55 protein-coding genes and 1 riboswitch (1 of these 56 only partly in view) are annotated in these 55,350 nt (G+C 70.8%); of the genes, 26 read left to right on the top strand and 29 right to left on the bottom strand.

Features of this window, described 5'->3' with window-relative positions; translation table 11 throughout:
- Positions 1–1,452, bottom strand: the 5' portion of a protein-coding gene (locus tag ACFYTT_RS29655) for an ABC transporter ATP-binding protein (RefSeq protein WP_387264155.1). Its footprint begins 345 nt before the window's first position; 1,452 of the gene's 1,797 nt are visible here — the first part of the coding sequence; its start codon is at positions 1,450–1,452; its stop codon lies beyond the left edge, outside the window.
- Positions 1,453–1,713: 261 nt separating this feature from the next.
- Between ACFYTT_RS29655 and ACFYTT_RS29650 the strand changes: the two genes are divergently transcribed.
- From ACFYTT_RS29650 to ACFYTT_RS29640, 3 genes are all read left to right on the top strand, one after another.
- Positions 1,714–2,526 (top strand): hypothetical protein, encoded by an 813-nt coding sequence (locus ACFYTT_RS29650; protein ID WP_387264152.1) that lies wholly within the window; start codon positions 1,714–1,716, stop codon positions 2,524–2,526.
- Positions 2,527–2,594: 68 nt separating this feature from the next.
- The gene (locus ACFYTT_RS29645; protein ID WP_236145824.1) at positions 2,595–3,161 is read left to right on the top strand and encodes a DUF6529 family protein; all 567 of its coding nucleotides are present in this window, start codon (positions 2,595–2,597) and stop codon (positions 3,159–3,161) included.
- A gap of 16 nt (positions 3,162–3,177) precedes the next feature.
- The gene (locus tag ACFYTT_RS29640) at positions 3,178–3,657 is read left to right on the top strand and encodes a Rieske (2Fe-2S) protein (protein ID WP_387264149.1); all 480 of its coding nucleotides are present in this window, start codon (positions 3,178–3,180) and stop codon (positions 3,655–3,657) included.
- 148 nt (positions 3,658–3,805) lie between these two features.
- Here the strand turns inward: ACFYTT_RS29640 and urtE are convergent, their stop codons facing one another.
- From urtE to ACFYTT_RS29610, 6 genes are all read right to left on the bottom strand, one after another.
- Positions 3,806–4,498: an urea ABC transporter ATP-binding subunit UrtE gene (gene urtE / locus ACFYTT_RS29635; RefSeq protein WP_176095865.1), complete on the bottom strand. Its 693-nt coding sequence runs from the start codon at positions 4,496–4,498 to the stop codon at positions 3,806–3,808.
- The gene (urtD, locus tag ACFYTT_RS29630; protein ID WP_387264146.1) at positions 4,498–5,271 is read right to left on the bottom strand and encodes an urea ABC transporter ATP-binding protein UrtD; all 774 of its coding nucleotides are present in this window, start codon (positions 5,269–5,271) and stop codon (positions 4,498–4,500) included. The genes urtE and urtD overlap by 1 nt, the downstream gene beginning before the upstream one ends.
- Positions 5,268–6,446, bottom strand: coding sequence for an urea ABC transporter permease subunit UrtC (urtC, locus tag ACFYTT_RS29625; RefSeq protein WP_387264143.1), 1,179 nt, complete (start codon positions 6,444–6,446; stop codon positions 5,268–5,270). The genes urtD and urtC overlap by 4 nt, the downstream gene beginning before the upstream one ends.
- Positions 6,443–7,330, bottom strand: a complete 888-nt coding sequence (gene urtB, locus ACFYTT_RS29620) for an urea ABC transporter permease subunit UrtB (RefSeq protein ID WP_387264140.1) — start codon at positions 7,328–7,330, stop codon at positions 6,443–6,445. Before urtB ends, urtC begins: the two co-directional genes overlap by 4 nt.
- Before the next feature lie 78 nt (positions 7,331–7,408).
- Complete coding sequence (gene urtA / locus ACFYTT_RS29615) at positions 7,409–8,653, bottom strand: urea ABC transporter substrate-binding protein (RefSeq protein ID WP_176094271.1); 1,245 nt, start codon at positions 8,651–8,653, stop codon at positions 7,409–7,411.
- A 463-nt stretch (positions 8,654–9,116) separates the two neighbouring features.
- Positions 9,117–10,244, bottom strand: a complete 1,128-nt coding sequence (locus tag ACFYTT_RS29610) for a substrate-binding domain-containing protein (RefSeq protein ID WP_387264137.1) — start codon at positions 10,242–10,244, stop codon at positions 9,117–9,119.
- A 97-nt stretch (positions 10,245–10,341) separates the two neighbouring features.
- On the opposite strand from ACFYTT_RS29610, the gene ACFYTT_RS29605 reads away from it, so the two are divergent.
- The gene (locus tag ACFYTT_RS29605) at positions 10,342–10,791 is read left to right on the top strand and encodes a MarR family winged helix-turn-helix transcriptional regulator (protein ID WP_387264134.1); all 450 of its coding nucleotides are present in this window, start codon (positions 10,342–10,344) and stop codon (positions 10,789–10,791) included.
- A gap of 64 nt (positions 10,792–10,855) precedes the next feature.
- On the opposite strand, the gene ACFYTT_RS29600 is transcribed toward ACFYTT_RS29605, so the two are convergent.
- From ACFYTT_RS29600 to ACFYTT_RS29570, 7 genes are all read right to left on the bottom strand, one after another.
- Positions 10,856–11,881 carry a serine hydrolase gene (locus ACFYTT_RS29600; RefSeq protein ID WP_387264132.1) on the bottom strand — a complete coding sequence of 342 codons (1,026 nt, stop codon included), beginning with the start codon at positions 11,879–11,881 and terminating at the stop codon, positions 10,856–10,858.
- Positions 11,882–12,009: 128 nt separating this feature from the next.
- A complete protein-coding gene (locus ACFYTT_RS29595; protein ID WP_387264129.1) occupies positions 12,010–12,774 on the bottom strand; it encodes an urease accessory protein UreD in 765 nt (254 codons plus the stop codon).
- Positions 12,774–13,511 (bottom strand): urease accessory protein UreG, encoded by a 738-nt coding sequence (gene ureG, locus ACFYTT_RS29590; RefSeq protein ID WP_131057516.1) that lies wholly within the window; start codon positions 13,509–13,511, stop codon positions 12,774–12,776. The genes ACFYTT_RS29595 and ureG overlap by 1 nt, the downstream gene beginning before the upstream one ends.
- Positions 13,501–14,184 (bottom strand): urease accessory protein UreF, encoded by a 684-nt coding sequence (locus ACFYTT_RS29585; RefSeq protein ID WP_176094275.1) that lies wholly within the window; start codon positions 14,182–14,184, stop codon positions 13,501–13,503. Before ACFYTT_RS29585 ends, ureG begins: the two co-directional genes overlap by 11 nt.
- Complete coding sequence (locus ACFYTT_RS29580; protein WP_131057779.1) at positions 14,184–15,887, bottom strand: urease subunit alpha; 1,704 nt, start codon at positions 15,885–15,887, stop codon at positions 14,184–14,186. Before ACFYTT_RS29580 ends, ACFYTT_RS29585 begins: the two co-directional genes overlap by 1 nt.
- On the bottom strand, positions 15,884–16,249 hold the full coding sequence (locus tag ACFYTT_RS29575) for an urease subunit beta (RefSeq protein WP_387264124.1): 366 nt from the start codon (positions 16,247–16,249) through the stop codon (positions 15,884–15,886). Before ACFYTT_RS29575 ends, ACFYTT_RS29580 begins: the two co-directional genes overlap by 4 nt.
- Complete coding sequence (locus tag ACFYTT_RS29570) at positions 16,246–16,548, bottom strand: urease subunit gamma (protein ID WP_131055129.1); 303 nt, start codon at positions 16,546–16,548, stop codon at positions 16,246–16,248. Before ACFYTT_RS29570 ends, ACFYTT_RS29575 begins: the two co-directional genes overlap by 4 nt.
- A gap of 292 nt (positions 16,549–16,840) precedes the next feature.
- Positions 16,841–16,953: riboswitch (SAM riboswitch) on the top strand.
- Between the two features lie 261 nt (positions 16,954–17,214).
- Here ACFYTT_RS29570 and ACFYTT_RS29565 point away from each other — a divergent pair.
- The 5 genes from ACFYTT_RS29565 to ACFYTT_RS29545 all read left to right on the top strand — a co-directional run bounded on the left by ACFYTT_RS29565 (position 17,215) and on the right by ACFYTT_RS29545 (position 25,546).
- The gene (locus tag ACFYTT_RS29565; protein WP_131055127.1) at positions 17,215–18,057 is read left to right on the top strand and encodes an ABC transporter substrate-binding protein; all 843 of its coding nucleotides are present in this window, start codon (positions 17,215–17,217) and stop codon (positions 18,055–18,057) included.
- A gap of 35 nt (positions 18,058–18,092) precedes the next feature.
- Positions 18,093–18,875, top strand: coding sequence for an amino acid ABC transporter permease (locus ACFYTT_RS29560; RefSeq protein WP_176094277.1), 783 nt, complete (start codon positions 18,093–18,095; stop codon positions 18,873–18,875).
- Positions 18,872–19,603, top strand: a complete 732-nt coding sequence (locus ACFYTT_RS29555; RefSeq protein WP_176094278.1) for an amino acid ABC transporter ATP-binding protein — start codon at positions 18,872–18,874, stop codon at positions 19,601–19,603. The genes ACFYTT_RS29560 and ACFYTT_RS29555 overlap by 4 nt, the downstream gene beginning before the upstream one ends.
- Positions 19,604–19,769: 166 nt before the next feature.
- Positions 19,770–22,832, top strand: a complete 3,063-nt coding sequence (locus ACFYTT_RS29550; RefSeq protein WP_176094279.1) for a BPTD_3080 family restriction endonuclease — start codon at positions 19,770–19,772, stop codon at positions 22,830–22,832.
- Between the two features lie 35 nt (positions 22,833–22,867).
- The gene (locus ACFYTT_RS29545; RefSeq protein WP_387264118.1) at positions 22,868–25,546 is read left to right on the top strand and encodes a site-specific DNA-methyltransferase; all 2,679 of its coding nucleotides are present in this window, start codon (positions 22,868–22,870) and stop codon (positions 25,544–25,546) included.
- Here ACFYTT_RS29545 and ACFYTT_RS29540 read toward each other — a convergent pair.
- Together ACFYTT_RS29540 and ACFYTT_RS29535 are read right to left on the bottom strand one after the other, a co-directional pair.
- Entirely contained in the window at positions 25,534–26,691 is a 1,158-nt protein-coding gene (locus tag ACFYTT_RS29540; RefSeq protein ID WP_387264116.1) for a caspase domain-containing protein, read from the bottom strand. The genes ACFYTT_RS29545 and ACFYTT_RS29540 overlap by 13 nt on opposite strands.
- Complete coding sequence (locus ACFYTT_RS29535; protein ID WP_387264114.1) at positions 26,688–27,050, bottom strand: hypothetical protein; 363 nt, start codon at positions 27,048–27,050, stop codon at positions 26,688–26,690. The genes ACFYTT_RS29540 and ACFYTT_RS29535 overlap by 4 nt, the downstream gene beginning before the upstream one ends.
- A 212-nt stretch (positions 27,051–27,262) precedes the next feature.
- Here ACFYTT_RS29535 and ACFYTT_RS29530 point away from each other — a divergent pair, with 212 nt between their 5' ends.
- The 3 genes from ACFYTT_RS29530 to ACFYTT_RS29520 all read left to right on the top strand — a co-directional run bounded on the left by ACFYTT_RS29530 (position 27,263) and on the right by ACFYTT_RS29520 (position 29,966).
- On the top strand, positions 27,263–28,474 hold the full coding sequence (locus tag ACFYTT_RS29530; RefSeq protein ID WP_176095866.1) for a helix-turn-helix domain-containing protein: 1,212 nt from the start codon (positions 27,263–27,265) through the stop codon (positions 28,472–28,474).
- 129 nt (positions 28,475–28,603) lie between these two features.
- A complete protein-coding gene (locus ACFYTT_RS29525) occupies positions 28,604–28,768 on the top strand; it encodes a hypothetical protein (protein WP_223884292.1) in 165 nt (54 codons plus the stop codon).
- On the top strand, positions 28,761–29,966 hold the full coding sequence (locus ACFYTT_RS29520; RefSeq protein WP_387264110.1) for a helix-turn-helix domain-containing protein: 1,206 nt from the start codon (positions 28,761–28,763) through the stop codon (positions 29,964–29,966). Before ACFYTT_RS29525 ends, ACFYTT_RS29520 begins: the two co-directional genes overlap by 8 nt.
- A gap of 103 nt (positions 29,967–30,069) precedes the next feature.
- Here the strand turns inward: ACFYTT_RS29520 and ACFYTT_RS29515 are convergent, their stop codons facing one another.
- Positions 30,070–31,695, bottom strand: a complete 1,626-nt coding sequence (locus tag ACFYTT_RS29515; RefSeq protein ID WP_387264107.1) for an ABC transporter permease — start codon at positions 31,693–31,695, stop codon at positions 30,070–30,072.
- On the bottom strand, positions 31,692–32,633 hold the full coding sequence (locus tag ACFYTT_RS29510; RefSeq protein ID WP_176094285.1) for an ABC transporter ATP-binding protein: 942 nt from the start codon (positions 32,631–32,633) through the stop codon (positions 31,692–31,694). Before ACFYTT_RS29510 ends, ACFYTT_RS29515 begins: the two co-directional genes overlap by 4 nt.
- A gap of 109 nt (positions 32,634–32,742) precedes the next feature.
- Here ACFYTT_RS29510 and ACFYTT_RS29505 point away from each other — a divergent pair, with 109 nt between their 5' ends.
- The gene (locus ACFYTT_RS29505; protein WP_387264103.1) at positions 32,743–33,549 is read left to right on the top strand and encodes a TetR family transcriptional regulator; all 807 of its coding nucleotides are present in this window, start codon (positions 32,743–32,745) and stop codon (positions 33,547–33,549) included.
- A gap of 160 nt (positions 33,550–33,709) precedes the next feature.
- Here the strand turns inward: ACFYTT_RS29505 and ACFYTT_RS29500 are convergent, their stop codons facing one another.
- Entirely contained in the window at positions 33,710–35,041 is a 1,332-nt protein-coding gene (locus ACFYTT_RS29500; RefSeq protein WP_387264100.1) for a carbohydrate-binding domain-containing protein, read from the bottom strand.
- Positions 35,042–35,190: 149 nt separating this feature from the next.
- Positions 35,191–36,708, bottom strand: a complete 1,518-nt coding sequence (glpK, locus tag ACFYTT_RS29495; RefSeq protein WP_387264097.1) for a glycerol kinase GlpK — start codon at positions 36,706–36,708, stop codon at positions 35,191–35,193.
- A gap of 215 nt (positions 36,709–36,923) precedes the next feature.
- On the opposite strand from glpK, the gene ACFYTT_RS29490 reads away from it, so the two are divergent.
- Together ACFYTT_RS29490 and ACFYTT_RS29485 are read left to right on the top strand one after the other, a co-directional pair.
- Positions 36,924–37,799, top strand: a complete 876-nt coding sequence (locus ACFYTT_RS29490; RefSeq protein ID WP_387264094.1) for an SDR family oxidoreductase — start codon at positions 36,924–36,926, stop codon at positions 37,797–37,799.
- Positions 37,796–38,620, top strand: coding sequence for an alpha/beta fold hydrolase (locus ACFYTT_RS29485; RefSeq protein ID WP_162854398.1), 825 nt, complete (start codon positions 37,796–37,798; stop codon positions 38,618–38,620). The genes ACFYTT_RS29490 and ACFYTT_RS29485 overlap by 4 nt, the downstream gene beginning before the upstream one ends.
- A gap of 86 nt (positions 38,621–38,706) precedes the next feature.
- On the opposite strand, the gene ACFYTT_RS29480 is transcribed toward ACFYTT_RS29485, so the two are convergent.
- Entirely contained in the window at positions 38,707–39,066 is a 360-nt protein-coding gene (locus tag ACFYTT_RS29480) for a VOC family protein (RefSeq protein WP_387264091.1), read from the bottom strand.
- A gap of 96 nt (positions 39,067–39,162) precedes the next feature.
- On the opposite strand from ACFYTT_RS29480, the gene ACFYTT_RS29475 reads away from it, so the two are divergent.
- Positions 39,163–39,678 carry an ATP-binding protein gene (locus tag ACFYTT_RS29475; protein WP_387264087.1) on the top strand — a complete coding sequence of 172 codons (516 nt, stop codon included), beginning with the start codon at positions 39,163–39,165 and terminating at the stop codon, positions 39,676–39,678.
- A 21-nt stretch (positions 39,679–39,699) separates the two neighbouring features.
- Here the strand turns inward: ACFYTT_RS29475 and ACFYTT_RS29470 are convergent, their stop codons facing one another.
- Complete coding sequence (locus ACFYTT_RS29470; protein WP_131056570.1) at positions 39,700–40,014, bottom strand: TraR/DksA C4-type zinc finger protein; 315 nt, start codon at positions 40,012–40,014, stop codon at positions 39,700–39,702.
- 491 nt (positions 40,015–40,505) lie between these two features.
- Here ACFYTT_RS29470 and ACFYTT_RS29465 point away from each other — a divergent pair, with 491 nt between their 5' ends.
- From ACFYTT_RS29465 to ACFYTT_RS29455, 3 genes are read left to right on the top strand one after another with little or no spacing between them, the layout of a single operon-like run.
- Positions 40,506–40,892 (top strand): SCP2 sterol-binding domain-containing protein, encoded by a 387-nt coding sequence (locus ACFYTT_RS29465; protein WP_131056572.1) that lies wholly within the window; start codon positions 40,506–40,508, stop codon positions 40,890–40,892.
- 1 nt (position 40,893) lies between these two features.
- Positions 40,894–42,939 (top strand): glycogen debranching N-terminal domain-containing protein, encoded by a 2,046-nt coding sequence (locus ACFYTT_RS29460; protein WP_387264082.1) that lies wholly within the window; start codon positions 40,894–40,896, stop codon positions 42,937–42,939.
- A 59-nt stretch (positions 42,940–42,998) separates the two neighbouring features.
- Positions 42,999–43,508 carry an NUDIX domain-containing protein gene (locus ACFYTT_RS29455; RefSeq protein ID WP_387264079.1) on the top strand — a complete coding sequence of 170 codons (510 nt, stop codon included), beginning with the start codon at positions 42,999–43,001 and terminating at the stop codon, positions 43,506–43,508.
- Positions 43,509–43,529: 21 nt separating this feature from the next.
- Here ACFYTT_RS29455 and ACFYTT_RS29450 read toward each other — a convergent pair whose 3' ends face one another.
- Entirely contained in the window at positions 43,530–44,699 is a 1,170-nt protein-coding gene (locus ACFYTT_RS29450; protein ID WP_176094293.1) for an LLM class flavin-dependent oxidoreductase, read from the bottom strand.
- A gap of 167 nt (positions 44,700–44,866) precedes the next feature.
- Between ACFYTT_RS29450 and ACFYTT_RS29445 the strand changes: the two genes are divergently transcribed.
- From ACFYTT_RS29445 to ACFYTT_RS29435, 3 genes are read left to right on the top strand one after another with little or no spacing between them, the layout of a single operon-like run.
- Entirely contained in the window at positions 44,867–45,829 is a 963-nt protein-coding gene (locus ACFYTT_RS29445; RefSeq protein WP_176094294.1) for an aliphatic sulfonate ABC transporter substrate-binding protein, read from the top strand.
- Complete coding sequence (locus ACFYTT_RS29440) at positions 45,826–46,686, top strand: ABC transporter permease (RefSeq protein WP_131057454.1); 861 nt, start codon at positions 45,826–45,828, stop codon at positions 46,684–46,686. The genes ACFYTT_RS29445 and ACFYTT_RS29440 overlap by 4 nt, the downstream gene beginning before the upstream one ends.
- Positions 46,659–47,387 carry an ABC transporter ATP-binding protein gene (locus ACFYTT_RS29435; protein WP_176094296.1) on the top strand — a complete coding sequence of 243 codons (729 nt, stop codon included), beginning with the start codon at positions 46,659–46,661 and terminating at the stop codon, positions 47,385–47,387. Before ACFYTT_RS29440 ends, ACFYTT_RS29435 begins: the two co-directional genes overlap by 28 nt.
- A 27-nt stretch (positions 47,388–47,414) precedes the next feature.
- Here ACFYTT_RS29435 and ACFYTT_RS29430 read toward each other — a convergent pair whose 3' ends face one another.
- Positions 47,415–47,612: a DUF397 domain-containing protein gene (locus ACFYTT_RS29430; RefSeq protein ID WP_131055642.1), complete on the bottom strand. Its 198-nt coding sequence runs from the start codon at positions 47,610–47,612 to the stop codon at positions 47,415–47,417.
- Between the two features lie 10 nt (positions 47,613–47,622).
- Positions 47,623–48,498: a helix-turn-helix transcriptional regulator gene (locus tag ACFYTT_RS29425; RefSeq protein ID WP_131055645.1), complete on the bottom strand. Its 876-nt coding sequence runs from the start codon at positions 48,496–48,498 to the stop codon at positions 47,623–47,625.
- Between the two features lie 569 nt (positions 48,499–49,067).
- Between ACFYTT_RS29425 and ACFYTT_RS29420 the strand changes: the two genes are divergently transcribed.
- Positions 49,068–49,343, top strand: a complete 276-nt coding sequence (locus tag ACFYTT_RS29420) for a hypothetical protein (protein WP_131055650.1) — start codon at positions 49,068–49,070, stop codon at positions 49,341–49,343.
- A gap of 100 nt (positions 49,344–49,443) precedes the next feature.
- Positions 49,444–50,019, top strand: a complete 576-nt coding sequence (locus tag ACFYTT_RS29415; RefSeq protein ID WP_161595027.1) for a helix-turn-helix domain-containing protein — start codon at positions 49,444–49,446, stop codon at positions 50,017–50,019.
- Between the two features lie 47 nt (positions 50,020–50,066).
- Here the strand turns inward: ACFYTT_RS29415 and ACFYTT_RS29410 are convergent, their stop codons facing one another.
- From ACFYTT_RS29410 to ACFYTT_RS29400, 3 genes are all read right to left on the bottom strand, one after another.
- The gene (locus ACFYTT_RS29410) at positions 50,067–51,314 is read right to left on the bottom strand and encodes a YeiH family protein (RefSeq protein ID WP_387264072.1); all 1,248 of its coding nucleotides are present in this window, start codon (positions 51,312–51,314) and stop codon (positions 50,067–50,069) included.
- Positions 51,314–51,457 carry a hypothetical protein gene (locus ACFYTT_RS29405; RefSeq protein WP_387264069.1) on the bottom strand — a complete coding sequence of 48 codons (144 nt, stop codon included), beginning with the start codon at positions 51,455–51,457 and terminating at the stop codon, positions 51,314–51,316. The genes ACFYTT_RS29410 and ACFYTT_RS29405 overlap by 1 nt, the downstream gene beginning before the upstream one ends.
- Positions 51,458–51,805: 348 nt before the next feature.
- Positions 51,806–52,450 (bottom strand): maleylpyruvate isomerase family mycothiol-dependent enzyme, encoded by a 645-nt coding sequence (locus tag ACFYTT_RS29400; RefSeq protein WP_387264066.1) that lies wholly within the window; start codon positions 52,448–52,450, stop codon positions 51,806–51,808.
- 111 nt (positions 52,451–52,561) lie between these two features.
- Here ACFYTT_RS29400 and smpB point away from each other — a divergent pair, with 111 nt between their 5' ends.
- Entirely contained in the window at positions 52,562–53,077 is a 516-nt protein-coding gene (smpB, locus tag ACFYTT_RS29395; RefSeq protein WP_387264064.1) for an SsrA-binding protein SmpB, read from the top strand.
- Here smpB and ACFYTT_RS29390 read toward each other — a convergent pair whose 3' ends face one another.
- The gene (locus ACFYTT_RS29390; RefSeq protein ID WP_357212087.1) at positions 53,078–53,491 is read right to left on the bottom strand and encodes a type II toxin-antitoxin system Phd/YefM family antitoxin; all 414 of its coding nucleotides are present in this window, start codon (positions 53,489–53,491) and stop codon (positions 53,078–53,080) included. It abuts the gene before it with no gap.
- 154 nt (positions 53,492–53,645) lie between these two features.
- Between ACFYTT_RS29390 and ACFYTT_RS29385 the strand changes: the two genes are divergently transcribed.
- Complete coding sequence (locus ACFYTT_RS29385) at positions 53,646–55,205, top strand: chitinase (RefSeq protein WP_387264062.1); 1,560 nt, start codon at positions 53,646–53,648, stop codon at positions 55,203–55,205.
- Positions 55,206–55,350 lie beyond the last annotated feature (145 nt).

Genomic DNA, 55,350 nt, shown 5'->3' with positions numbered 1-55,350 from the left:
GCCGCCGGAGAGGGTGGCGCCGCGCTCACCGACCACCGTGTCGTAGCCCTGCGGCAGGGAGAGGATGAAGTCGTGGCAGCGCGCCGCCCGGGCGGCCCGGTGCACGGTCTCGTCGTCGAGGTCGGGGCGTCCCAGGGTCAGGTTGGCCCGGACCGTGTCGTGGAACAGGAACGGGTCCTGGAAGACCACCGCGACCGTGTCCATGAGCTGGTCGACGGCCATGTCCCGGACGTCGACACCGCCCACCCGGACGCTGCCGGCGTCCACGTCGAAGAACCGGGAGACGAGGCGGGCGACGGTGCTCTTGCCCGAGCCGCTGGGGCCCACGACGGCGGTGACCCGGCCCGCCTCGGCGTGGATGCTCACCCTGTCGAGCGCCAGCCGGTCGGGGGTGTAGCCGAACGAGACGTCCGTCAGCTCGACCGAGGTCGGGCCGAGCGGCACCCGGTGGCCGGTGTCCGGCAGCGCCGGGCTGTTCAGCAGGGCGGCGATCTCGTCGGCGCCGAACCGCACCTGGCGCAACTGGGAGCTGTAGCCGGTGAGTTTGGTCAGCGGCGCGGTGTACCCGAGGGCGAGCAGCAGGAACAGCAGCAGGGTGGGCAGGTCGACCGCGCCGTCGCGGTAGAGCCAGAGCCCGACCGGCACGACGACGGCCACGTTGGCCGCCATCACCGTGAAGTACGCGGCCCCGCCGGGCAGGAAGGCCAGCCCCCAGCGGGTCTCCGAGTCGACGTACCGGCGGACCGCGTCGGTGGCCCGGGCCACCGTGTCGGTCTGCCGGTTGAACACCTTGACGGCCTTGATGCCGTGGAGGAACTCGGTGACCGCCTGGTTCATGGCCATCCCGGCGCCGTGCCACTGCGCCACCCACGCGCCCGAGCCCCGGGTGGCGTGCCGCATCGCCAGCATGGCCAGCGGGACGACCGCCACCGCCGCGAGCGCCAGCCGCCAGTCGATGACGAAGAGCCAGACGGTGGTGGCCGCGACCACGGTGATCGCGGCGACCGCGTCGGGCAGCATGTGCGCGACGAAGACCTCGACGCGTTCGACGTCCTCCATGGCGAGTTTGCCGACCCCGCCGCTGCCGCGCCGGGTCACCTCGCCCAACGGCAGCACCGAGACGCGTTCGGCGATGCGCTGGCGTAGCCGGTGCAGCAGCCAGTACGCGCAGACGTGGCTGATCGCCAGGGCCCCGCCCATCAGCCCGGTGCCGGCCACGATGGCGACCAGCGCGACCACGGCGTACCGGATCAGGGAACCGCCGTCGGGGTCCGCCTCGGTGACCAGCTCGACCGCGACCCGGTAGGCCATCAGGTAGGGCACGAGTTGGCACGCCACCGCCGCGACGGCGAGCAGCACGGCCGAGGCGAGTCGGCCCCGTTGCGCCCGGACCAGTGATCGGAGCAGTTCCCGGCCGCCACCACCGGCGTCCGTGTCGGTACCGGCGGCCATCGCCCACCCCGTCTCGTCGGCGGTCGTCGGTCCCTTGAGGACCTCCCGAGCGGTGTAATGGTAGTCGTTATCGATCTCGCGAGACAGCTTCCCCGCCCGTAAATGTCGCCGACGGTGGGCCGACCGACCGCTCAGGGTGATCGACACCTGTCCGAACGGACCACCTCGGACACCGCCTCGACCTTGCGGCAAAGGTTCTCCCGCGCCGATTGAACCGATACACCGCCGCCGGCCGTACGTCTTGGGCGAAGGGAGTGGCCCATGAAGCGCATGACCCCGTTGCTCACCCTCCTCTCGGGGGCGGTGACGGCCGCCGTGCTGTTCACGATGAGTGCGCAGGCATCCCCGCCGGGAACCCAGCCCGCCGCCGGGAACGGACCGCCGGCCGCCGCGCCGGCACCGTCGCCCGGGATCGAGGACGACGTCGAGGCAGACGTCGACGGCGATGTGGACGACCCCGCCGAGCCGGAGGTGGACCCGGACGCCCCCGACGGCACCGACGGCGCACGACCGGGCGTCACCTCGCCACCGACCGACCGGGACCCGTCGTCGGCCGGCACCGAGGTCAACTCGGTGGAGCAGAACTGGATCGGCCAGCTCGAGAACGGCGCCACCATCGCGATCACCGTCAAGAACGGCAAGGCGGAGGCGTACGTCTGCGACGGTCGCGAGATGGAGGTGTGGCTCTCCGGCACGGTCCGCGACGGCAAGATCGAACTCACCGGCAAGGACGCCAAGCTCACCGGCGTGATCCGGGGCGACGTCGCCAGCGGCGAGATGGTCGTCGGCGTACGCCGGTGGAAGTTCACCGCCCGTCCCGAGGAGAAGACCGACGACGCTCCGGTGGTCAAGTCCGGCTCCGGCACCGCCCCGGCGATCTACCGGGCCACCGAGGAGATCCGCGCGGCCGGCATCGACGGCGGCTGGATCATGCTGCCGGACGGCACCCAGATCGGCATCGTCACCTGGAACGGCAGGCCCATCCCGGCACCGCCGCTGGACCCGGCCTTCTTCACCACCAAGGTCAACGGAGTCACCATCACCGCCGCACCGGTCGTCCCCGGAGCACGGTGATGTCCCAGCACCGCCACAGCAGCGTCCGGACGGTGCCCCGCCGCCCCCGGGAGCCCTCGATGGAGGTGATGCGCGACCTCGACGGCCCGCCGCCGCCGAGCGCGCCGAGGCCACGGCCGTCGATGGTGGTCCCGCTGCTGGTCGGGGCGGGGGTCGCGGTGGCGTTGGGGGTGTACGGCCGCACCCACACCCCGACCGGCATCGCGGTCAACGTGGCGGGGTTCTCCTCGCCGCTGACGGTGAAGGTGTGGCTGGGCACCGGCGCGGCCTTCTTCGCCGTCGTCCAACTGCTCTCGGCGCTGTCCATGTGGGGCCGGCTCGGCGGGTTCTCCCCGTCCTGGGCCGGCACCGCGCACCGCTGGTCGGGACGGATCGCCTTCCTGCTCACCGTCCCGGTCGCGGTGCACTGCCTGTACGCGCTCGGCTTCGCCGACTTCGACACCCGGGTGCTGATGCACTCCCTGCTGGGCTGCTTCTTCTTCGGCGCGTTCGCCACCAAGATGCTGACCCTGCCCAAGCGCGGACTCGCCGGCTGGGTGCTGCCGGTGGTCGGCGGGGTGGTGTTCGTGGCGCTGATCGGCATCTTCCTGACCTCGTCGGTCTGGTACTTCACCACGTTCGGTTTCCAGCTCTGACGGAAAGGCACCTCGGATGAACCACGAGCAGGCCGGCTGCTGCCGGTCGCGGCGGGCGATGCTGGCCGGCACCGGCGCGGCGGGCGTGGCCGCGCTGACCGGCTGCGCCACCTACGGCCAGCCGACGTCGGCTCCCCCGCCACCGCCGCCCGCCGCGAACCCCAGCGCCGACCCGTCCGCGTCGGGCGCGCCGGACGCCGGTGGTGGCCCGCCGGCCCTGGCCACCCTGGCCGACATCCCGGTCGGTGGTGGACAGATCTACGCCGACGCCGGGGTGGTGATCACCCAGCCGACGCCGGGGACCATCAAGGCGTACTCGTCGACCTGCACCCACCAGGGCTGCACGGTCACCGCGGTGACCAACGGCACCATCGTCTGCGCCTGCCACAACAGCGTGTTCGACATCGCCGACGGTACGGTGCGCAGCGGCCCGGCGGGGTCCCCGCTGCCCGCCGCGAACGTCTCCGTCGACGGGGACGCCATCCGGCTCGCCTGACCCGGACACGTCCCAGCGGCGCCGACACCAGGACGCGGCCCACCCAGGCCCGGGCCGCGCGGGGCCGTCCGGGGTGGCGTCGCGACACCGGACGGCCCCTGCCTCACCCGGGGGCGGGTGGGGCAGGGGTCCCGGAGCCTCGGCGGGCTCAGACCGCGAGCGCCTGGCGTACGGTCCGCTCCGCGCTCGCCCCGCCGTCGCCGGCCGAGGTGACCCGCCCCGACTCCAGGACGTGGTAGCGGTCGGCCACCCGCAGCGCGAAGCCGAGGTGCTGCTCGACCAGGAGCACGCTGAACCCGCGCTGCGCGATCAGCGCCACGATCCGCTCCTGGATCTCGGTCACCACCGACGGCTGGATGCCCTCGGTCGGCTCGTCGAGCATCAGCAGTCGGGGCCGGGTGATCAGGGCACGGGCGATGGCCAACTGCTGGCGCTGGCCACCGGAGAGCAGCCCGGCCCGGCGACGCAGCAGCCCGCGCAGCGCGGGGAACAGGTCCAGCACCTCGTCGGTGGCAGCCGCGCCGTCACGCCGACCGTCGGCGACCAGACGCAGGTTCTCCGCCGCCGTCAGGTGCGGGAAGCACTGCTGGCCCTGCGGCACGTAGGCGACACCTCGGGCGACCCGCTCGTGCGGGGCCAGCCGGGTGATGTCCACCCCGTCCAGCTCGACCCGACCGGCACTGGGACGCAGCAGGCCGGCGGCGACCCGCAGCAGGGTCGACTTGCCGGCGCCGTTGTGCCCGAGGACCGCCGACACCCCGTCGTCGGGCACCTCGACGTCGACGCCGTGCAGCACCCGGCTGCGCCCGTAGCCGGCGTGCACGCCGCGCAGACTGAGCATCATGCCTCCGTAGCCGTCGGGGCCGACCCGGCGTCGACCGGGTGACCGAGATAGACCTCCTGCACGCGCGGGTCGGCCTGCACCTGCGCCACGGTGCCCTCGCTGAGCACCCGACCGGCGTGCAGCACGGTGACCGTCCGCGCGAAGCGGCGCAGGAAGTCCATGTCGTGCTCGATCACCACCACCGTGCGGTCCTGGGCGACCTTCTCCAACAGGCGGCCGGTGGCGTCGCGTTCCTCGTGACTCATGCCGGCCACCGGTTCGTCGAGCAGCAGCAGGCGGGCGTCCTGGACGAGCAGCATGCCGATCTCCAGCCACTGCTTCTGCCCGTGCGCGAGGGTGCCGGCGAGCTGCTCGGCCCGGTCGGCCAGGCCGATCACGTCGAGCGCCTCGGCCACCTCGTCGGGCACCCCGTGCCGGCGGCGCAGCAGCGTCGCCCAGCTCCGGCGGGCCCCGGCCGCGATGTCGAGGTTCTGCACCACGGTCAGTTCCTCGAACACCGTCGAGGTCTGGAACGTCCGACCGACGCCGAGGCGACTGATCCGGTGCACCGGACGACCGAGCAGTTCCCGGTCGCCGAAGCGGACCGAGCCGGTGGCCCGGACCAGCCCGGTGACGGCGTCGACCAGGGTGGTCTTGCCGGCACCGTTGGGTCCGATGAGGAACCGGATGTCGCCGGGCGCGACGTCCAGGCTGACGCCGTCCACGGCGGTGAAACCGTCGAAGCTCACCCGCAGGTCACGCACGTAGAGCCCGTATAGCTGCTCGCTCACGATGCCGCCTCCACCTTGCGCCGCCGTAGTCGCCCGAACGGACCGGGCCGCGGCCCGCCATCGGCGGGTGGGTCGGAGCGGCGGCGCACCAGGCCGACCAGCGACGCCAGACCGCCGGGCAGGAAGGCCACCACCACCACGAACAACAGGCCCTGGAGGTACGTCCAGGTGCCCGGGAACCGCTCCGACAGGGCGGTCCGGGCCCATGCCACCGCGACCGCGCCGAGGACCGGCCCGAGCAGGGTGGCGCGACCGCCGATGGCGACACCGATGACGAACTCGATGGAGGGCACGATGCCGATCAGCGCCGGTGAGATGATGCCGACCGCCGGGACGAACAGTGCCCCGGCCAGCCCGGCCATCCCCGCAGCCACCACGTACGCGACCAGTTTGACGGTGGCCGGGTCGTAGCCGAGGAAACGGACCCGTTCCTCGCCGTCGCGGACCGCGACGAGCAGTTCGCCGTAGCGGCTCTGCATCAGGTGCCGGGTCAGGGCCAGCAACGCCAACAGGGTACCGGCGATGATGAAGTAGACCATCCGCTGGTTGACCGGGTCGTCCAGGTCGTAGCCGAAGAAGCCCTGGATGTCGGTGAGGCCGTTGGTGCCGCCGGTGGTGCCCTGCTGGCCGATCAGCAGGATCACCATGGCGGCGGCGAGGGCCTGGCTGAGGATGGCGAAGTAGGCGCCCCGGACCCGGCGGCGGAACACCAGCGACCCGAGGACGAAGGCGACCGCCATCGGCAGCAGCACCGTGGCGGGCAGGGCGAACCACGGGCTGGCGAACGGGCGCCACCACAGCGGCAACTCGTCGAGTTGCCCGTACAGCATCATGAAGTCGGGCATGTTGCCCGGACCCGCGTCGGCGAGCTTGAGGTGCATGGCCATCGCGTAGCCGCCGAGGCCGAAGAAGACGCCCTGGCCGAGGGCGAGCATGCCGCCGCGTCCCCAGGCCAGGCCGATGCCGACCGCGACCATCGCCACGCAGAGGTACTTGGCCAGCAGGGACAGCCGGAAGTCGGAGAGCAGCAGCGGGGCGACGGCGAAGAGCAGGGCCGCGCCGAACGCGAACCCGGCGGCGGCCCGGAACCGGTGCCGGGACGGGCCGGCGGCCGGGGTGGCCGGCGGGGGCGCGGGTGCGGCGTCGGTGACGGGATCTCTGGCGACGGTGGTCATGCCAAACTCCTGGTACGCAGGGTGAACATGCCCTGGGGTCGCCACTGGAGGAACGCGACGATGGCGACGAACACCATCACCTTGGCGACGCTGAGGGTGGTCAGGTACTCGCCGGACGCCTGGAGCACACCCAGCGCGAAGGCGACGATCACGGTTCCCTTGAGCTGGCCGATGCCGCCGACCACGACGACCAGGAAGGCGTCGATGATCAGGTTGGTGCCCATGGTGGGACCGATCGGGCCGAGCAGGGTGAGCGCGACTCCGGCGATGCCGGCCAGGCCGGAGCCGATGAAGAAGGTCGTCCGGTCCACCCGGGCGGTGGCGATGCCGGAGACGGCGGCCAGGTCGCGGTTCTGCACCACGGCACGGATCCGCCGCCCCAGCGGGGTGAGGCGCAACGCGAGGGTCAGCGCGACCACCGCGCCACCGGCCAGGGCCAGGATGAACAGCCGGTTGTTGGCGACGGTGATCCCGCCGGGCAGGGCGATGTTCCCGGTGAGCAGTTCCGGGGCGCGGGTCTGCACGTTCGGGCTGCCGAAGACGTCCCGGGCGAGCTGTTGCAGGATCAGCGACACGCCCCAGGTGACCAGCAGCGTGTCCAGCGGCCGGGCGTAGAGGCGGCGGATCAGCAGGGCCTCCAGCAGGACGCCCATCGTGCCGGCCACCACGAAGGCCACCGGCAGCGCCACCAGCAGCGACCAGCCGGCCGCGGTGATCACCTGTTGCAGGACGTAGGTGGTGTAGGCGCCGGCCATGATGAACTCGCCGTGCGCCATGTTGATCACGCCCATCTGGCCGAACGTGAGCGCCAGACCCAACGCGATCAGCAGCAGCACCGCGCCGATGCTGACGCCGGTGAAGAGTTGACCGATGAGAACTGTCACGGTGGGTACTCCGAACTGCGGGTGGGGGTCGGCCCGGACGGGACTCCTCCCGTCCGGGCCGTGGGACCGGGGCGTCGGTCAGCTCAGGCCGCCGGCCCAGGGGTAGCTCTTCAGGTACGGGTCCGGGGTGATCGGCTGGCCGGAGTTCCAGACCTCGGCGATCAGCCCGTCCGCGCCGACCTTGCCGACGCGGGCCGTCTTGGCGATGTGCTGCGTCGCACCGTCCACGGTGACCAGACCCTCCGGCGCCTCGAAGGTGATGCCGTCGGCGGCCTCCCGGACCTTCTCCACGTCGAACGTGCCGGCCTTCTCCACCATCGCCTTCCACAGGTGGACCGAGACGTACGCGGCCTCCATGGGGTCACTGGTCGGCTTGTCCGCGCCGTACTTGGCCTTGTACGCGGCCACGAACTTCTCGTTCGCCGCACCCGGCGTGGTCTGGTAGTAGTTCCAGGCGGTGAGCTGGCCTTCCAGGTACTGGGTGCCGATGCTCTTGACCTCCTCCTCGGCGATGGAGACCGAGACCACCGGCATGGTGGCCGCCGTCAACCCGGCGGACTTGTACTCCTTGAAGAACGCCACGTTGCTGTCGCCGTTGAGGGTGTTGAAGACGGCGTCCGCGCCGGCGGACTTCACCTTGTTGGTGATGGTGCCGAACTCGGTGGACCCGAGCGGGGCGTAGTCCTCCCCCAGCACCGTCATTCCGTTGGCCTCGGCGTACGCCTTGATGATTTTGTTCGCGGTGCGCGGGAAGACGTAGTCGGAGCCGACCAGATAGAGCGACTTGGCACCCTGCGCCTTCAGATACTCCAGCCCGGGAACGATCTGCTGGTTCGTGGTGGCACCGGTGTAGAAGATGTACGGAGACTGTTCCAGTCCCTCGTACTGCACGGGGTAGAACAGCAGCGCCTTGTTCTTCTCGAACACCGGCTTGACGGCCTTGCGGCTGGCCGAGGTCCAGCATCCGAAGACGGCGGCCACGCGGTCCTCACGGATCAGTTTCTCGGCCTTCTCGGCGAACGTCGGCCAGTCCGAGGCGCCGTCCTCGCCGACCGGCTGGATCTTCTTGCCGAGCACGCCACCGGCGCTGTTGATCTCCTCGATCGCCAGCGTGATCGCGTCGCGGACGGTCACCTCGCTGATGGCCATGGTGCCGGAGAGGGAGTTGAGCAGGCCCACCTTGACGGTGTCGCCGGAGACGTCGGCGCTGACGCCGGCGGAGGTGTTCCCATCGGTGGTCTTGCTGCCGCACGCGGCCAGTGCGGCTGCGGCGACCAGGGTCATGGCACCCGCCAGGATGCGGCGGCCCCGGATCAGTGTCATCAATGCTCCCTGCTTCGCGCCTGGGCGTGGAGTCAGTGCCCGGGAACGTACGTCGGTCCCGGGTCGTAAAGTGCGGATCTGTGCGGTGCGGTGCGGTCCGTTGAGGTGCGTCGCGCTGCCTGGAACGACGGGTGGACGCCGACCCGGGCAGCGATTCGGATATCGGGCAGGGAAAGCTTCGATCCGCTTCATTGCGCGGATGTTTCCCGATCCTCAATAGACTGTTTCCGCTGACTGGCGCCGTTCACGGGAGCGGATACAGAAAATGCCGGAGCCCCGCCGCGAGGATCGACGGAATGGCACCGGCACAACAATATGAACCGCGACGACGGCAATTACCGATCATCGGCGGGTGGTTGGTCGCATCCCGACCGAGGGCCGGATACTTCACACAGGAAGTATCTTATGTGGCCGGCGCGCGACCCTGTCAAGGCACGGTCGGGTCACGCCACGGTCGGCCGGCTCAGAGTTCGGCGAGGACGGTGAAGTCCAGGCCGTCGGCCTCGGCCAGATAGATCCGCTGGCGTACGTGCCGACGACGCAACCGCAGCTCGCCGCGCGGCCCGTCGTACGACACCACGTCGGCGGACGCCTCCACCGCGCGGACGTCCAGCGTGCCGGCCTTGGCGATCAGGGCGGACAGCAGCATCACACCCTCGTAGCAGGACTCACCGAGGCTGCCCAGCGGCGGCGCCTCCAACCCGAACCGGCGGGCGAACTGACCGTGGAAGTCCAGATTCTCCGGCGTCACCAGCCCGGCGAAGAAGCCTGCCGTGCTGAACAGTCCCCGCGTGTTCGTCGCCCCGCTGGCCAACAGCATGTTCTCGTCCATCAGCGTGCTCAACCGCAGGCAGCGCTGGTCCAACCGGGACCGCGCGAAGGCCCGGTTGAACCGGACCGCGTCGGCACCGACCAGCAGCATCAGGACCGCGTCCGCGTCGCTGCGCTCGATACGTCGTAGCACCTCGACGAAGTCGTGCGTCTCCAACGGCAGGAAGTGGTGCCCGACCACCCGACCGCCGCTGTTCAGCGCGTACCGGTAGGCGGCACGGGTGGTCCGGCGCGGCCAGACGTAGTCGTTGCCCACCACGAACCAGCGACGGACCCCGAGGTCGGCGGCGAGCACCCGCATCGCCGGCCACAGCTGCGCGTCCGGCGTCTCGCTGGTCAGGAAGACCCCCTCGGTACGCTCGCCACCCTCGTACAGGGCGGTGTAGACGTACGGCACCCGGTGCGCGATGCGCGGCGCCACCGCCTGCCGGACCGACGAGATGTGCCAGCCGGTGACGCCCTGCACGGCGCCCGTCGACACCAACGCCTCCACCTCGGCGGCGACCTCGGCCGGTGGCGCACCGCCGTCGACCGGCACCAGCCGCAGCTCGCGGCCGAGCACCCCGCCGCGCTGGTTGACCTCCTCCATCGCGAGCTGGGCACACTGCTCGCAGCTCGGGCCGAACATGCCGGCCGGTCCGCGCATCGGGTACACCAGCGCGATGCTGACCACGCCCCGGTCGACGGTGAGCCAGGGCGCCCCGGCGGCGAGCCTCTCCCCCGCCTGCGGGCGCCCGTACCCCGGTGCCGGCGCGGACATGAACACATCGTGGCCGCAGCCGGGGATGATGACCAGACCTCCCCAGCAGACGGGACGTCTCGGTACGATGACTCGGCAACCGCCAGGCGGGAGTGCCATGTCAGACCTTCCCGGCTCCGCAGCCGACCTGCTTCCCCTGCTCACCCGCGCCGAGCGTCTGCTCGCCCGCCGGGTCGGTGGGGTGCTCGCCGTCGAGTCGCTCACCATCGAGGCGTGGCGGGTGCTCTGCCTGCTCGCCGACGGTCGGGGGCACCCGATGAGCGAGGTCGCCGCCGAGGCGTCCCTGCCCCCGGGCACCCTGACCAAGCTGGTCGACCAGCTCGTGGACCGCAACCTGGTGTTCCGGCGGGTCGACCCGTTCGACCGGCGACGCATCCGGGCGTACCTGACCGACCGGGGGCGACGCGAGCACGAGCGGATCGCCGCGCGGGTCCACACCGACCTGTCCGGGCTGACCGCCTCCGGTGACGCGGACCTGGCCGCGCACCTGGACGACCTGATCGGACGGCTGGAGCCGGACCGCCGCCCGGCCCCCACCCGGGTCTGACGCCGCCACCGGCCGGCGGGCGGGTCACCGTGGCCGGCCGGCCACGGTGCCGGGTGACGTCGGGTCAGCCGCCGTTGACCGGGCGGAACCGGTTGACGGAGTGCCGGGCTCGTGCCGCGCGGTTGGTGACCGGCCCGACGGCGTCGAACATCACCCGACCCAGGGTCGCGTGGGCGCGTACCGCCGGGTGGGTGCCGCCGTAGTTGTCCAGGTCGCCGAGGGAGTCGGCGAAGAAGGCGTAGGTCAGCGTCGGCGCGCCGGTCGCGTCGAACATGATGCCGGCCTCGTGCCGGGCCGCGCCGCTCTCGTCGTAGTCCGCGCCGTACTTGGTGGCCACCCGGCTGCGTTCCGCCGAGGACATGTCGCGACGGATCCCGTCGTGGTAGCCGTTCACCCAGCGCAGGATGCCCAGCAGGAAGTCGCACGACCGGGTCGACAGCAGGGTCTTGGTGGCCAGCCGCCACAGCAGGTCGTGGGTCTCGCGCGGGGTGGTGACGCCGAGGAAGAAGCGGTTCGGGTTGGCCACCGGCTCGACCCGGGTGTGCGTGAAGCCCTTGGCGGCGAGGATCTCGTTGATCTCCAGTGCCGGCACCACCCGCCCGCACATCCGCACCGACGTGTTGTCGGAGACGAGCAGCATGGCGGTGAGGAAGTTCGCCACGGTGATCTCGTCACCCCAGACGGTGTGCAGGAAGTAGATGCCGCTGCCACCGAGGATGATGTCGCCGGTCAGATCGAGCCGCTGGCCGAGCGCCAGCTCACCCCGGTCGATCTTGTCCATCACCGCCACCGCGACGGCCAGCTTCTGCACGCTGTACCCGTGCGTCACCCGGTCGACGTCGTCGGCCACCACGGTCCGCAGCGCACCGGAGTCGTCCACCATCGCCACGTGCGAACGCCACGCACCGCCCGCCCGCGCCTTCTGCTGCCGATAGGTACGCCGGATCAGCGCCTGCGCGGCATCGTGACCGGACGGTGCCGCACCGCCCGACGTACCGGGCGCGGCGGCAGCGCCGCCCGGTGTCGCCACCAGGGCCGCCGCAGCGGCCCCGATCCCGATCGCGGCCCGACGGCTCATCTGCTCGACCATTGCCACTCCTCTGGTCCGGCGTGCGACCGGCGGGATACCGGCACCGGACACACCCTGCCATACCCGCCCATCTATCGCCGCCCCCTCCTCCAGAGTGGAGCGGATCGGTCGCCGCGAGCCGGCGGGGCTCACCCGACTCGGACGGCCTCGTCGCCGTCGACCGGGAACGCCGTCGCCGTCGGGGTGAGGTACCACCGCAGGGTGTGCGCGTCCGGGGCGGTGGCGGTCCAGAGGGTGGCCGGGCCGCCGGCCAGTGGCAACCGGGCGACCGTGCCCATGACCGCCGGGGGTACGGACGGTGCGCACGGGTCGACCACGAGCAGCGAGCCGGTGGCGGGTGCGCCGCCGAGCACCGCCGGTCCGGCCCAGCCGGGTGTGTCCGGCCCGACCGCCAGCGACTGCCGCAGCAGGGGCCGGCCCCCGACGTCGACCCGGGTGACGACCTCGGCGTTGCCGGGTGCCTCCTGGTACCGACCGCAGATCAGTTCGTCCCGCCAGTGCAGGGTGCCGCCCTCGGCGACATCCACCTGGGCGTCGGCCACGTGCGCACAACCCGCCGCCGCGACCAGTTGCTCCGGCAGCCAGTGCAGCGTGGCGTCGGCGGCGACGGTCACCCGGACCAGCATCCGGGAGACCGCGCCGGGGCGGCCGGGCAGGGCGATCGAGGCGGCCACGGTGCGGACGCGGACCACCGCACCGGGGCCCACCTCGACGTCCAGCCGCAGGTCGTCGCCGGCGAGCGGACCGGCCGCACCGCCGACGACGTACACCGTGACGCCACCGTCCGACGCCGGCACCTGCCGCAGCAGCAGCGGGCTCTCGCCCCGCAGCTCGGCCAGCACGGTGCGGCCGTGCCGGTCGGCGCGGGCCAGCAGCCGGGCGGTGGCACGCATCAGGCCTGCCCGGCGGGTACCGGGTGGTCGGCGTGCGCGGTCGCGGCCCGGTGGTGGGCCAACTCGTGCCGGATCCACCCGGCGACCCGGGTGGCCAGCGGATCCTCGGTGATGGACTGGAACACCGTCGGCAGGCTGCCCCGGCGGGCCCGCGCGTCACGGTCCATCACCGACAGGTCGGCGCCGACCATCGGGGCCAGGTCCGTCTTGTTGATCACCAGGAGGTCGGCGGCGGTCACGCCGGGGCCACCCTTGCGCGGCACCTTGTCCCCGCCGGCCACGTCCACCACGAAGATCTGCCGGTCCACCAGACCTCGGCTGAAGGTGGCGGTCAGGTTGTCCCCGCCGCTCTCCACCAGCACGAGGTCCAGCGGGCCCAGCGCCTCGGCCAACTCGTCGACCGCGTCGAGGTTGGCACCGATGTCGTCACGGATGGCGGTGTGCGGGCAGCAGCCGGTCTCCACGGCCCGGATCCGGTCCGGGTCGAGTACCCCGGCCCGCTTGAGGAAGTCGGCGTCCTCGGTGGTGTAGATGTCGTTGGTCACCACCGCCAGCCGCAACTCGTCGGCGAAGGCCCGGCACAGCGCGGCGACCAGCGCCGTCTTGCCGGAGCCGACCGGACCGCCGATGCCGACCCGCAGCGCCCGCGACGCGGCGGGCAGCGGGGCGTGCGGGTCGACTCCGGGTTCCGGGTGGGTGTGGGGAACGGACTCGTCGTGCTCGGTCTCAGGACGCAAAGAGACGCACCTCCCAGGTGGCGTGGACTTCGGCATGGATGTCGGCGAGCGGAGCGGCGGCGGCCGGCAGCCGCTCCGGTGGTTCCTCGGCGGCCCGCGCCGCCCGCGCCGCGGTGGCGTCGCAGGCGACCGCGAGCCGCACCAGCAGGGCCTGCACCCGGTAGGGATCGAGGCCGAGCAGACGTACGGCGGCGCTTGCCGAACCGGTCACCGTCGCGTGGGCGGCGACCGTGGCGACCTGCGCCGGGTCCAGACCAGCTGCGGCGCCGACCAACCCCAGCACCAGCGGCTGGTGCGGGCCGGGCGGCCGGGCGGGCAGGTCGTCGAAGGTGTCACCGGGCCAGATCTCCCGCCCGGCCCGCAGCAGCGCCCGGCCCTGGCGACGGGACACCGCCCGTTGGGCCGGCGACGCGGTCCGGGCGTCCAGTTCGGCGTCGAGCCGCGCCAGCAGGTCCCGGCGTCCGGCCGACCGGGCGGCCCGACGGGACGCCGCCGCGAACGCCGCCGCGACCAGCCCGGCGGTGGCCAGCCGCCCGCGCAGGTACTCCCCCAACGTGGCCAGGTCGGTCACCCGCCCGGCCGCGACAGCCGCCTCCAGCCCCGACGAGTGGGCGTGCGCCCCCGCTGGGAACCGCCCGTCGGCAAGCAGCAGGAGCATGGTCGGCGCGCTCATCAGAACAGGAAGTAGCGCTGGGCCATCGGCAACTCGGTCACCGGGTCGGGTTCGACCACCTCGCCGTCGATGCGGACGGTGAAGGTGTCCGGGTCCACCTCGATGCGCGGCAGCGCACCGTTTTCCGGCAGGTCGGTCTTGCCGCGCTGCCGTACGTCGGCCACCGGCACCACCCGGCGACGCACGTCCAGGCGCAGCCCGGCGTCGAGCGCGGCGGGTGCCACGAACGCCAGGCTGGTGGCGGCGGCCGCCACGCCGTACGCGCCGAACATGGGGCGGGGCAGCATCGGCTGCGGCGTCGGGATCGAGGCGTTCGCGTCCCCCATCTGGGCGTACGCGATGAACCCGCCCTTGATCACCAGGTGCGGTCGGACGCCGAAGAACGCCGGTTCCCAGAGCACCAGGTCGGCGAGCTTGCCCGGCTCGACCGAGCCGATCTCGTGGTCGAGTCCGTTGGCCATGGCCGCGCAGATGGTGTACTTCGCCACGTAACGCCGGGCCCGGTGGTTGTCGGCGGCACCGTCACCGGGCAACGCCCCCACCCGCGCCTTCATCACGTGCGCGCTCTGCCAGGTCCGCAGCACGACCTCGCCGACCCGGCCCATCGCCTGCGAGTCGGAGCCGATGATCGAGATCGCGCCCAGGTCGTGCAGCAGGTCCTCGGCGGCCATCGTGGACGGTCGGATCCGGCTCTCGGCGAACGCCAGGTCCTCCGGCACCGCCGGGTTGAGGTGGTGGCAGACCATCAGCATGTCGAGGTGTTCGGCCAGCGTGTTGCGGGTGTACGGACGGGTCGGGTTGGTCGACGAGGGCAGCACGTTCGGTTCCCCGGCGACGGTGATGATGTCCGGCGCGTGCCCGCCCCCGGCCCCCTCGGTGTGGTACGAGTGGATCGCCCGGCCGCCGATCGCCCGCAGGGTGTCCGCGACGAACCCGGCCTCGTTGAGGGTGTCGGTGTGGATGGAGACCTGCACGCCCGAGGCGTCCGCCACCCGCAGGCACGCGTCGATCGCCGCCGGGGTGGTGCCCCAGTCCTCGTGCAGCTTGAAGCCGCCGGCACCGGCCCGCAGTTGTTCCCAGAGCGCCTCGGCGGAGACCGTGTTGCCCTTGCCGAGCAGCAGCACGTTGACCGGGAACGCGTCCAGCGCCTCGTGCATCCGGGCCAGGTGCCAGGCGTTCGGCGTGACGGTGGTGGCCCGGGTCCCCTCGGCCGGTCCGGTGCCGCCGCCCACCAGGGTGGTGACACCACCGGCCAGCGCCTCGGTGACGATCTGCGGGCAGATGAAGTGCACGTGGGTGTCGACCGCCCCGGCGGTGAGGATCCGGCCGTTGCCGGCGATCACCTCGGTCGCCGGTCCGATCACCAGCTCCGGGTGCACACCGTCCATGGTGTCCGGGTTGCCCGCCCGGCCCAGCGCGACGATCCGCCCGTCGCGGATCCCCACGTCCGCCTTGACCACGCCCCAGTGGTCGAGGACCACCGCGCCGGTGATGACGGTGTCCAGGGCCCCCTCGGCCCGGGTGGCCCGGGACTGCCCCATCGACTCGCGGATCACCTTGCCGCCGCCGAAGACCGCCTCGTCGCCGCCGGCACAGTGGTCGTGCTCGACCTCGATCAGCAGGTTCGTGTCGGCCAGCCGGATCCGGTCGCCCGTACTCGGCCCGTAGAGCGCCACGTAGCGCTCCCGCTCCACCATGCTCATGCCGTCGCTCCGCTCCGCTGCGCGCCGCCGTCGGGCACCGCCGTCGTCGGGGCCGGGTCCAGCGGGCCGGCGCACTCGCCGCGCAGGCCGGGGACGATCCGCGCGCCGCGCAGCGGCACCAGGTCCACGGTGCGGCTCACGCCCGGTTCGAACCGCACGGACGTGCCGGCCGGTACGGCGAGACGCTGCCCCCAGGCGGCGGACCGGTCGAAGTCCAGGGCCGGGTTGGCCTCGGCGAAGTGGTAGTGCGACCCGACCTGCACCGGCCGGTCACCGGTGTTCACCACGAGCAGCGTGGTCACCGGACGTCCGGCGTTGATCTCCACCGGCCGCGCCGCCGGCAGGATCTCCCCGGGGATCACGGGATCGGGTGGTGCACCGTCACCAGCTTGGTGCCGTCCGGGAACGTCGCCTCCACCTGCACCTCCCTCAGCAGCTCGGGGATGCCGTCCTGCACGTCGTCCCGGCTCAGGACGGTGCGGCCGGAGGCCATCAGGTCGACCACGGACGCCCCGTCGCGGGCACCTTCGAGGAGGAAGGCGGTGAGCACCGCGACGGCTTCCGGGTAGTTGAGACGCAGGCCGCGCTCGCGGCGGCGTCGGGCGACGTCCGCCGCCACGTGGACGAGCAGGCGGTCCTGCTCGTGAGGGGTGAGATACACGGGGTGCTCCCGGTGGGTTCCGCGCCCCGGACACCGTCGGCCCGGCGCCTCGACGCGCCGACCGCCGGTCGGGGTTCGCCCGCCGGTCCCGACCGCCACGTGCGCGGGGCCCGGGGTTTCCACCTCCCCGGTCCGCGTGACGGACCACCGGCGGTGTCGGGTCGGATGCGGACCGCACCGCCCACCGCTGAGCAGACCGTAAGGGATCACGCGGGCAGCGGGCAACACCCCGCGTGAGCGTGGTCATAACGGGTGGACGCTGCCCCGTCACGGGCTGCTAGCCTCGGCGGCAGGTCAAGAGCGTCAGCGTCAAGCCCCGGCTCGCTGGCCGGCAACCCTCGTCCGCGCAGGGGTGCCCCGGGTGAGGACCAGGCATCGGAGCGATCTCCGGTGCAAGCGTGGCCTGGTGTCCCAGGTCATCACGACCTCGAGGAGAGCCATGGCGTACCCCGATCGACCGGTTGCCTGCCGGCACCTGACCCGGCGTCGGCACGTCGACATGATGCGGGTGTGCAGCGCCGCGTGTAGCTGACCGCGTCGCCACCCGGCCGTCGACCCCACCCGGTCGGACGACCACCCCGTTCGTTCCCATCCTTCGCGGTCCGTCCCACGGCGGACCGTCGGTGTGGCACGTGCGTGCCCGCCGCCGCTCATCAGGAGACACCTGTGCGATTCCTTCCTGCCCTCACCCGGGCCGCCGCCGTCGGCGTCACCGCCGTGCTCGCCGCCGTCACCCTCACCGCCTGCGGCGCGGACGGTGACCCCGCCGAGAACCCGTACAACCTGCTCCAGCCGGGGGTGCTGCGGGCCGGCACGCTGACCGACGCACCGCCGAACGTGTACCTCAAGGACGGCGAGTTCACCGGGTTCGACAACGACCTGCTGGTCGCCGCCGCCGACAAGCTCGGGCTGCGGGTCGAGTTCGTCGGCACCGACTTCTCCGGTCTGCTCGCCCAGGTCAACAACCGCAAGTTCGACGTCGGCAGCTCCTCGATCACGATCACCGAGGCGCGGAAGAAGACGGTCGACTTCGGCAACGGCTACGACTTCGGATACTTCGGCCTCGACGTGCCCGCCGGTTCGACGCTGGCGAGCTTCGACGAGCTGTCGGGCAAGCGGGTGGTCGTCGTGCAGGGCACCGTCCAGGACGACTACGCCACCGGGCGTGGCCTCGACCCGGTGCGGGTGCCGGACTACAACGGCGCGATCAACCAGCTCAAGGCGGGCACCGCCGACGCCTGGATCGCCCCGGCCGAGATCGGCGAGAAGACCGCCGCCGACAGCGGCGGCAGGATCACGGTCGCGGCGAAGGAACTCAGCCCGGCACCCACCGCGTACGCGGTCGCCAAGGGCAACGACACGCTGCGCGAGGCGCTGAACCGGGCCCTGGACGAGGTCATCGCCGACGGCACCTGGACCCGCCTCCAGGAGCAGTACTACCCGGGCCGGCCGATCCCGGCCGACTTCACCCCGGGCAGCGGCGAGGTGTCGGCGCCGGCCGCCTCCTGAGGTAGGACGACGAGCGAGTAGGGCGGAGGTCGACCGTGGATCCGTTGCGCACCCTGTGGGAGACGTTCTTCGACTGGGAGTCGATGCGCGAGGCGCTGCCCGACATGATCACCGTCGGGTTGCCGAACACGCTGATCCTGGCGGTCACCGCCGCCCTGCTCGGCTCCGCCATGGGCATCGTGCTGGCCGTCGCGGGCATCTCGCGTACCCGCTGGTTGCGGTGGCCGGCCCGGGTCTACACCGACGTGTTCCGCGGTCTGCCGGCGGCGGCGACGATCCTGCTGATCGGGGTCGGTCTGGCGCCGTTGGGCATGCAGGTGTGGGGACCCAACCCGTACCCGCTGGGCATCCTGGCGCTGTCGCTGATCGCGTCGGCGTACATCGGGGAGATCTTCCGCTCCGGCATCCAGTCGGTGGAGGCCACCCAGGTGGAGGCCGCCCGCGCGCTCGGTTTCTCCTGGTGGGAGGCGATGCGGGTGGTGGTGATCCCGCAGGGTGTCCGGCGGGTCCTGCCGGCCTGGGTCAACCAGCTCATCGCACTGATCAAGGACTCCAGCCTGGTCTACTTCCTCGGTCTGCTGGCCAGCCAGCGGGAGCTGTTCCGGATCGGGCAGGACTACGCGGCCAACACCGGCAACCAGTCGGCGCTGCTGCTCGCCGGGCTCTTCTATCTGACCCTGACCGTGCCGCTGACGCACGTCGTCAACTGGATCGACCGGCGGCTGCGGCACGGCCGCCCGGCGACCGGACCGGCCGGTGACGACCCGGACGACCTCGACCTGGCGCTGCCCGGCGCCGCCGGAGGCAACCAACGATGAGCACCTCGGTCAGCCTGAGCCTGCGCGACGTACACCTGGCCTTCGGCCCTCACCAGGTGCTGCGTGGGGTGGACCTGGACGTCGCACGCGGCGCGACCGCCTGCGTGATCGGCCCCTCCGGGTCCGGTAAGTCGACGCTCCTGCGGACCGTCAACCGGCTCCTCGAACCGGACAAGGGTGACGTGCTGCTGGACGGACGCAGCGTGCTGCGCGACGACCCGGACGCCCTGCGGCAGCGGGTCGGCATGGTGTTCCAGCAGTTCAACCTCTTCCCGCACATGAGCGTGCTGCGCAACATCACCGTCGCGCTACGGCGCATCCGCAAGCTCGGCGAGGACGAGGCGGTGGCGGTGGCGCGTACCCACCTGGACCGGGTGGGGCTGGCGGCGAAGGCCGACGCCCGGCCGGCGCATCTGTCCGGCGGGCAGCAGCAGCGGGTGGCCATCGCCCGGGCGCTGGCCATGCAGCCGCAGGTGATGCTCTTCGACGAGGCCACCTCGGCGCTCGACCCGGAGTTGGTCAAGGGCGTGCTGTCGCTGATGGCGGACCTCTCGTCGCAGGGCATGACCATGGTGGTGGTGACCCACGAGATGGGTTTCGCGCGCGAGGTCGCCGACACCGTCGCGTTCATGGACGCCGGAGTGGTGCTGGAGGCCGGCGAGCCGGCCGCGATCTTCGAGTCGGCCGAGCACCCGCGCCTACGCCGCTTCCTGTCCCAGGTTCTCTGACGCGAACGCAAGCGCACTCAACATCACCCTCCGGTACGCGACCATGCGCACTCGTAGCGTCGACCGCCCTTTGAACGCCACAACAGGCTCCTCAGCCTCGATATCTAACGGCCGGTATAGGCTGTCGCTCGAATCTGCAACATCCAACTCAACCGGGAGGTCAGCGTTGAGCGACCGGGTCATCGACAACCCGATCATCAACTCGCCATACGGCCGCCCCACCCGCCACTTCGCCTTCGACCGGGACGGCATCACCGACCGGGTCGAGGAGCAGCGGCGGCCGTCGAGCTTCTTCATCCCGGTGCCGCGACCTCGCAAGCGGGGACAGCAGCTTGAGTTGCAGGTCTTCACCGAAGACGACATCAAGCCCAACAAGCAGGTCAATGATGTCCGGGAACGGGTCGACGCGTGGCGGACGGCGGGCTGGCCGAACGTCACCCCGGTGACCCGCCGCCTGCTGGAGTACTGGAGCGATCCGGAGCGGGACAACAAAATCCTGTTCTGCCAGCGTGAGGCGGTCGAGACGGCGATCTTCCTTGCCGAGGGAGCGACCAAGTGGCAGGGAAGTTGGATCAACAACGATCTGGACGCGCACAACGCTGAGCACAACAACGGTCTGCCACGAGCCGCCCTCAAGATGGCGACCGGCACCGGCAAGACCGTGGTGATGGCCATGTTGATCGCGTGGCAGACGATCAACAAGGTCCATGCGCCGTACGACAGGACCTTCGCGAAACGGTTCCTCGTGGTGACCCCCGGCCTCACCATCCGCGACCGGCTGCGGGTCCTGCTGCCCGAGGATCCGGGCAACTACTACCGCGAGCGTGATCTGGTGCCGGCCGAGTTCGCCGACGACCTCGGCCAGGCAAAGCTGGTAATCACCAATTTCCACGCCTTCCAGCTCCGCGAAACCCGCTTCGGCCGCAACGCGACCGGAAACACCAAGGCACTGGTGGCACCCGGTCGACCCGACCCGTTCCGGGAGACCCCGGCCCAGATGGTCACCCGGGTGCTGCGCGAACTCGGCGGATCGTCGGAGATCGTTGTCTTCAACGACGAGGCACACCACTGCTACCGGGGACGTGCCGGTGAGCCAGAGCCGGACGCCGACACCGTCGAGGATCTGCGCGGCGACGAGCGCAAAGAGGCCGCCGACCGGGCCGAGGAGGCCCGCATATGGTTCAGCGGCCTGGAAGCGGTCCGCGCCAAGGTCGGCATCAAGAGGGTGTACGACCTCTCTGCGACCCCCTTCTTCCTGGCCGGATCCGGCTACCGGGAGGGCACGCTCTTTCCCTGGGTGGTCAGCGACTTCTCGCTGATCGACGCCATCGAGGCCGGCATCGTCAAGATCCCCCGGGTACCGGTCGACGACGACCGGGTCGCCAACCGCGTGACCTACCTGAATCTCTGGCAGGAGATCCGCGACGCCCTGCCCAAGGGCGGACGCCGATCCCACCAGGACTTCACCGCAGCGGATCTGCCTGGCGCGTTGACCGCCGCCCTGCACAGTCTCTATGGCTCCTACGTGTCAGCGTTCGAGGCGTGGGAGAAGTCGGAGGCTGCCGCCCACGGGCAACCGCCACCCGTCTTCATCGTCGTCTGCAGCAACACGACAATCTCGAAGGCCGTCTATGAGTGGATTGGCGGCTACGACCGTGAGCAGGCCGGACATCTGCTGCCGACCGCCGGACAGCTACCCCTGTTCAGCAATGTGGCGGACGGGCAGTGGCTGCACCGGCAACAAACGATCCTGGTCGACGCTGCGGAGTTCGAGTCCGGCAGCCTGTCACCGGAGTTCCGCCGTACCGCAGCACGAGAGATCGCGGAGTTCAAACAGGAGTACGCCGAGCGCTTCCCCGGCCGGAGCGCCGACGACATCGGCGACGCGGAACTGATGCGGGAGGTGATGAACACCGTCGGCAAACCGGGAAAGCTCGGTGAGCCGGTGCGGTGTGTCGTCAGCGTCTCCATGCTGACGGAGGGCTGGGACGCCAACACGGTCACCCACATCCTGGGAGTGCGGGCCTTCGGCACGCAACTGCTCTGCGAGCAGGTGGTCGGCCGGGGCCTGCGGCGACGCTCATACGTCGCCGATGAGAACGGCATGTTCACTCCCGAGTATGCGGATGTCTACGGCGTTCCGTTCCAGTTCATCCCCACGGTGGCGGTGAGCCGGGAACTGCCGATGAAGCCGGTCCGCAATGTGCGGGCCGAGCCGGACCGCGACGCGGCGAAGCTTGAGATCACCTTCCCGCGGGTGGTCGGATACCACCTGGAGATACCCGACGCGCCGCTGGTCGGCGATTTCAGAGATCCCGACCTCAAGATGGTCTTGTCTCGACAGGACCTACCGACGAAGACCATGGTGGCGGGACAGGTCGGCGAGGAGGATGTGCACGATCTCGAACGGTTGAAGCGCCTCCGTGGACAGTTCGTCGTCTACCGACTAGCCAGTGAAGTACTGAGGCGCAAGTTGCGCACCGGAGACGGCGACCTGCGGCCGTGGTATTTCCCGCAGGTGCTGGAGATCGCTCAACAGTGGCTCCGTCGATGCGTCGACGTCCGGGACGACCAGGCAGTTGGTCTGATCCTGCTTCGGGAGGCCGAGGCGGTAGAGAAGGTCTGGCAGTCGATCACCTGGCAGGGCGGCCGGCGGGAACGGTGGGTGCTGCCGGTGCTGCGGACGGCCGACCCGGTCGGCACCACTTCGAGCGTCGACTTCCGAACGACCAGGGAGGTCTGGCCGACGGACCCGCGACGGTGCCAGGTCAACCTCGTGACCCTCGACGGTAAGGACGGAAACGCCTGGGAGCGGGCCGTCGCCCAGGCTATCGAGTCGCTGCCGGAGGACAAGGTCGCCGCGTACGTCCGCAACGACCACCTCGACTTCTTCATCCCGTACGAGCACGCCGGGCGGAGCCGGAAGTTCTACCCGGACTTCCTGGTGAGGCTGGCCAGTACCGGCGATGAGATCACCCGGACCCTGATCGTGGAGGTGTCGGGCGGTCGCAAGTCGCAGTCCGAGGCCGCGCAGAAGGCATGGGCCGCCCGCAATCTCTGGGTGCAGGCGGTCAACAACAGCGGCCGGTTCGGGCGCTGGAGCTTCTGCGAACTTCGTGACCCGACCACCGCCAAACGCGACCTTCGACCTGCCATCGATGCGCTGTTCGCCCTGCAAGGCGCGTCGGCGCTCACCGACGCCGCACCCGCCGACGAGGAGTTGGTCTGATGCCCCCGAGGAGTCGCAAGCCCACCGTCAGCAACGTGCCGGTGCAGGCGATCGCGCACCCGACGGACCGTCGGGTGCATCTGCCGACGGCGGACGGCCAGGAGTTCGTCTCGCCTGACGCCGCCCGGATCGAGCAGGTCAAGAAGGAGCGCGATCCGAGTCTGGACCCGCAGCTCGTCTGGATCGGCAAAGAGGAACAGGACGCCGAGGACCTGGTGGTCGAGGCCCCGCCGATCTACGTCCAGGAGAAGGTCGCCCCGCGCACCCTGGTCGAGGAGTTGCGCAGGGCCAGCGAGAAGTCCCGCCCCCGGGAGAACGAACAGCTCGGTCTCTTCGCCGACGACTACGCAGACTTCGACGGGCTGGACAACTGGCAGTCGGTCGAGTATTACCAGCACGAGGCCAACTGGTCCAACCGCATGATCCTCGGCGACTCGCTGCGCGTCATGGCGTCGCTTGCCGAGAAGGAGCGGCTGCGCGGCAAGGTCCAGATGATCTACATCGACCCGCCGTACGGCATCAAGTTCGGCTCCAACTGGCAGATGTCAGCCCGCAAGCGGGACGTCAAGGACGGCAACCTCGCGGACGTCACCCGCGAGGTTGAGCAGATCAAGGCGTTCCGGGACACCTGGGAGTTGGGCATCAACTCCTACCTGGCGTACCTACGCGACCGGCTGATCATAGCCCGCGACCTACTCACCGAGTCCGGCAGCGTCTTCGTCCAGATCGGCGACGAAAACGTCCACCTCGTCCGCTGCCTCCTCGACGAAGTCTTCGGCCCCGAGAACTTCGTTTCGCTAATCACTTACAAGAAGACCACTAGCTCAACCGGAGACCATCTGGGTGGGGTGAACGACTACATTCTCTGGTATTGCTTGGACCGCAGCAGAGTCAAGTATCGCCAGCTATTCAAAACTCGCGAGTACGGCGGCCAAGGCTCAGGCCAATATAGTTGGATAGAAACACCCGATGGCGTCCGGATGCAGGCAGACCAGGATGCCCTCCTTGGTAGAAGGCCTGGACGCCTGTTCAGGCGGGATCAACTTACTAGCCAAAGCGCTGGGCGAGCCAAAGGAGAAGGTGCGTCATCGTGGTTTGAAGTACGCGTAGAGGGGCGTACTTTCACTCCCGGAATGCAAGCACGCTGGAAGACGAATGAGCCTGGCATGGCACGCCTCAAGAGCGCCAGCCGCCTCATGCCCGTCGGCAACACGCTAACATACGTACGATACTTCGACGATTTCGCAGCGTTCCCGTTTAGTAACCTTTGGGATGACACAGTTACATCCGGTTTCGGTGATCCCAAGGTTTACGTCGTGCAGACCAACACCAAAGTGGTCGAGCGATGCATGTTGATGTGCACCGATCCGGGGGATCTAGTGTTGGATCCGACCTGCGGTTCAGGGACCACCGCATACGTGGCTGAGCAGTGGGGTCGACGGTGGATCACCATTGACACCTCGCGGGTGGCGATCACGCTCGCGCGGCAGCGGCTGGTCGGTGCGAAGTACCCCGCCTACCTGCTCGCCGATTCTGTTGAGGGTCGGGCCAAGGAGCGCGAGCTGTCCGGCACCGAGGCGGCCCCTACACCGCCCGGCAATGACATCCGCAAGGGCTTCGTGTACGAGCGTGTCCCGCACGTGACGCTCAAGTCCATCGCCAACAACCCGGACATCAAGGAGGGCATGAGCCGCAAGGAGATCGACGCGGCGATCGCCCGGCACGCCGAAACCGAACTGCTCTACGACCGGCCATACGAGGACAAGAAGCGCATCCGGGTGGCGGGCAAGTTCACCGAGGAGAGCCTGTCACCGCATCGGTCGGCAAACTTCTCGATCGGCGAGGAGCAGACCGAAGGGGGCGATGTCAACGCCTACGTCAAGACGATCCTGGACAACCTGACCAAGGCAGGTGTACAGAACGGCTGGCGTAACGAGCGGCTGGAGTTCGCCTCGCTGAATCCGTATCCGGGCAAGTTCGTCCACGCGGAGGCCGCGCGACGCAACGACGACGAGGGCACGTCGGCGCGGATCGCGGTAAGCGTCGGCCCTCAGTACGGCACAGTGGACGCCGACTTCGTCAAGTACGCGGCTCGGGAGGCACTCAAGGGTGTCGGTTTTGACCTGCTGCTGGTGTGTGCCTTCGGCTTCGACGGGCGGGCCAGCGAGGCAGCCGGCGAGTTCGCTCCGGAAGGCGACGACTTCGCAACGGTGGCGGAGCAGCGGCAGCTCGGCCGACTTCCCATCCTGCTCGTGCGGATGAACGCCGATCTGGCCATGGGCGACACGCTGCTCAAGAAGACCGGGACCGCCAACCTCTTCACGGTTTTCGGCGAGCCGGACATCGCCATCGACCCGGTGCCGGATGGGCTCGTGGTCGAGATCCGTGGCGTTGATGTCTACAACCCCACCACCGGGGAACTGCGGCCGGACAACGGCGTCGGCGACATCGCACTGTGGATGATCGACACCGACTACAACGAGGAAGAGTTCTTCGTCCGGCACATCTACTTCGCCGGGAGCGAAGGCAAGCCGGACGGGCTGGACCCGTACTCCCGACTACGCAAGGCTCTACGCGCGCAGATCGACGAGTCCGCCTGGTCCAGCCTCTACGGCCACCACTCGCGCCCGTTCCCTCGACCCAAGTCAGGGAAGATCGCGGTGAAGGTGGTCAACCACTACGGCGACGAGGTGGTGAAGGTCTACGAAGTCTGAGCCGGCGAGTACCCGTACTCCGCCAACCGATTCCGGGCGATGTCGAGTTCCTCGTCGGTGAAGAGCCCGGCGAACCGGTCTTGCAGCACCACCGCCTCGACTGCGAGATCGAGTCTGCCCTTCTCCCACAGGGTGGTGAAGCCGCTGGAGACCGAATTTGCCCTGATTAGCCGGCGGGCCGCCTCAAGCCCGCCTACTTGCTGCACCATCTGTAGGAAGTAGCCCGCGTTGTAGTTCAACTCCTTCTTGGCCCTGCGGTAACCATCCAGCATGGCTGCGTGGAACTCGGCGGCCACCTTCGGATCGCGCTCGTTCGCCACCCGTTCGCCACTCGTGGCAGAGCTGAGACGCGGTTCCGGGGCCGGACGCGGCGCCGCAGCCGGCGGAGTTGCTGACCGATAGGCGGGGTTGCGAGTCAGTGCGATGTGGTCGGCCAAGCCCGTGCCGAGACGCTGCGGGCGGGGCATGCCCCTCGCCGGCAGCGCCCGAGTCAGCGCCAGGTAGATGTCGCCAAGCGTCAGCAGTGCGCCGCCACCCGTGACGCCCTGCCGCAACGTACGCAACAACTCGCCGGTGAAAGCAGTGAACTGAGCACCAACAGGGGCAACTGCGGTCTCGTGTGCCGGCGCGGACGCCAGAGTGTAGGTCCCATGGATGTCGAGGTTCCCGCTGATCGCCGGGGCGGTGCCCGACATAGCCTCGGTAGCGTGGCCCGAGAAGCAGCAGTCCAGGATCAGGACCCGGTTGCGTGCAGGGCTGTCGGCCAGTGCGGACCGGAGCCAACTCATCGGGACGCCGAAGTAGCGGACCCGACGCGGATCCGGGTCGGTGGATTCAACGGCCAGAAACAGTTCACCGCGCTGGTTCAGCATGCCGTGGCCTGAGTAGTACACCACGATCGTGTCCAGCGCTTCGTTGACGACGGCGTCAATCGCATCCCCGACCTCCTGCGGAGTCGCCGGGTCGATCAACATCCGGCAGCCTGACGGATCTAGGCCACCCAAGTCCGGATCGGTGAGGGAATCAGCCAACGACTGCACGTTGTTGACGGTTGCCGGAAGATCATGCAGGCCGTCGTGCGAGAAGCGGGACGACCCGATCAGCAGGGCGCGCGATCCATCTCGCTCCGGAAGCCTCGCGTTCATGACACCTTCCGGTCTGCCGAGAGCGTGTCGTACAGCTCTTTGACTGCGCCTGCGTTGCCGGCCTCGATCTCGACCTTACGGAGAGTTTCACCCGTCTCCTCGACGACGAACTCCACGCTGATCCGAGCACGCCGCGATTGCAACCACGTGTTGAGCGCACCTGCCAGCACCGCAGCCGCTCCACCACTGCCGAGCGCAACGGAGATGATCTCCATGGCGCCACCCATCTCGTCTGGACCGGGCTGCCGAGACAGCGTCCGCACCCTGCCGCGGAGTTCGTCGGCGCGCTGAAGCCAACCAAACAGAGAGTGCAGTTCGCCTGGTCTTCCGTCGAGCAGTGACACTTTGATCAACGCCATGGTGTGCATTATCCAATATGGCCGGAGGAAGTCAGCCGGCACCCGACACCAACCTTCCACCACCATCGACACAGCGCCCAACTGGGAAGTGAGGGTTCTTGCGCGTCCGCGCCATCCATGGGCACTGATCAACTCCTAACTCTTCCCGGCTCCGGAAGCTGCGCGTACCGTGAGGTACACGATGTACCCCATGTAATGAGGTGTGGTTCGTGATCAGTGATCAGCAGCTAAAGCCGGGCCAGCGTGTCGAGCGGCTACGTCGTGCCGCCGGGCTCTCCCGTGAACGCCTTGCCAACTTGAGCGGACTATCAGCGACAACGGTGAAGTTCATCGAGAACGGACGTCGATCGTTGACCCTTCGTGCCGCACAGCAGATGGCACCACACCTCGGGGTTCGGGATCTCGGTGATCTCTTCGGACCGTCCGTGGCACTGTCTCTCGATGGTCGGGCCAGCCATCCCGCAGTAACGGAGGTCCGCCATGCGTTGACCGCCTGGCACCTCGCCGTCGACGGCGAACCGGAGAGCACCGACTATCTCCGAGGCGCGGTCGATTCCGCATGGCAGACCTGGCACACATCTCGACACCAGCGCACGGCGGCAGGGGAAATCCTGCCCGGCCTGCTGAATGCCACCCAGCGAGCGGCTCGGTTGCATTCGGGCGATGATCGACGCACGAGCCTCGCCCTACTCGCGCAGTCTTACCATCTCGCTCAGGCGTATCTGGCGTGGCATGGCGACCGTGAACTGGTCTGGTTGACCGTTGATCGCGGAATGAACGCCGCCCTGGACGCGGACGACCCACTCGCTATCGCACAGGCGACCTGGTATGCCGCACACCTGCTACGCGCGGTCGGTCGCGGAGACGAAGCGTTGGAGCGACTTCGGGAAGCACGCGGGCTTATCGAACCACGCCTAGCGGATGGCGGCCCCGAATGGGCGGAAGTCCTCGCCGATCTGCACCTTTGCGCAGCCCTGACGCGTTCTCGGATCGGTGACCAAGGCGCGTGGTCGGATTGGGACACCGCTCGGTCGATCGTCGACCGGGCGCTGCCCGAGGGGTTCGTAGGCTTGCGGACCCGCGTGTCGCGGCCCTTGGTCGACGTGTACGCGGTCATGTGCGCAGTAGACCTCGGCGATCCGGACGAGGCGCAACGCCGCGCCCACGCCCTCGACCCGGCATCGATCCCCTCGACAGAGCGTCGGGGTCGGCATTACGTGGAACTGGCACGTTCGGCCGATCTGGAGGGCGCGAAGGAAGCGACCCTTCATCTGCTGACGCGTGCCGAGGCGACGTCACCGGAGACGGTCCGCTACTCGCCTGCAGCGCAGGATCTGATCACCCGGCTGTCCCACGAATCACCTGCGTCGATCCGCGCCGAGGCGGTTGACCTCGCCCGCCGAATGAGTGCCGCTGACCTTTAGGTACGCCCCGTCACCGGGTACACCACGTACCCAGACTCGAACGCTCGATTCCTTAGCGTGATCGAGCGGTGACAGCATGGGCTTGTCTGGACCTTTCCGCTGCCGCCTCTGATGACGAAGGAGTCGGGAATGAGCGGCCAGAACGATGGCGGCACGCCAAGTAGGGGCGAGCAGATCCAGGCGAACGAACGGGAAGCGGCGAAGCGGCGGGTGCTCGCCCAGGCCGAGGCGGAGCGCGTACCGGTCGAGGAGACGACCCGGGCGGTACCGGATCGGCGGTGGCGGCGTGGGTGACGAGTTGTTGCCGATCGGTCGGCGGGTGGCTTACTGGCGAGGGCGGCGGGGCATGTCGCAGCAGGTGTTCGCCGACCGGATGGGCAAATCGAAGAGCTGGGTCGACAAGGTCGAGCGTGGTGCGCGGTCGCTGGACAAGGTGTCCACGATCGCGGAGATCGCCGCCGTGTTGCGAGTCGAGCAGTCGGTGCTGCTGGGCCGCCAGGTCCACACCGCTGCCGTAAGCGAGCGGGCGGCCGGTGTGGAGCGGATCCGGGCGGCACTGTCCGCGTACGACATCGTGGCGGGCCGGCGGGTGCCGGAGCGTGAGGTACCGGCAGCGGATCAACTGGCCGGTGGCGTGGCTTACGCCTGGAACACCTACCAGCATGCCCAATACCCCCAGTTGATCGACCTGCTGCCCGGGCTGATCACCGGGGCGCAGCGCGGTTACGCCTGCGAGCCGGGATCGGGGCGCGTACCGCTGGTGGAGGCGTACCGGGTCGGCTCGGCACTGCTGACGAAGCTCGGTGAGACCGAGCTTGCCTGGCTGGCCGCCGACCGGGCGATGGCGCTCGCCACCGGCGATGCGGTGCTGGTGGCGACGGCGGCGGTGCAGCTCGGGCCGGTTTTGCGCGCCACCGGGCAGGCGGGCGCTGCGGTGTCGACCATGCGGACCACCGCGTACCGGATCACCCCGCCGGACCTCGACGGCAGCCCGTCGGCGTACCTGTCCCTGTGCGGCACGCTGCTCGTGCAGGGCGCGTTGGCGGCGGCCGGCGACGGCAATGAGCGTGGTGCCGCCAACCTGCTCGATGAGGCCGCCGACCTGGCCGACCAGGTGGGCGACGGCCACGACTACCATCGCACCGCCTTCGGACCCACCGCCGTGGCCGCAGCGCGCACTCTGGCGGCTCTGGAGTTGGGCGATGCGGGTGAGGCGCTGGCCTGGCATCAGAGGGCCACCGTAGGCCTCGGCTGGCGGTGGCTGCCTGTCGAGCATCGCGCCGCACACCTGATCGACGCCGCTCGCGCGCACCTGCACGCTCACGATGCCACGAACGCCGCCCGGACCCTGCGGCAAGTCCAGAGCATCGCACCCGCCGAGGTCCGGCACCGCCCCGCCGCCCGCGACCTGCTTGTCCAGGTGCTCCGGAGCCCACACGCCCCGACGACGATCGTCCAGCTCGCTGCCGCCCTTGGGGTTCCGGCGACATGACGGCACCGCTGTTGTCAGACGGAGGCGGGTTAGCGCGGGTGCGGATGTAAGGAGGGGACCCCTGCTATGCACGAGGCGTTAGCAGGGGTCCCCTCCTTACACCTCAGACCGGGGTGTCGCGCCGCCGGAACGCGCCCACTCCGACGGCCAGCAGCACGGCCGCCACGGCGGTGAGCACCACCAGGGGCAGCACCCTGAGGTCGGCGGCGGGCACCGACGGCACGTGCGTGAAGGGCGACAGGTTCAGCGCCGCCTGCGGCAGCTCCAGCACCGCGCCCAACTGTCCGAGCAGCAGGAAGGCGATCAGCACCGCCCAGCTCAACGCCACCGACCAGCGGGGCACCGCGCCGAACAGGGCGGTCACCACCCCGACGAGCACCAGCAGGGCGGGCAACCGCAGCAGCGCCGCCCCGCCCAGCTCGACCGTCCAGCCGACCGCGTCACCGGCCGCCAGGCCGTACCCGAGCCCGGTGGTGAGACCGGCCAGCAGCACCAGCAGCGCCGCGCCGAGCACCGCGCCGCACACCTGCGTGCCGAGCCACCGGGTCCGGCTCACCGCCGTGGCCAGCAGCGCCTCCAGGATGCCGTCGGACTCGTCGTTGCGGGTCCGCAGCAGGGCCTGCACGACGTACGCGCCGATGGTCAGCGCGTACAGGCCGAGGATCGCGGCCAGGTACGCGTCGACGAGTTCCGCCCCGCCGCCGAGCTGGGCGATCACGTCGGCCGCCGCCGGGTTCTCGGCGATCATCGCGTCGACCTCGTGACCGGCCACCCCCATGGAGAGGCCGAGCACCACCACCGCCACCGCCCAGCCGGCCAGTGCGCCGCGCTGCAACCGCCAGGTCAGGCCGACCGGTCCGAGCAGCCCCGAGCCCGCTCGGGCCGGTCCACGCCGCGCGGCCAGCAGACCCGCGCCGACGTCCCGGCGCTCGGCCAGCAGGTAGGCCAGCGCGACACCGGCCACCAGCAGGGCCACCGGCAGTGCGAGCACCCACCATCGTTCGGCGCCGAAGGCGCGTACCTGGGTGCCCCAGCCCAACGGCGAGAGCCAGGTCGGCCAGGCGCTGTCCAGCCGCGTACCGTCGCTGCCGCGCTCGCCCAGCACGTCGCCGGCGGCGCGCAGCAGGAACGCGACGCCCACGGTGGCCGCGGCGAGCGCGTTGGCGCCCCGGGAACTGACCGAGAGCTGGGCGGTGACGGCCGCGAGGCCGGTGAAGGCGACGCCGACCCCGCCGATCGCGGCGGCGGCGGCCACCGCACCGACGACCGGCAGCCCGGCCCCGACGAAGGCCAGGGCGAGCAGCGCGGCGGAGGCCAGGTTCGCGCCGACGACCACCACCAGGGCGGCGGTGAGCAGGGCGTACCGGCCGACGACGGTGGCGCCGAGCAGTTCGGCGCGCCCGGTCTCCTCGTTCTGCCGGGTGTGCCGGACCACGGCGAACGTGCTCAGCAGCGTGGCGAGCAGGGTGAGGGTGAGGTACGTCTCGGCGACCACCACCGCGCCGAGGTCGGCGCTCGCGATCGGACCGTTGAAGGCGCGGGCGACCACACTGGACAGGGCGGTCTCGGCGTACCCGAGGCGGGTCTGCTCGTCGGGGTAGAGACCGGCGACGCTCTCGGCCAGCCCGTAGCCGATCAGCGGGGTGCCGAGGACCCAGACCGCCAGGCGGATCCGGTCCCGACGCAGCGCGAGGCGGGCGAGTCGCCCGGTGCCGGTGAAGGCGCTCATCGGGTACCTCCGGCGGTGGTCTCCCGCTCGACGTCGCCGGCCTGCCGTCCCGCGTCGGTGCTGCCGCCGTAGTGCCGCAGGAACAGCTCCTCCAGCGTGGGCGGCGTGCTGGTCAGGGCACGGACCTCGAACCGGACCAGGTGGCCGAGGAGGGTGTCCAGGTGCGCCGGCTCCACTTCCAGCTTGACCCGGCCGTCGACCGGACGGACCTCGTGGACGCCGGGCAGCTCCGCCAGCCCGGTCAGCGGCCGTGCGGTCTCGACGGTCACCGTGGTACGCGCCAGGTGGCGCAGCTCGGCGAGGCTGCCGGACTCCACGGTGCGCCCGTCCCGGATGATGCTGACCCGGTCGCAGAGCGCCTCCACCTCGGCGAGCACGTGGCTGGAGAGCAGCACGCTCGCTCCGGCCCGGGTGAGCGTGCGGACCTCCTCCTGGAACACCGCCTCCATCAGCGGGTCCAGACCGGACGTGGGTTCGTCCAGGACGTACAGCTCCACGCCGGAGGCGAAGGCGGCGACGATGGCGACCTTCTGCCGGTTGCCCTTGGAGTAGGTGCGGCACTTCTTCGTCGGGTCCAGCTCGAAGCGTCGCAGCAGCTCGTCGCGGCGGCGTTCGTCGAGACCGCCGCGCAACGCGCCGAAGAGGTCGATCGCCTCCCCGCCGGTGAGGTTGGGCCAGAGGTTGACGTCACCGGGTACGTACGCCAGCCGCCGGTGCAGCGCGACCGCGTCCCGCCACGGGTCGCCGTCGAGGACGCGTACCTGTCCGGAGTCGCGGCGCAGCAGGCCGAGAACGATCCGGATGGTGGTGGACTTGCCCGCGCCGTTGGGTCCCAGGAAGCCGTGCACCTCCCCCGGTTCCACCGTCAGGTCGAGTCCGTCCAGGGCACGTACACCACCGAAGGTCTTGACGAGGTTCTCGATCGAGATCACGGACATGGGTGCCTCCTGTCGCTCGGTGTACCGACCACCCCTCACTGTACTGACCGATGGTAAGTGGATTCCCGCAGCGCCCGTCCAGCGGTCAGGGACCGCTACGCTGAACGCCATGAGCTGGGAGGAAGTCGACGACACGCGCAGCAGGATCCTGCGCACGGCGTTGCAGATGTTCACCGAGCAGGGCTACCAACGCACCTCGCTGCGCCAGATCGCCGAACGCCTGCGACTGACCAAGGCGGCGATCCTCTATCACTTCCCCAGCAAGGCACACCTGCTCACCGACCTCGCCGAGCCGTTCGTGCGGGACCTGGAGGAGCTGCTCGACCGGGCCGAGGCCCTACCGGCGGGACAGGCCCGGTGGTCGCTCCTGGAGGGCTGGGTGGACGTCATGCTCGCCCACCGGCACTCGCTGGGCATGCTCTACCACGACCTGGCGCTGGTCGATCGTGGCACGGACTACCAGCGGCTGATGCGGATCGCGATGCGCGCCAGCGAGATCGTGGCCGGGCCGAACCCGGCTGTGCGGGAGCGGGTCCGGGCGGTACAGGCGCTCGCGATGTGCGGCGATCCGGTCCTCTTCCTCACCGACGTACCCGAGCGTGCGCTGCGCGAGGACATGCTCGACGGCGTCCGCCGACTGCTGGAGGACTCCCCGCTGGCCGCTCCGCCGACCACCGGCACCGGCGCGGACGGTTCGACCGCCCCGGCAGCCGGCCCGCGCCCACGAGGCGGCCGACGGCGGCCGGGGCGACCGCGTGCGATGAGCCCCGACCAGGTGTCGGCGGCCCGCCGGATGCACCTGGCGGGCACCCACTCGGCCGACGAGATCGCCGCCGAGTTCGGGGTGTCCCGAGCCACCGTCTACCGCCATCTCGAATCTCAAAGTGATACTGAGACTATTCTGAGCCAGTTCTGAGACCCCCCTCCGCACCCCACCCGCACCCCACACACCCCCGCGTTGATCAAGAAGTTTGGTCGTACCGGGGTCGGCGTGTCGCGACCAAACTTCTTGATCAACCACAGCAGGCGGGCACGCCAGTGGGGGTCAGCGGGGGGGCAGCGGGGGGCAGCGAGGGTCAGCGGATGAGGTTGAGGTTGGTGTAGGTGCGGTTGTGGGCTGGGAAGTCCTCGTCGGTGTACGGCGCATGGATCCAGGTGCGCAGTGAGTTGGCGGCCGTGTCGATCTCCACCAGTCGGACCGGGTTGGTCCGTGGCGAGTGGAACGTCTGCAGGAACGAGTGGATCCGGTTGCCGTGCAGCCCGGTGTCCACCCGTGACGCCGCGGTGCCGGTGTGTCCGGAGAAGACGAACCGGATGTTGGCGTACCGGCGGATCAGGTTGTCGAAGACGTACTGCGGGCTCGTCGACCCGAAGCCGGCGCTCTGGCCGATGGTGGCGTCGCTCTCCAGGAAGTGATGGGTCACCACGATCACGTTGTGCCGGGGGTGGGCCGCGACGACCTGTTGCGCCCAGGCGACCGCCGCCCTCCGGGGCCACAGTTCCAGGGTCAGCACCAGCCACTGCACCCCACCGGCACGGTAGGCGGCGAACGCGTTGTCCACCTTGCCCGGCTCGAAGCGGCCTCCGACCACCCCGAAGCGGTCGGCGGTGAAGTACCGGTTGAAGGTGGTGGTGTCGCGCAGCAACGGCCCGGCCGGGCTGCGCAGCACGCCGTCGGGACCGAAGACCTGGGTGTCGTGGTTGCCGACCGCCAGCGTGTACGGCAGGCCGACCGCCTCCAGTGGACGCAGGGCGGCACTGGCGCGGGCGTACTGCACGTGGTCGGGGGTGTCGTAGTTGACCACGTCCCCGGAGTGGGTGACGAAGCGCAGGTCCAGGGCGGTGCGTTGGGCCACCAGCCAGTCGATGCGCTGCCGCATCCGGGTGTCGCCCGAGGTCAGCACCTCCTCCTGGGTGTCCGGCACCACCGCGAAGCCGAACGTGGTGTCGACCGGCCCGGCCTCCTCCGTCCGGGCGTACGCCACGTGCACGTTGCGGTCGCAGGCGGCGGTGTAGCGGTCGTTGACCAGCTCGATGCGGACGGAGTGCCGCCCGTACGCCAGCGGCGCGCCGACCAGGTAGCTGCCGTAGTCGGTGGCACTGGTGACGGTCACCTCGCCGACGGGCTGGCCGCCCACGCTCACCCGGACGACCGGCCAGCCGTCGCACTCGTCGCCGATCGCGCCGATCACCAGTTGGCCGGAGCCCTGCAGCACGGTGGTGGCGTGACTGCTGTTGCGCCACAGGGTGGCGTGGGTGCCCGACGGGGGCACGGGCGTGCCGGTCGCCGGGTTGATCGACCCGTTGACCACCGTGAACGGTGACGGCTCCGCCGCGTTCGCCGTGCCCGCGAGCACGCCGGCCGACAACACGACCACGATCGCCACGATGGCCCGCGTGATCCGCATGTTTGCCCCTCCCTGTCCCACACCGGCACCTGCCGGACATCGGGATGCTAAGGCAGACCGACCGGACATCCCGGGAACGCGTCACCAACACGCAGTGATGGCGTGTCCACGAAACGTGATGGAAACCCGTCTGGTCTGCCGCCGTACGGTCAGTCCACGTCGACCCAGTCGAGCGTGCGGCGTACCGCCTTCTGCCAGCCGGCGTAGCCCTCCGCCCGCTGTCGCGGCGACCAGGTCGGCTGCCAGCGCCGGCTCTCGTTCCAGTTCGCCCGCAGCTCGTCGGTGTCCCGCCAGAAGCCGACCGCCAGCCCGGCGGCGTACGCGGCACCGAGGGCGGTGGTCTCGGCGACCACCGGCCGGCTCACCGGCACCCCGAGGACGTCCGCCTGCAACTGCATGCACAGGTCGTTGACGGTGACGCCGCCGTCGACCTTCAGGCACTCCAGGGCCACGCCCGAGTCCTGGGCCATCGCCTCGGCCACGTCCCGGCTCTGGTAGCAGATGGCCTCCAACGTGGCCCGCGCGATGTGGGCGTCGGTGTTGTAGCGGGACAGCCCGACGATGGCGCCGCGCGCGTCGGACCGCCAGTACGGGGCGAAGAGGCCGGAGAAGGCGGGTACGAAGTACACCCCGCCGTTGTCGGAGACCTGGCGGGCCAGGTCCTCGCTCTGCCCCGCACTGTTGATGATCTTGAGTTGGTCACGCAGCCACTGCACGGCCGACCCGGTGACCGCGATCGAGCCCTCCAACGCGTAGACCGGGTCCGCCCCGGCGAACTGGTAGCACACGGTGGTGAGCAGGCCGGCCTTTGACCGGACCAGTTCCGTACCAGTGTTGAGCAGCATGAAGTTGCCCGTGCCGTAGGTGTTCTTCGCCTCGCCGGGCGCGAAGCAGACCTGCCCGACGGTGGCCGCCTGCTGGTCCCCCAGGTCGCCGGTGATCCGCACCGGCCCGCCGAAGGGACCGTCGGGGCGGGTGCTGCCGTAGGCGTGCGGGTCGGACGAGGGGCGGATGGCGGGCAGCATGACCCGGGGGATGTCGAAGAACGACAGCAGCTCGTCGTCCCAGTCCAGCGTCTCCAGGTCCATCAGCATGGTCCGGCTGGCGTTGGTGGGGTCGGTGACGTGCACGCCGCCGTCGGGACCGCCGGTGAGGTGCCAGAGCAGCCAGGTGTCGGTGTTACCGAAGACCGCCTCGCCGCGTTCGGCGGCGGCCCGCACCCCGTCGACGTTCTCCAGGATCCACTGGATCTTGCCTGCGGAGAAATAGGTCGCCGGGGGCAGGCCCGCCCGCCTGCGGATCACGTCGCCCCGCCCGTCGCGCTCCAGCGCCGCGGCGATCCGGTCGGTGCGGGTGTCCTGCCAGACGATGGCGTTGTGGTACGGCTGGCCGGTGCGCGGGTTCCACACCACCGTCGTCTCCCGCTGGTTGGTGACGCCGAGCGCCGCGAGGTCGGAGGCGGCGATGCCGTGCGTGTTCAGGGCGGTACGCACGACGGTCCGGGTCCGCTCCCAGATCTCCAGCGGATTGTGCTCCACCCACCCGGCGCGCGGCAGGATCTGCTGGTGTTCGAGCTGGTGACGGCCGATCTCGTTACCGCCGTGGTCGAAGATCATGAAGCGGGTGCTGGTGGTGCCCTGGTCCACGGCACCGACGAAGTCAGCCATGCGGGGGTCTCCTGCTCGTCGTGGTCGTCGGGCCGATCCTTCCCGATGTCGACCCCGATGTCCGCAGCAGGACGACGCCGAGCTGCACGCTCGTGCCCCTCGGCCGGCGGCCTCCGCCGCGCTGCCGACCACAGGTCGCGGTACGGTCTGGTTCCGTCCGGTCGCCCACCGCGCCACCACCACCGGCGGCGCCGACCGGGACAGGGAGCACGCCGATGCGGTACGACCTTCGCGACCGGACGATCCTGATCACCGGAGCGGCCCGGGGCATCGGCGCGGAGCTGGCCCGGCGCGCCGCCGCCCGGGGCGCCCGCGTCGCACTGGTCGGTCTGGAGCCGGCGCTGCTGCGGCAGCTCGCCGTCGAGCTGGACGGCCACTGGTACGAGGCGGACGTGACCGACCAGTCCGCGTTGGACGACGCCGTCACCTCCACCGTCGAGCGGTTCGGCGGCATCGACGTGGTGGTGGCCAACGCCGGCATCGCGAACCTCGGGACGGTCGCGCTGGGTCCGGTCGACGCGCTCGCGCGCACCATCGAGGTCAACCTCACCGGCGTGGTGCGTACCGTCAGCGCGGCCCTGCCACAGGTGCTCGCCGCCCGGGGGCACGTGCTGATCGTCTCCTCGGCGGCGGCCTTCGGCGCGATGCCCGGGATGGCCGCGTACTGCGCGTCGAAGGCGGGCGCGGAACAGTTCGGCAACGTCCTGCGCCTGGAGAACCGTCGACACGGCCTCACCGTGGGCACCGCCCACCCCATCTGGATCGACACCGACATGGTCCGCGACCTGCGCGACGATCTCGCCTCGTTCCGGGAGGCCCAACGCCGGCTGCCCTGGCCGCTGAACACCGTGGTGAGCGTCGAGCGGTGCGCCGAGGAGCTGCTGCGCGGCATCGAGCGCCGCCGCCGCAAGGTGTACGTGCCGCGCTCGATCGGGCTGGTCCAGGCGATGCGGCCGATCGCACAGAGCCGGCTGGCCGACGCGGTGATCACCCGCTTCGGGGGTACGACCATGGTCACGCGGATGGAGGACGAGGTACGCCTACTGGGGCGATCCTTCGGGCGCACCTCGGTGGAGGGGGGCGGCTCGTGACGCTGCGTTTCCGGCGGGCCGGGACCGGGGAGCCGTTGCTGCTCGTGCACGGCATCGGGCACCGCCACCAGGCGTGGGACCCGGTCTTCGACCGGCTCGCCGCGCATCACGACGTGATCGCGATCGACCTGCCCGGCTTCGGCGAGTCCCCGGTGCCGACGACCGGGATGCCCACCGACATGGCGGCCATCATCACGACCATCCGGCCGGTCCTCGCCGACTGGGGGCTGGACCGTCCGCACGTCGCCGGGTACAGCCTCGGCGGCGCGATCGGCCTGGAACTGGCCGTGTCCGGGCTGGCCGCCTCGGTCACCGCGCTCTCCCCCGCCGGGTTCTTCACCGACGCCGAACGCCGCCGGGCGCTGCGCGCCCTGAGCTGGATGCGGGTCACCAGCCACCTGCCCACGCCGCTGATCCGGGCCGCACTGCGTTCGCCGGGCCTGCGCGCGTGGTGTCTCGGCCCGCTGGTGGCCCGTCCGGCGGCGCTGGACGCCGAGCGGGCTCTGGCCGACGCGCTCGCCCTGCGCCGGTGTGCCGGTTTCGGCACCGTCGCCCGTGCCGCGCGGGGCTACCGGGTCGACTGCGGCGCGCTCGGGGCGTGCGCGGCACCGGTCACCATCGGCTGGGGTGACCGAGATCGCATCTTCGGCGTCCATCAGGCCGAACGGGCCCGCGCCGAGCTGCCGGGCGCCCGCGTGCAGACCCTCTCCGGCTGCGGTCACGTGCCGATGAGCGACGATCCCGAGGCGGTCGCCACGCTGATCCTGGAGACCACCGGTGCGCTGCCCCGCCCGGCCGACCGTTCGGCCCCGGCGGGCTGATCGGGCCGACGCTCCCGCCCGGTGCGGTGCCGTCGGACGGAGGTTCGGTGCCGTGGGAACGGCGATCAGTGCCGGCGGGACAGGGTTCAGTGCCGGCGGAACAGGCAGAACTCGTTTCCCTCCGGATCCGTCAGCACGGTCCAGCGCGGCAGTGTGTGCCGCACGGTGGCCCCGGCGGCCACCACCGCCGCCAGTTCGTCGTCCTCGGCGACCAGGTCCAGGTGGATCCGGCCGACCGGCGGCAGGTCCCCGGCGGGTGCGATCCAGATGTCCGGTCCGCTTCCGGCCGGGTGGCGCAGCAGCACCGACTCGGTCGGCCCGAGGGTACGGTCGGTGAGCTTGATCCGGTCCTCGGCCGCCACCGGAAGGCCGGTGACCTGGCTCCAGAACGGGGCCATCAGGTAAGGATCACGGCAATGGATGACGATCGCGGCGAGCTGCGGCATTCGATCATGCTAGTCGGGCCCCGAGCAGCACCCGGACCGCGATACTTGCTGCTTGGCAAGAGTCGCAGATACCTGGGGACGACGTAACCTGCCTGCATGAGCAACCTCGCCCAACCGGACGCCGGTGGCACCGGCGGCCCGATGTCGGGGGTCGGCGAGGAGACCTACCTGTTGTCCGAGTCGTTCACCGCACAGACGGTGACGCCGTTGCGGCACCTGCTCGCCGCGCGGATCGCCGCCGCCGGACTCACCGGCGACCTGGCCGAGGATCTCGTCCTGGCCGTGCACGAGTTGGTCACCAACGCCGTGCTGCACGGCGGCGGGCAGGGTCGTCTGGACCTGATCCGCCGGGCCGACCTGCTCGTCTGCGAGGTCTCCGACCACGGGGACGAACCCGACGCCGACCTGACGGTGCATCTGCCGGCGACCACCACCGCCGGTGGACGGGGCCTCTGGCTGGCCCACCAGCTCACCGGAGCGCTGACCCTCACCCGTCGGCCCGACGGCATGACCGCCACCGTCACCGCCAGCCTGACCGACCAGCCGACCGTGCTGCCGGGGCCACCCCCCGGCGGTCCGCCCGGCGGCGGCGAGGGGCTGCCGCGCCGGTAGGCGCGGCAGCCGGTACCCGCGTCAGCCCTTGTGCTTCTGCTGGCAGGGCACGCAGAAGCGGGCGTGCGGCAGGATCTCCAGGCGCTCCTGAGGGATCGTGGTGCCGCACTTCTCGCAGCTGCCGTAGCTGCCGTTGGCGAGACGGCGCAGCGCTCCGGTGATCTGCTCCAGGCTCTGCCGGGTGGCGGCGATCAGCGCGCCGTTGGTGAGCGCCTCCGCCGGGTCGCCGGTGTCGGCCGTCAGCTCGGTCAGGCGGGCCGTCTGCGCCTCGAACTCGTGGGTCAACGTCGCTCGGAGTTCGGTGCGCCACTGCGGGTCGTACGTATTCGTGCTCATGCCGTCACTCCGCTCCGCTGCGTGCCGCCATGAGACCTCACCGCACCGCACCTGATGATTCGCTCGCCCTGCTCGCTCATGCTGAGCTTCCTTCCTCGGAAAATAGAAAAGGGCCGAAGCTGTCCGCTTCGCCCCTGGCCGTCGTGTCTGTGCGACGGGATGCCGGGGGGCCTCGACCGGCGGGACGCGGCTGGCCGTGACCGGCCCGCGCGGACACCCACGCCGGTCGCGTCGCGGCGCACCGACCCAGCGCAGCCGCCAGCGGCACCGCCGTGGCGACGGCGGCGCGGTCCAGCAGCGCGGTGGGATGCATCGCACCACCATAGGTGGGGTGGCACCGGAATCCAATGGCAAATGCCGGCGGTCCCAGCATCAGACCCGCCCGTATGCGCACCAAAGCCGCTAAGGTGACAGATACCGCAGCTTGACCGGCACGTCCGCCGCGCCGTGGGGCGGTCGCCGTCTGCTGCCGCCGGTCCGCAGGAGGTGGGATGTCCGAGGCGGTGCACCACTTCTTCGCCGGTCTCGCGCGCGACGGCGGTCGCATGCTGCGCCAGGTCTGCGGCACGGTCCGTTTCGACCTGCGCTACCCCGACCACGTCGACCACTGGCTGGTCCGCATCGACCACGGGCGGGTGACGGTCTCCCGGGGCGAGGCGGCCCCCGCGGACACGGTGATCGGCACCGACGAGGCGCTGTTCCTGCGGATGGCGCACGGCGAGGTCAAGCCGCTGCCTGCCTGGCTGCGCAACGACTTCACCGCGGACGGCGAGTTCCGGCTCGTGATCATGCTTGAGCGGATCTTCGCCCCGCCACCGGGCGCCCGGCACCCCCGGGAGGTAGCCGGAGGCGGCGGCCCGGCCCGGGATCGGGCCTGACGTGAAGAAGCTGGTCCGCATCCTCGACGGCAACGTCTTCGCGCTCAGCGAGGACAACGGCGACATGGCGTTCAGCCCCACCAACCCGAGCGGATTCTTCGCCTTCGACACCCGGTTCCTGTCGACCTGGCGGCTGAGCCTGGACGGCGAGGAGTTGCACCCGCTGGCCGTGCACGACCCCAGCTACTACGAGATCAGGTTCTTCCTGGTCCCCGGCCATCCCACCCACTACGTGGACGCCAAGGTGTCGGTGATCCGGGACCGGTGGATCTCGGGCTATGGCTTCGTCGAGCAGTTGACCGTGCTCAACCACACCGGCGAGCCGGTCGACCACGTCCTGCGCGTCGAGGTGGACAGCGACTTCGCCCCGATCTACAACGTGGTCTGGCCGCGTGCCTCGACGTTGCGCGGTTACCGCGAGGTCTCCGCCGACCGTCTGCGGCTGGGATACCGGCGGGAGAGGTTCCACCGGCTCACCGACGTCTCCTCCTCCGAACCCGCCGAGATCGACGAGCGCGGGCTGACATTCCGGATCCGGGTCGAGCGGCAGGGCAGGTGGAGCACGAGGCTCCAGGTGGACGGCCTGGTCCCCAGCCCCAACGGCGAGGACATCCGGACCCGGCTCGGCCACCACGGGCACCAGAAGGGGGCGCGGCTACACCACGACCTGAGCGAGTGGCTGGCCGACGCACCCCAGCTCACCTGCGACTGGGAGCCGATGGCCACCACCTACCGGCGCGGGCTGGTGGACCTGGCGGGTCTGCGGTACACCCCGCTGGCCACACCGAACGAGTCGATGCCGGCGGCCGGACTGCCCTGGTCGGCGACGCTCATCGGCCGGGACAGCATCTTCACCTGCTTCCAGACGCTGCCCTTCGTGCCCCGCCTGGCCACCACCACACTGCGCCTGTTCGCGCTCAACCAGGGCACGGTGCTCGACGACTTCCGGGACGAGGAACCCGGGAAGATCCTCAACGAGTTCCGGTACGGCGAGCTGGCGGCCTTCGAGGAACGCCCGCAGTCGCCGTACTTCGGTGGGGCCGACGTCACGCCGCTCTTCGTCGTGCTGCTCGACGAGTACGAACGCTGGACCGGTGACGGTGCGCTGGTCCGCGAACTGGAGGACACCGCCCGGGCCGCGTTGCGCTGGATCGACGAGTACGGCGACGTACGCGGCGACGGGTACATCTGGTACCAGCCGCGCAACGACCGCAGCGGGGCGAAGAACCACTGCTGGAAGGACTCCCCGGAGGCGATCTGCTATCGCGACGGCCGGCTGCCCGGGCTGCCCCGCGCCACGTGCGAGTTGCAGGGGTACGCGTACGACGCGAAACGGCGTGGTGCCCGGCTGGCCCGCGAGTTCTGGGACGACCCGGCGTACGCCGACCGCCTGGAGCAACAGGCGGCGGAGCTCAAGCAGCGGTTCAACCGGGACTTCTGGATCGACGACGGCGGGTACTTCGCGCTGGCGCTGGGCCCCGACGGCGACCGGGTGGACGCGTTGGCGTCGAACATGGGGCACCTGCTGTGGAGCGGCATCGCCGACGACGACAAGGCCGCCGCCGTCGCCGACCACCTGCTCGGGCCCCGGCTCTTCTCCGGCTGGGGCGTACGCACGCTCGCCACCGAACAGGTCAGCTACAACCCGCTCGGCTACCACGTCGGCACCGTGTGGCCGTTCGACAACTCGTTGATCGCGATGGGGCTGCGCCGGTACGGCTTCCTGGCCGAGGCGGGCGTCATCGCGGAGAGCATCATCGACGCGGCGCAGCACTTCGCCGGGCGGGTACCGGAGTCGTTCGCCGGCTACGACCGCGCGCTGACCCGGTTCCCGGTGCCGTATCCGGCGGCGAACAGCCCGCAGGCCTCCGCCACCGGCGCGATCTTCCTGCTGCTGCGTACCCTGCTCGGCCTGGAACCGTACGGTGAGCACCTGGTGGTGCATCCGGCGATCCCCCAGCGGTTCGGCCGGATCGAGCTGCTCGACATCCCTGGTCGCTGGGGTCGCAAGGACGCGATCGGCAACGCCCGCACGGGCGCGCCCTGAGCGGACGGGATCGGCGGCGGCGCAGGTGCGCAGCCGTCCGGCGGGTAACGTGCAGCGGCATGACCGGCCTGCCGTACTCGCACTGCTCGTACTGTGGTGCCGCCTATCCGGCGGACGCCGGGTGGCCCCGGGTCTGCGCGGCCTGCGGCCAGACGGTCTGGCGCAACCCGCTGCCGGTGGCCGTGGCGCTGCTGCCGGTGCGGACCGCCGACGGCCTCGGCCTGGTCGTCGTGCGACGGGACATCGAGCCGGCGCGCGGCCTGCTCGCGCTGCCCGGCGGCTTCGTCGAGTACGGCGAGGACTGGCGCGAGGCGTTGGTCCGGGAGTTGTGGGAGGAGACCTGGCTGCGCGCGGACGCGGCCGACGCCCGACTGGTCGCGGTGCACAGCGCACCGGCCGGCGGCACCATGATGATCTTCGGTGAGTTGCCAGCCCGCCGGGCCGAGGAGCTTCCGCCGTCGACGCCGACGGCGGAGGCCACCGAATGGCTGGTGCTGACCGAGCCGACCGAGCTGGCGTTCTCCACCCACACCCGGGTACTGGCAGACTTCTTCGCCGCTCGGCGCTGACGCCACCCACCTCCGCGCGGATCAGCGCCGGGCGGTGGGTACCGGCGGGGTGGCGAACGGGATGCCGGCGGGTTGCGACACCGTCGGCGCGCCCGCCGGGTGGTGCCACAGCCCCCGTGCGCGCAGGATCGGCAGCACCCCCTCGCCGAACCAGTAGGCCTCCTCGACGTGCGGGTGCCCGGAGAGCACGAACTCGTCCAGGCCGAGCGCGTGGTACTCGGCGATCCGGTCGGCGACCTCGGTGTGACTGCCCACCAGGGCGGTACCCGCACCACCCCGGACCAGCCCGACGCCGGCCCAGAGGTTGGGCGAGATCTCCAGGCCGTCCCGGGAGCCGCCGTGCAGGTCGAGCATCCGGCGCTGCCCCTCGGACTCGCTGCGGCGCAGCCCCTCCTGGGCAGCGGTGATGTCGGCGTCGGCGATGCCGTCGAGCAGCCGTCGCGCCTGCGCCCACGCCTCGTCGCCGGTGTCCCGGGAGATGACGTGCAGCCGGATGCCGAACCGGACCGTGCGTCCGGCCTCGGCGGCCAACTTGCGGATCCAGTCCAGCTTGGCGGCGACCTGTGCCGGCGGCTCACCCCAGGTGAGGTAGACGTCGCTGTGCCGGGCGGCGACCGGTCCGGCCGCCGCCGACGAGCCGCCGAAGTAGACCGGCGGGGCCGGCTCGGGCAGCCGGGCCAGGCGGGCCTGCTCGACACGGACGTGCGTACCCGCGTGGTCGACCGTCTCACCGCGCCAGAGCGCCCGCACCACGTGCAGGAACTCGTCGGTACGCGCGTACCGCGCCTCCTTGTCCAGGAAGTCGCCGTACGCCCGCTGCTCGTGCGACTCGCCACCGGTGACCACGTTGACCAGCAGCCGCCCCTCGGAGAGGCGCTGGAAGGTGGCGCCCATCTGCGCGGCGAGGGTCGGCGAGAGCAGGCCGGGCCGGAAGGCGACCAGGAACTTCAGCCGCTCGGTGACCTCGGTGAGCATGGCGGTGGTCAGCCAGGCGTCCTCGCACCAGGCCCCGGTCGGGGTCAGCGCGCCGACGAAGCCGAGCTGCTCCGCCGTACGGGCGATCTGGCCGAGGTAGCCGATGGTGGGTGGGCGGGAGCCGCCGGCCCTTCCCGCCGACATGCCGTGCCCGCCGCCGACGATGTCCCGGCTGTCACCGTACGTGGGCAGGAACCAGTGGAACGTCAACGACATGACTCGATCCTTCAGGCGCGCAGGGGTGGGTCCGGCCGTCCACTCCTGAGAGATGGGACGACCATGCGGACAGACTACCGATAAAACCTATCGGTTTAGTAGGCTGCTGCCGTCCCGGACTTCCGTCGATGTCCGCCGATCCCCTCTTCCCGTGTCCAGGAGCCCTCATGCGTACCCCTCCCCCACGTCGTGCCCGCACCGCCCTGCTCACGGCGCTCGCCCTGGTCGCCGCGGTCGGCCTCACCGCGTGCGGCGGGTCGGCCAGTGGCGACGACGACACTCCCCGACTGCGCATCGGTTACCAGCGGTTCGGCGGGCTGAGCCTGGTCAAGGCGCGCGGCGAGGCCCCGGACGCCGAATGGTCGCTGTTCGAGAGCGGCCCGGCGCTGACCGAGGCGCTCAAGGCGGGCTCGATCGACATCGGACAGACCGGGGAGGCACCGCCGATCTTCGCCGCCGCCGGCAAGATCCCGTTCTCCGTCATCGGGACCTCCGAGCCGATCCCGCAGGGTGAGGCGGTGCTGGTCAAGGAGGACTCCGGGATCCGGACCTTCGCCGACCTGAAGGGACGTACGGTCGCCCTGAACAAGGGCTCCAACGTGCACTGGCTGCTGGTCCGGCTGCTGGAGGCGAACGACCTGACGTTGCAGGACATCAACGTGAAGTACCTCAAGCCCGCCGAGGGGCGACCGGCCTTCGACAACGGGCAGGTCGACGCGTGGGTGATCTGGGACCCGTACTTCGCCCTCGCCGAGCGCCCCGGCGTCCGGATCCTGGCCGACGCCACCGGCCTGGCCAGCAACCGCGAGTACGTGCTGGCACACCCGGACGCGTTGGCGGAGAAGTCCCCGCAGATCGAGTCGTTCCTGCGGACGTACCGGACGGTCACCGACTGGGGCATCGCCAACCCGGCCGAACGCGCCGCGGTGCTCGCCCCCGAGCTGAAGATCCCCGAGGACGTGACCAGCCGGGCCCTGGACCGCAGCGCCCGCGCCCTCGCCCCGGTCACCCCCGCGGTCGGCGACGAGTTGCAGGCCATCGCCGACGGCTTCGCCACCCTGGAACTCATCCCCGGCCCGGTCGACATCCGCTCCCGCATCGACGACCGCTTCACCGAGGTGTACCGGTGACCAGGGCGACCGCGCCACCCGCCGAGGCGCCGGCGACATCGGGCCCCGCAGATCTCGGTACGCCCCGGCCCGCCGAACGGCGGCGACGCACCACGATCCCGACGGTCGCCTGGTGGCGGCTGGCCAGCCCGGTGCTGCTGGTGGCCGCCTGGGAGCTGGCCGCCCGGGTCGGGTGGCTCGCGCCGGAGAAGCTGCCCGCGCCGAGCACCGTGCTGGCCACCGGGTGGCGCCTGGCCAGCGACGGCACCCTGCTGACCCACCTGCTCGACTCGCTCAGCCGAGCCGGTGCCGGACTCCTCATCGGCGGCGGACTCGCCCTGATCCTCGGCGCCGTCGCCGGGCTGCTGCGGCTCGGAGACGACCTGATCGACCCACCGGTGCAGATGGCCCGGATGCTGCCGCACCTCGGGCTGGTACCGCTGCTGATCATCTGGGTCGGCATCGGCGAGTCACTGAAGATCAGCCTGGTCGCCCTCGGCGCCTTCTTCCCGCTCTACTTCAACACCTACGCCGGCATCCGGGACATCGACGAGAGACTTGTCGAGGCGGCCCGTACGTGTGGCCTCGGCACCGTCGCCCGGCTGCGGCACGTGGTGCTGCCCGGCGCGCTGCCCGCCCTGTTCCTCGGCCTCCGCCTGGCCATCGGCGCCGCCTGGCTCAGCCTGGTGGTCGGCGAACAGGTCAACGCCCAGACCGGCATCGGCTTCCTGATGATGGAGGCCCGCGAGTTCAGCCAGACCGACGTGGTGGTCCTCGGCCTGCTCGTCTACGCCCTGCTCGGGCTGCTCTCCGACGTGGCCATCCGCACCCTGGAAAGGAGGACGCTGTCATGGCGACGCGGACTTCGGGCAACCTGACCGGCGCGACGGCGGTGCTGACCGCGACCGGCGTACGCCGCGACTTCGGCACCACCACCGTGCTGGCCGGTGCCTCGCTGAGCATCGCGCCGGGCGAGGTGGTCGCCCTGCTCGGCGGCAGCGGCTCCGGCAAGAGCACCCTACTGCGCGTACTCGCCGGCCTCGACGAGGAGGCCACCGGCGAGACCGCCCTGCGCGGCACCGCCGCGGTCGTCTTCCAGGAGCACCGGCTGCTGCCGTGGAAACGGGTCGCCGACAACGTCGCGCTCGGGCTCTCCGGCCCGGACGTGGCCCAGCGGGTCGACCGGGCGCTGACGGAGGTCGGCCTCGCCGACCGCCACCGCGCCTGGCCCGCCGAGCTCTCCGGCGGCCAGGCACAGCGGGTCGCGGTCGCCCGAGCCCTGGTACGCGAACCCGACGTGCTGCTGCTCGACGAGCCCTTCGGCGCGCTCGACGCGCTCACCCGACTCCGGATGCAGGCACTGCTGCGCCGGCTACGCGCCGAACACGGCTTCGCCGCGCTGCTGGTCACCCACGACGTCGAAGAGGCACTGCTGCTCGCCGACCGGCTGCTCCTGCTGGAGTCCGGCGTCATCGCCGAGGAACTGGACGTGCCCCTCGGCCCGACCCGGACTCCCGACGACCCGGCCTTCGGCGCGCTACGCCGCCGCCTGCTCGACCGACTCGGCGTACCCACCTGAGGAAGGCGGATGCCGGAACGCCGCCGCTCAGGCGACGAAGCTGCCGCCCTTGACACCCCGGACGAAGCCGGCCCACTGGTCGGTGCCGAACGACAGCACCGGCCCCTGCCGGTCCTTGCTGTCCCGCACCGCGACCACGGCCGGGAGATTGTCGGCCACCTCGACACAGTTCCCGGTCGACCCCGACCGGGTGCTCTTGCGCCAGGTCGCGCGAGTCGGGTTCATGCGGGTCCTCCTACTTGACCAACTCCTCGGCCAACGCGAGCAGCCTATCCCGAGTGGGCTTCGGTCCCAGAGCCACAGCTTGAAGCTGTTCATGAGCTGTGGCGTATGCAGAGATCTCCGCGGGCCTGTCCAGATACAGCGCACCGGTGAGAGTGCCGACGTACACCATCTTCTCCTCGGCAGCGTCCGGATAGGGCGCCGGCAGGGGTGGGAAGTCGAGGATGACGAAGCTGCCGTCGAAGCCGAGGCCGGTGGAGTACGGCAGTAGCTGAACTTGGACATTGCTCCGAGTGGAGTGCTCGACCAGGAGCCTGATCTGCCGGTGCAGCACCTCGGGTCCTCCCACCACGCGGCGGACGGCTCCTTCGTCGATCACCACTCGCAGTATCGGCGGGTCATCCTTGGCCAGGATCTTCTGGCGTTCCATGCGGAGTGACACCTGCCGCTCGATCTCGTCGTCGCGCAGGGGTATCGGACCGGTCTGGAAAACCGCGCGGGCATACTCCTCGCCCTGAAGCAGACCCGGGAACATCTGACACTCGTACGTGCGGATGACCGATGCCTCGGACTCCATGCCCACGTACGCCGTGAACCAGTCGGGCAGGACGTCGCTGTACCGCTGCCACCACCCACGCTGCTTCGCTTGACGTGCCACCGCGACCACTGCTTCGGCCTGGTCGCCCTCCACTCCGTACAGCGTCAGTAGTGCCCGCACGTCGTTCGGGTGTGGACGCACGTCGCCGTTCTCGACGCGGCTGAGCCAGCTTCCGTCGTGATCCACCTGTTGGGCCGCATCTGCGGACGTGTGGCCGGCCCGCTCACGAAGCTTCCGCAAGGTGAGCGCCAGCCGCCGCCGCTGGACGGTGGGACTTTGACGGGTGGCCATGGGGCCATCGTGCCACACGAACGATGTGACTTCCTTTCGCATAAGAATTGATCGCACATGTCGAATCCGCATATTGCGGATTGCTTGGTTGCGTGAAACGGTGTCACTGGGTGTGGTGGTCGGATGACCGGGCGTGGCCCGGCCGCCACGCCCCTCGTCGGAGGAGGGGCAGATGGTCCGGCAGATGACCTACAACGAGTTCCTGCTCGCTGCGGCTCTCACGTTCGCGCGTCGGCATCGGCCGAGGTGGAACCACGTGCTGAGGCGGGTGACGTGTCGGTGCGGCCGGGATCTGCCGTGTCGAGTGCGGTACCGGGTGCCGATCAATCGGGGCCCATGGCCGGGAGAGGCGTCATGACAGCGCACGGGCCGGTGGTGCCGATCTGGACCTGTGCGGGATGTGGTGCACCCTGGCCCTGCCGTACGCGTCGTCAGGAATTGCGGGCCGAGTACGAGCAGGCTCCGATGTCGTTGGCGCTCTATCTAGGCGCGTGCGTGGTGGCGGCCAGTCAGGACATGGGGTGGGCTCCGGCCGGGCTGCTGCATCGGCGGTTCCTCGGGTGGTTGCCGTGACCACGGCACCGCGCGCCGGTGATCTGCTCCTGATCGGGCCGCAGGCCAGCGTGCAGTTTCGTCGGCCGATCCTGTTCCGCGTGATCCGGGTGTTGACCTGGACCACGTACGACGGGCGGATCTGGTTGGAGGGATATCAGGTCAACAAGCGGGGAGAAGCCGTCACCCGACGGGCGGTCTTCGTGCAGCCGGCCGGGCTGCGTACCGCACCGACGCGCCTGCCGATTCGTGGACCGGGAAGGAGGAAGATGCCCGGTACCGTGTGGACATGAGCGGGTGGAGACTCATGCCGGGCAACCGGGGTTCGACTCTGGCGCTGCGTCAGGCTCGGCCCCGGAAGCGACCTCTGCCCCAGTTCGACGAAGGTCGCCGGTGATCCTGACCCACGAGATCGCGCACGGCGTCGCCGCCGGGGAGGTCACCGTCGCCTACCGGCGCTGGATCCGGCCACGGGTGCGACCCGGCTCGACGTTCCACACGGTGGCCGGAATCGTACGCGTCGAGGCCGTCGACCGCGCCGAGCCCGAACAGCTCGACACGACCGCCGCGCGGGATGCCGGGTACGCCACACGGGAGGCCCTGCTCTCGACCCTGCGCGGTGACGACGCCGATCCACTCTGGCGCATCACCCTGTCGTGGGCCGGGCCCGATCCCCGCACCGCGCTCGCGGAGAACCCGGTGCTCTCGCCAGCCGACATCGCCGATCTCGACGCCGTGCTGGACCGGCTCGACGCCCGAACTCCCTGGGCCCGCGCCGCGCTGGACCGGATCGGCCGCCAGCCGGGCATCACCGCCGCGCGGCTCGCCGCCGAGCTGTCGATCGACAAGGACTCCCTGAAACGACGCCTCCGAACCCTCAAAGCACATGGCCTGACCCTCAGCCTGCCCTCCGGGTACGAACTCTCCGCTCGCGGCCACGCCTACCTGTCGGCCACCGGGCCTGCCTAGACCGACGGCCGGGAACCGGGGGGAGGTCCGGTTCCCGGCCGATCGCCTCAGCTCGTCGAGAAGCCGGCGAACAGCACCGAGGCGAGTCCCAGCGCGAGGACCAGGTTGAACACGGTGGCGGCGCCGAAGACCACCACCGGCCGCCACCCGGCCTGCCGCAGCGCCGCCACCCGCACCTCCAGACCGATGCTGACGAAGGCCAGGATGAAAAACCAGGTCCGGAGGTCGTTGACGATCGCGATGGTGGCCTTGCCGTCCGCTCCGGCGACGTCGAGATACCAGGTGGCGATCACCGACGCGGCGACGAAGCCGAGGACGAACTTCGGGAACCGGCGCCACAGCTCGCCGAGCCCCGGACGGGCCGCGCCGGCCCGACGCTCGACGTGCAGCGCGAAGTACGCGGTCAGCGCCACCGCGACCACGCCCATCAGCGCGTTCTGGGTGACCTTGACGATGCTGGCGATCTGCAACGCCTCGTCACCGGCCAGCGCACCGGCGGCGGTGACGGCGGCGGTGGTGTCGATGTTGCCGCCGATCCAGGCGCCGGCCACCGCCGACTCCAACCCGAGCACGTCGGCCAGCCAGGGCAGCAGGAAGATCGACGGCAACGCGAAGACGATCACCAGGCTGGCCGTGTACGCCAGTTGTTCCCGGCGGGCGCGTACCGCACCGGCGGCGGCGATGGCGGCGCTGACTCCGCAGATGGAGACGGCGGAGGCGAGCAGGGCGCGCAGCTTGTCGTCCAGACCGAGCCGCCCGGCGAGCCACCAGGTGAACAGGAACACGCCGCTGATCAGCAGCAACGCCTGGGCGATGGCCGGCCCGGCGGCGCTGGCGATGACCGCCAGGTTGATCGACGCGCCGAGCAGCACCAGACCGGTCTTGATGAAGAACTCGGTGCGGAACGCGGCGGCGATGCGGTCACGCCACCCGGTCAGCGTCACCACCGCGTTGCCGAGCAGGCCCAGCAGGATGGCGTACACCGGGTATTCGATCGCGCCCGCGACGTCCTCGACCGCCGTGCCCTCGACCCAGGTGGGCACGTTCTGTTCGAGGTAGCGGGTCAGGACGGCGAGGACGAGCACGACCAGCAGGCCGACGGCGGTCCAGGCCCAGAAGGAGCGGTCGGCCGGCGGTGTCGCGGCAGGCGGCAGGGCGGCCGGACCGGCGGGTGCCGATTCGGTCCGTACGGGCGCACCGGTCGCGCCCACTGTGGAGGCGTCCGCAGCGGCCGTCGAGCCGGTGGCGGTCTCGGAGTCGGTGCCGGTCGCGGGTCGGTTGGCGTCGGTGGTCATCAGGGCACCAGCCCGGCGGGGATGACACCGATCAGGACCAGCCCGAGCAGGACCAGACCGAGGAGGGTCGCGGCCCAGTCCTCGTTGACGGCGAACCGGCTCTCCGGCGTGGTGGGGGTGGGCTGGGGTGCGGGGGCACTCATGGAGGTTCCTCCGGGGGTGAGAGGGCACGGCGAAGCGGAGGCGTACGGGCGCGCGGGGTGGCCGGGTGACGGGCTCGTCGGGCTCGCGCCGGTCAGGCGCGGCCCGAGCGGGTACAGAGCTCCGAGGCGACCCGCATCAGGTCGACGACCCGGCGGGAGGTGAGTCGCAGATCGGTGACCACCGACCTATATTCCTACCGAGAAAGTAGGAATACAAGAGCTGTCCACGATCCGGGCGGGTTCCATTTCCTCGACGAACGACGACATGGCCGCCGGAGCTGCGGCGACCGGCGGCGAGGCCCAGCCCCCTGGGTCGGCACCGGGTCGGCGCGGTAACGCGCCGATGCCCTAGATGCGGGCGCCCACGGTCTCGACACCGTCGCCGGTGATGTCCGCGAGGTATGCACGTCGGCCCGCGAGCACCATCACCAGCGCTTCCGTCGTTCCTCGGACGACCGGACCGGCACCGCTGCAGAACGGTCCGTCGGTCGCCTCCCACCGCAGGTCCTTCGCCACGGTGCGGCTGTTGACGGCGAAGTTCCTGGACACGAAGAACTCGGCGACCGTGGTGGCCGCCTCGACCGACGGCCCACCGTGCAGTCCGAGCGGGCGGCGGATGTCCTGGCCGTGCACGACAACCTCGCCCAGCCACGCAGCGGAGTGCCCGGACGGCGCGGTGGTGGCGGACACGGCGGCCCGGAACGTCGCCAGCGTCTCGGCGGGCGTCGCGCCGAGGTGCTCGCGCAGGCGTCGCCGGTTGTGCACCTCCGGGCGGAACCCGGCTGCGGCCATGCTGCGGATCCAGCGGAACGGAGTCATCCGCGCGGCCGAGGTCAGATGCGCCAGCGTCTCCTCGACGGTCCAGGAGCCGCAGAGCGAGCGGGTGGCCCACTGGGCATCGGTCAGATCGGCGAGATCGTCGGCCAGGGCGCCCCGGGCGGCGACGATCTGGGCGGCGGTGCGAGCGGAATCGCTGGAGTCGACGGAGTTCATCGCCGAGCAGCTTACGGCGACCGGCATCGGGCGGTGGAGGCGAGGCGGCACCTCAGGGACCTCCTGGGCCGACCTGCGCGGCCGGGGCGGCCAGGCACTATCCTTCGCCGGGTGGGCACCTCCGGTGACAGCGAGCGGACGGTCGTCGCGTCGAACCGCAGGGCGCGGCACAACTACACGATCCTCAAGACCTACGAGGCCGGGATCGTGCTGGCCGGCACCGAGGTCAAGTCACTGCGGGAGAAGCGGGTCTCGCTCGTCGACGCCTTCGCGCAGGAACTCGACGGCGAGATCATGCTCTACGGCCTGCACATCGCGGAGTACGGCTACGGCACGTGGACGAACCACGCGCCCCGACGGACCCGGAAACTGCTGCTGCGCCGGGTGGAGATCGAACGCATCCTGGCACAGATCCGCGAGGGCGGGTTCACCCTCGTGCCGCTGTCGATGTACTTCTCGGGCGGCTGGGCCAAGGTCGAGCTGGCGCTGGCCAAGGGCCGCAAGGCGTACGACAAGCGGCAGGCGCTGGCCGCCCGGGACGCCGATCGGGAGATCGCCCGGGAGATGGGCCGTCGCCTCAAGGGGCGGACGGGCCGGTACGCCGAGGGGCGTGCGACCGGTCGGTGATCAGCCGGCGAGCAGGTGCTCGTGGGCCGCGCGCAGCCGGGCGAGCGCGGCGTCGCCACCGGCCGGGGCGCGGCGCTCCAGCTCGGCCCAGACCTCGGCGAGCGCGGTCGTCACCGCGCGCAGCTCGGCGGCGTGGCGACGGCCGCTCTGCTCCCGTTGGGCCTCCAGCCGACGGGCCCAGCCGGCGGTGACCTCGGCGAGCCGGTCGGCGTCGGCGCGGGCCTGGGCGGCGGTGCGCACCGCGCCGGCCGGCACGATCGCGGCGACCGGACGGGGATCGCCGTCGCGGGTGATCACGGTGACGGTGTCGGTCAGCTCCGCCATGGCGACGAGCTGACTCAGCCGGGTGCGCGCCTCGCGCAGCGGCAGCGAGCGCGGCGGGACGGTGCCTGGGGTGAGGGCGGGGACAGCCATGAATACATGGTGCGTGCGGGGTACGACACTTTCCGCGACCGTCCATCAGGGACCGTGCCCGTCGGGCCACCACCGAACCCTGGACATCTACAGTAAACAATCTTAATAATTATGCATCCGTCGTTCGACGGCCCTCGTCCCCCGGGAGGTCCGGATGCGTCGCCCCACCCGACATCTACTGCTCACCGCCGTCGCGGCCCTGGCCACCATCGCCGCCACCACGCTGGTGGCGGCCACCCCGGCACAGGCCGCCGGTCCCACCGCCAGCTTCGTGAAGACCGCCGACTGGGGCACCGGCTGGGAGGGCAGGTACACCGTCACCAACGGCGGCAGCAGCACGATCACCTCCTGGCAGGTCGCCTTCACGCTGCCCGCCGGGACCACCCTGGGCTCCTTCTGGGACGCCACCGCCAGCAGCGTCGGCCAGCGGCACACCTTCACCAACCGGTCGTGGAACGGCACCCTCGCCCCGGGCGCCTCGGCCTCCTTCGGCTTCCTGGCCACCGGCCCGGGATCCCCCACCGACTGCCGGGTCAACGGCGCCTCCTGCGGCGGCGGCACACCGACCACCCCGCCGACCACCCCGCCACCCACCACACCGCCGCCCACCACGACACCGCCCAGCACCCCGCCGCCGACCACGGTGCCACCCACCACGCCGCCCCCGACGACGCCGCCCACCGGCGGGCTGCCCCGACGGGCCCTGATCGGCTACCTGCACGCCAGCTTCGCCAACGGCTCCGGCTACCTGCGGATGGCCGACGTACCGGCCGACTGGGACGTCATCAACCTCGCCTTCGGCGAGCCCACCACGGTCACCTCCGGCGACATCCGGTTCCAGCTCTGCCCGGTCGCCGAGTGCCCGGGGGTGGAGAGCGAAGCCGAATTCACCGCCGCGATCCGCGCCAAGCAGCAGCAGGGCAAGAAGGTGCTGCTCTCCATCGGCGGGCAGAACGGACAAGTCCAGCTCACCACGACCACCGCCCGGGACACCTTCGTCCGCTCGGTGTCGGCGATCGTCGACCGGTACGGCCTCGACGGGCTGGACATCGACTTCGAGGGCCACTCCCTGTACCTGAACCCCGGCGACACCGACTTCCGCAACCCGACCACCCCGGTCGTGGTGAACCTGATCTCGGCGATCCGTACGCTCACGCAGCGCTACGGGCCTGGCTTTCTGCTCACGATGGCCCCGGAGACGTTCTTCGTCCAGCTCGGCCACCAGTTCTACGGGCCGGGACCGTGGGGCGGCCAGGACCCGCGCGCCGGGTCGTACCTGCCGGTGATCCACGCGCTGCGGGACCACCTGACCGTGCTGCACGTGCAGAACTACAACTCCGGCCCGATCGTCGGACTGGACGGCCAGTACCACACCATGGGCGGGGCCGACTTCCACATCGCGATGACCGACATGCTGCTCGCCGGCTTCCCGGTGGCCGGCAACCCGGACCGCGTCTTCCCCGCGCTGCGGGAGGACCAGGTCGCCTTCGGCGCACCGTCGTCGGTCAGCGCCGGCAACGGCTACGTCGCCCCGGCCGGTGTGCAGGCGGCCGTCACCTGCCTGGTCCGGGGGCAGAACTGCGGCGGCTACACGCCCCGCAGCGGCACCAACCCGAACTTCCGTGGCCTGATGACGTGGTCGATCAACTGGGACCGCTTCTACCAGTGGGAGTTCGGCCGCACCCACGGCCCGTTCCTCAAGGCCCTGTCCTGATCCACGGCACACACGGTGGTGGGGCCCCGCGCCCGGGCCGGGGGGCCCCCCCACCCCCGCGGCCGGGCCCGCCCGCAACCGATCGGGCGGGGGCGGCGGGGGGCGAGCCGGGGGCGCGGCCGGGCCGCGCGCGGCCGGGCCCGCC

Origin of the sequence: Micromonospora sp. NPDC003816, from assembly GCF_042874705.1 — a bacterium.
Lineage (GTDB): Bacteria > Actinomycetota > Actinomycetes > Mycobacteriales > Micromonosporaceae > Micromonospora.
Note: the sequence above shows the minus strand (reverse complement) of the source record. Positions and strands in the feature narration are given on the sequence as shown.

What these genes read in the sequence shown, in the direction of transcription:
- ACFYTT_RS29650 (WP_387264152.1), top strand. Translation starts at nt 1,714, where the DNA reads ATGAAGCGCATGACCCCGTTGCTCACCCTCCTCTCGGGGGCGGTGACG.
- ACFYTT_RS29645 (WP_236145824.1), top strand. Translation starts at nt 2,595, where the DNA reads ATGCGCGACCTCGACGGCCCGCCGCCGCCGAGCGCGCCGAGGCCACGG.
- ACFYTT_RS29640 (WP_387264149.1), top strand. Translation starts at nt 3,178, where the DNA reads ATGAACCACGAGCAGGCCGGCTGCTGCCGGTCGCGGCGGGCGATGCTG.
- urtE (WP_176095865.1), bottom strand. Translation starts at nt 4,498, where the DNA reads ATGCTCAGTCTGCGCGGCGTGCACGCCGGCTACGGGCGCAGCCGGGTG.
- urtC (WP_387264143.1), bottom strand. Translation starts at nt 6,446, where the DNA reads ATGACCACCGTCGCCAGAGATCCCGTCACCGACGCCGCACCCGCGCCC.
- urtA (WP_176094271.1), bottom strand. Translation starts at nt 8,653, where the DNA reads ATGACACTGATCCGGGGCCGCCGCATCCTGGCGGGTGCCATGACCCTG.
- ACFYTT_RS29610 (WP_387264137.1), bottom strand. Translation starts at nt 10,244, where the DNA reads ATGTCCGCGCCGGCACCGGGGTACGGGCGCCCGCAGGCGGGGGAGAGG.
- ACFYTT_RS29605 (WP_387264134.1), top strand. Translation starts at nt 10,342, where the DNA reads ATGTCAGACCTTCCCGGCTCCGCAGCCGACCTGCTTCCCCTGCTCACC.
- ACFYTT_RS29600 (WP_387264132.1), bottom strand. Translation starts at nt 11,881, where the DNA reads ATGGTCGAGCAGATGAGCCGTCGGGCCGCGATCGGGATCGGGGCCGCT.
- ACFYTT_RS29595 (WP_387264129.1), bottom strand. Translation starts at nt 12,774, where the DNA reads ATGCGTGCCACCGCCCGGCTGCTGGCCCGCGCCGACCGGCACGGCCGC.
- ACFYTT_RS29585 (WP_176094275.1), bottom strand. Translation starts at nt 14,184, where the DNA reads ATGAGCGCGCCGACCATGCTCCTGCTGCTTGCCGACGGGCGGTTCCCA.
- ACFYTT_RS29580 (WP_131057779.1), bottom strand. Translation starts at nt 15,887, where the DNA reads ATGAGCATGGTGGAGCGGGAGCGCTACGTGGCGCTCTACGGGCCGAGT.
- ACFYTT_RS29555 (WP_176094278.1), top strand. Translation starts at nt 18,872, where the DNA reads ATGAGCACCTCGGTCAGCCTGAGCCTGCGCGACGTACACCTGGCCTTC.
- ACFYTT_RS29540 (WP_387264116.1), bottom strand. Translation starts at nt 26,691, where the DNA reads ATGAACGCGAGGCTTCCGGAGCGAGATGGATCGCGCGCCCTGCTGATC.
- ACFYTT_RS29535 (WP_387264114.1), bottom strand. Translation starts at nt 27,050, where the DNA reads ATGGCGTTGATCAAAGTGTCACTGCTCGACGGAAGACCAGGCGAACTG.
- ACFYTT_RS29525 (WP_223884292.1), top strand. Translation starts at nt 28,604, where the DNA reads ATGAGCGGCCAGAACGATGGCGGCACGCCAAGTAGGGGCGAGCAGATC.
- ACFYTT_RS29515 (WP_387264107.1), bottom strand. Translation starts at nt 31,695, where the DNA reads ATGAGCGCCTTCACCGGCACCGGGCGACTCGCCCGCCTCGCGCTGCGT.
- ACFYTT_RS29510 (WP_176094285.1), bottom strand. Translation starts at nt 32,633, where the DNA reads ATGTCCGTGATCTCGATCGAGAACCTCGTCAAGACCTTCGGTGGTGTA.
- ACFYTT_RS29505 (WP_387264103.1), top strand. Translation starts at nt 32,743, where the DNA reads ATGAGCTGGGAGGAAGTCGACGACACGCGCAGCAGGATCCTGCGCACG.
- ACFYTT_RS29500 (WP_387264100.1), bottom strand. Translation starts at nt 35,041, where the DNA reads ATGCGGATCACGCGGGCCATCGTGGCGATCGTGGTCGTGTTGTCGGCC.
- glpK (WP_387264097.1), bottom strand. Translation starts at nt 36,708, where the DNA reads ATGGCTGACTTCGTCGGTGCCGTGGACCAGGGCACCACCAGCACCCGC.
- ACFYTT_RS29490 (WP_387264094.1), top strand. Translation starts at nt 36,924, where the DNA reads ATGCGGTACGACCTTCGCGACCGGACGATCCTGATCACCGGAGCGGCC.
- ACFYTT_RS29480 (WP_387264091.1), bottom strand. Translation starts at nt 39,066, where the DNA reads ATGCCGCAGCTCGCCGCGATCGTCATCCATTGCCGTGATCCTTACCTG.
- ACFYTT_RS29475 (WP_387264087.1), top strand. Translation starts at nt 39,163, where the DNA reads ATGAGCAACCTCGCCCAACCGGACGCCGGTGGCACCGGCGGCCCGATG.
- ACFYTT_RS29470 (WP_131056570.1), bottom strand. Translation starts at nt 40,014, where the DNA reads ATGAGCACGAATACGTACGACCCGCAGTGGCGCACCGAACTCCGAGCG.
- ACFYTT_RS29465 (WP_131056572.1), top strand. Translation starts at nt 40,506, where the DNA reads ATGTCCGAGGCGGTGCACCACTTCTTCGCCGGTCTCGCGCGCGACGGC.
- ACFYTT_RS29455 (WP_387264079.1), top strand. Translation starts at nt 42,999, where the DNA reads ATGACCGGCCTGCCGTACTCGCACTGCTCGTACTGTGGTGCCGCCTAT.
- ACFYTT_RS29450 (WP_176094293.1), bottom strand. Translation starts at nt 44,699, where the DNA reads ATGTCGTTGACGTTCCACTGGTTCCTGCCCACGTACGGTGACAGCCGG.
- ACFYTT_RS29445 (WP_176094294.1), top strand. Translation starts at nt 44,867, where the DNA reads ATGCGTACCCCTCCCCCACGTCGTGCCCGCACCGCCCTGCTCACGGCG.
- ACFYTT_RS29435 (WP_176094296.1), top strand. Translation starts at nt 46,659, where the DNA reads ATGGCGACGCGGACTTCGGGCAACCTGACCGGCGCGACGGCGGTGCTG.
- ACFYTT_RS29430 (WP_131055642.1), bottom strand. Translation starts at nt 47,612, where the DNA reads ATGAACCCGACTCGCGCGACCTGGCGCAAGAGCACCCGGTCGGGGTCG.
- ACFYTT_RS29425 (WP_131055645.1), bottom strand. Translation starts at nt 48,498, where the DNA reads ATGGCCACCCGTCAAAGTCCCACCGTCCAGCGGCGGCGGCTGGCGCTC.
- ACFYTT_RS29410 (WP_387264072.1), bottom strand. Translation starts at nt 51,314, where the DNA reads ATGACCACCGACGCCAACCGACCCGCGACCGGCACCGACTCCGAGACC.
- ACFYTT_RS29405 (WP_387264069.1), bottom strand. Translation starts at nt 51,457, where the DNA reads ATGAGTGCCCCCGCACCCCAGCCCACCCCCACCACGCCGGAGAGCCGG.
- ACFYTT_RS29400 (WP_387264066.1), bottom strand. Translation starts at nt 52,450, where the DNA reads ATGAACTCCGTCGACTCCAGCGATTCCGCTCGCACCGCCGCCCAGATC.
- ACFYTT_RS29390 (WP_357212087.1), bottom strand. Translation starts at nt 53,491, where the DNA reads ATGGCTGTCCCCGCCCTCACCCCAGGCACCGTCCCGCCGCGCTCGCTG.
- ACFYTT_RS29385 (WP_387264062.1), top strand. Translation starts at nt 53,646, where the DNA reads ATGCGTCGCCCCACCCGACATCTACTGCTCACCGCCGTCGCGGCCCTG.